The sequence below is a fragment of the Pseudoalteromonas sp. PA2MD11 genome, assembly GCF_017808125.1.
Taxonomy (GTDB): domain Bacteria; phylum Pseudomonadota; class Gammaproteobacteria; order Enterobacterales; family Alteromonadaceae; genus Pseudoalteromonas; species Pseudoalteromonas simplex.
Window position 1 is genome coordinate 1 of record NZ_JADKNF010000001.1, and the last position, 57,671, is coordinate 57,671.

Annotated in this window: 37 protein-coding genes (1 of these 37 running past the window's edge); 12 read left to right on the plus strand and 25 right to left on the minus strand. The window is 40.2% G+C overall.

The features are described 5' to 3' along the window. Positions 1–176 precede the first annotated feature (176 nt). The 5 genes from gap to glk all read right to left on the minus strand — a co-directional run bounded on the left by gap (position 177) and on the right by glk (position 6,170). A complete protein-coding gene (gene gap / locus ISP07_RS00005; protein ID WP_054551438.1) occupies positions 177–1,181 on the minus strand; it encodes a type I glyceraldehyde-3-phosphate dehydrogenase in 1,005 nt (334 codons plus the stop codon). 18 nt (positions 1,182–1,199) lie between these two features. Continuing rightward, complete coding sequence (locus ISP07_RS00010; RefSeq protein ID WP_054551439.1) at positions 1,200–1,820, minus strand: bifunctional 4-hydroxy-2-oxoglutarate aldolase/2-dehydro-3-deoxy-phosphogluconate aldolase; 621 nt, start codon at positions 1,818–1,820, stop codon at positions 1,200–1,202. A gap of 34 nt (positions 1,821–1,854) precedes the next feature. Beyond that, entirely contained in the window at positions 1,855–3,705 is a 1,851-nt protein-coding gene (gene edd, locus ISP07_RS00015) for a phosphogluconate dehydratase (RefSeq protein WP_209326415.1), read from the minus strand. Positions 3,706–4,135: 430 nt separating this feature from the next. Further along, complete coding sequence (locus ISP07_RS00020; protein ID WP_209326416.1) at positions 4,136–5,149, minus strand: LacI family DNA-binding transcriptional regulator; 1,014 nt, start codon at positions 5,147–5,149, stop codon at positions 4,136–4,138. 22 nt (positions 5,150–5,171) lie between these two features. Then, on the minus strand, positions 5,172–6,170 hold the full coding sequence (glk, locus tag ISP07_RS00025; protein ID WP_138600575.1) for a glucokinase: 999 nt from the start codon (positions 6,168–6,170) through the stop codon (positions 5,172–5,174). 415 nt (positions 6,171–6,585) lie between these two features. On the opposite strand from glk, the gene ISP07_RS00030 reads away from it, so the two are divergent. Both ISP07_RS00030 and ISP07_RS00035 read left to right on the plus strand, forming a co-directional pair. Beyond that, the gene (locus tag ISP07_RS00030; protein WP_138600573.1) at positions 6,586–7,605 is read left to right on the plus strand and encodes a LacI family DNA-binding transcriptional regulator; all 1,020 of its coding nucleotides are present in this window, start codon (positions 6,586–6,588) and stop codon (positions 7,603–7,605) included. Positions 7,606–7,798: 193 nt separating this feature from the next. After that, complete coding sequence (locus ISP07_RS00035) at positions 7,799–9,985, plus strand: OsmC domain/YcaO domain-containing protein (RefSeq protein WP_209326417.1); 2,187 nt, start codon at positions 7,799–7,801, stop codon at positions 9,983–9,985. 66 nt (positions 9,986–10,051) lie between these two features. Here the strand turns inward: ISP07_RS00035 and ISP07_RS00040 are convergent, their stop codons facing one another. The 10 genes from ISP07_RS00040 to ISP07_RS00085 form a co-directional block, all read right to left on the minus strand. Then, positions 10,052–10,972: a hypothetical protein gene (locus ISP07_RS00040; protein ID WP_209326418.1), complete on the minus strand. Its 921-nt coding sequence runs from the start codon at positions 10,970–10,972 to the stop codon at positions 10,052–10,054. Positions 10,973–11,074: 102 nt separating this feature from the next. After that, a complete protein-coding gene (locus tag ISP07_RS00045) occupies positions 11,075–11,656 on the minus strand; it encodes a DUF1287 domain-containing protein (RefSeq protein ID WP_209326419.1) in 582 nt (193 codons plus the stop codon). Positions 11,657–11,725: 69 nt separating this feature from the next. After that, entirely contained in the window at positions 11,726–12,154 is a 429-nt protein-coding gene (locus tag ISP07_RS00050) for a hypothetical protein (protein WP_324616074.1), read from the minus strand. Between the two features lie 39 nt (positions 12,155–12,193). Continuing rightward, on the minus strand, positions 12,194–12,598 hold the full coding sequence (locus tag ISP07_RS00055) for a hypothetical protein (protein ID WP_209326420.1): 405 nt from the start codon (positions 12,596–12,598) through the stop codon (positions 12,194–12,196). A 188-nt stretch (positions 12,599–12,786) separates the two neighbouring features. Next, positions 12,787–15,186 (minus strand): glucan 1,4-alpha-glucosidase, encoded by a 2,400-nt coding sequence (locus ISP07_RS00060; RefSeq protein ID WP_209326421.1) that lies wholly within the window; start codon positions 15,184–15,186, stop codon positions 12,787–12,789. Between the two features lie 12 nt (positions 15,187–15,198). Beyond that, positions 15,199–16,683 (minus strand): MFS transporter, encoded by a 1,485-nt coding sequence (locus ISP07_RS00065; RefSeq protein ID WP_209326422.1) that lies wholly within the window; start codon positions 16,681–16,683, stop codon positions 15,199–15,201. Beyond that, complete coding sequence (locus tag ISP07_RS00070) at positions 16,676–18,550, minus strand: alpha-amylase family glycosyl hydrolase (protein WP_420706808.1); 1,875 nt, start codon at positions 18,548–18,550, stop codon at positions 16,676–16,678. Before ISP07_RS00070 ends, ISP07_RS00065 begins: the two co-directional genes overlap by 8 nt. A 94-nt stretch (positions 18,551–18,644) precedes the next feature. Beyond that, positions 18,645–20,495 (minus strand): glycoside hydrolase family 13 protein, encoded by a 1,851-nt coding sequence (locus tag ISP07_RS00075; protein WP_209326424.1) that lies wholly within the window; start codon positions 20,493–20,495, stop codon positions 18,645–18,647. 2 nt (positions 20,496–20,497) lie between these two features. Next, positions 20,498–21,994, minus strand: coding sequence for a tryptophan halogenase family protein (locus tag ISP07_RS00080; protein ID WP_209326425.1), 1,497 nt, complete (start codon positions 21,992–21,994; stop codon positions 20,498–20,500). Between the two features lie 105 nt (positions 21,995–22,099). Next, positions 22,100–24,907, minus strand: a complete 2,808-nt coding sequence (locus ISP07_RS00085) for a TonB-dependent receptor (RefSeq protein WP_209326426.1) — start codon at positions 24,905–24,907, stop codon at positions 22,100–22,102. Between the two features lie 683 nt (positions 24,908–25,590). Between ISP07_RS00085 and ISP07_RS00090 the strand changes: the two genes are divergently transcribed. Further along, positions 25,591–27,216, plus strand: a complete 1,626-nt coding sequence (locus tag ISP07_RS00090) for an alpha-glucosidase family protein (protein WP_209326427.1) — start codon at positions 25,591–25,593, stop codon at positions 27,214–27,216. A 59-nt stretch (positions 27,217–27,275) separates the two neighbouring features. On the opposite strand, the gene ISP07_RS00095 is transcribed toward ISP07_RS00090, so the two are convergent. Beyond that, entirely contained in the window at positions 27,276–27,824 is a 549-nt protein-coding gene (locus tag ISP07_RS00095; RefSeq protein WP_054551457.1) for a TIGR00645 family protein, read from the minus strand. A 235-nt stretch (positions 27,825–28,059) separates the two neighbouring features. Here ISP07_RS00095 and ISP07_RS00100 point away from each other — a divergent pair, with 235 nt between their 5' ends. Beyond that, positions 28,060–28,302 carry a hypothetical protein gene (locus tag ISP07_RS00100; RefSeq protein ID WP_054551458.1) on the plus strand — a complete coding sequence of 81 codons (243 nt, stop codon included), beginning with the start codon at positions 28,060–28,062 and terminating at the stop codon, positions 28,300–28,302. Between the two features lie 133 nt (positions 28,303–28,435). Here ISP07_RS00100 and topA read toward each other — a convergent pair whose 3' ends face one another. Together topA and ISP07_RS00110 are read right to left on the minus strand one after the other, a co-directional pair. Continuing rightward, positions 28,436–31,096, minus strand: a complete 2,661-nt coding sequence (gene topA, locus ISP07_RS00105) for a type I DNA topoisomerase (protein WP_138615908.1) — start codon at positions 31,094–31,096, stop codon at positions 28,436–28,438. Between the two features lie 294 nt (positions 31,097–31,390). Beyond that, the gene (locus tag ISP07_RS00110; protein WP_209326428.1) at positions 31,391–34,723 is read right to left on the minus strand and encodes a hypothetical protein; all 3,333 of its coding nucleotides are present in this window, start codon (positions 34,721–34,723) and stop codon (positions 31,391–31,393) included. A 193-nt stretch (positions 34,724–34,916) separates the two neighbouring features. On the opposite strand from ISP07_RS00110, the gene ISP07_RS00115 reads away from it, so the two are divergent. After that, positions 34,917–36,248, plus strand: a complete 1,332-nt coding sequence (locus tag ISP07_RS00115; RefSeq protein ID WP_054551461.1) for a dicarboxylate/amino acid:cation symporter — start codon at positions 34,917–34,919, stop codon at positions 36,246–36,248. 76 nt (positions 36,249–36,324) lie between these two features. Here ISP07_RS00115 and sohB read toward each other — a convergent pair whose 3' ends face one another. Together sohB and ISP07_RS00125 are read right to left on the minus strand one after the other, a co-directional pair. Further along, on the minus strand, positions 36,325–37,341 hold the full coding sequence (sohB, locus tag ISP07_RS00120) for a protease SohB (RefSeq protein ID WP_209326429.1): 1,017 nt from the start codon (positions 37,339–37,341) through the stop codon (positions 36,325–36,327). 114 nt (positions 37,342–37,455) lie between these two features. After that, the gene (locus ISP07_RS00125; protein WP_209326430.1) at positions 37,456–39,888 is read right to left on the minus strand and encodes a VolA/Pla-1 family phospholipase; all 2,433 of its coding nucleotides are present in this window, start codon (positions 39,886–39,888) and stop codon (positions 37,456–37,458) included. Between the two features lie 228 nt (positions 39,889–40,116). On the opposite strand from ISP07_RS00125, the gene ISP07_RS00130 reads away from it, so the two are divergent. Next, positions 40,117–40,860, plus strand: coding sequence for a YciK family oxidoreductase (locus tag ISP07_RS00130; protein ID WP_054562005.1), 744 nt, complete (start codon positions 40,117–40,119; stop codon positions 40,858–40,860). Positions 40,861–40,920: 60 nt separating this feature from the next. On the opposite strand, the gene pssA is transcribed toward ISP07_RS00130, so the two are convergent. After that, positions 40,921–42,246, minus strand: a complete 1,326-nt coding sequence (pssA, locus tag ISP07_RS00135) for a CDP-diacylglycerol--serine O-phosphatidyltransferase (RefSeq protein WP_054551465.1) — start codon at positions 42,244–42,246, stop codon at positions 40,921–40,923. A 288-nt stretch (positions 42,247–42,534) separates the two neighbouring features. Between pssA and trxB the strand changes: the two genes are divergently transcribed. The 4 genes from trxB (at position 42,535) to infA (ending at position 45,313) form a co-directional block, all read left to right on the plus strand. Further along, complete coding sequence (gene trxB / locus ISP07_RS00140; RefSeq protein ID WP_054551466.1) at positions 42,535–43,485, plus strand: thioredoxin-disulfide reductase; 951 nt, start codon at positions 42,535–42,537, stop codon at positions 43,483–43,485. A gap of 105 nt (positions 43,486–43,590) precedes the next feature. Next, positions 43,591–44,307, plus strand: coding sequence for a leucyl/phenylalanyl-tRNA--protein transferase (gene aat / locus ISP07_RS00145; protein ID WP_166340356.1), 717 nt, complete (start codon positions 43,591–43,593; stop codon positions 44,305–44,307). Beyond that, positions 44,300–45,004 carry an arginyltransferase gene (locus ISP07_RS00150; RefSeq protein ID WP_209326431.1) on the plus strand — a complete coding sequence of 235 codons (705 nt, stop codon included), beginning with the start codon at positions 44,300–44,302 and terminating at the stop codon, positions 45,002–45,004. The genes aat and ISP07_RS00150 overlap by 8 nt, the downstream gene beginning before the upstream one ends. 90 nt (positions 45,005–45,094) lie before the next feature. Next, positions 45,095–45,313: a translation initiation factor IF-1 gene (infA, locus tag ISP07_RS00155; RefSeq protein ID WP_002962494.1), complete on the plus strand. Its 219-nt coding sequence runs from the start codon at positions 45,095–45,097 to the stop codon at positions 45,311–45,313. 174 nt (positions 45,314–45,487) lie between these two features. Here the strand turns inward: infA and clpA are convergent, their stop codons facing one another. Both clpA and clpS read right to left on the minus strand, forming a co-directional pair. After that, the gene (gene clpA / locus ISP07_RS00160; RefSeq protein WP_054561665.1) at positions 45,488–47,752 is read right to left on the minus strand and encodes an ATP-dependent Clp protease ATP-binding subunit ClpA; all 2,265 of its coding nucleotides are present in this window, start codon (positions 47,750–47,752) and stop codon (positions 45,488–45,490) included. 71 nt (positions 47,753–47,823) lie between these two features. Beyond that, entirely contained in the window at positions 47,824–48,132 is a 309-nt protein-coding gene (gene clpS / locus ISP07_RS00165; protein WP_161804337.1) for an ATP-dependent Clp protease adapter ClpS, read from the minus strand. Between the two features lie 209 nt (positions 48,133–48,341). Between clpS and cspD the strand changes: the two genes are divergently transcribed. Both cspD and ISP07_RS00175 read left to right on the plus strand, forming a co-directional pair. Further along, on the plus strand, positions 48,342–48,557 hold the full coding sequence (gene cspD, locus ISP07_RS00170) for a cold shock domain-containing protein CspD (protein WP_036968098.1): 216 nt from the start codon (positions 48,342–48,344) through the stop codon (positions 48,555–48,557). A 433-nt stretch (positions 48,558–48,990) separates the two neighbouring features. Beyond that, complete coding sequence (locus ISP07_RS00175; RefSeq protein ID WP_209326432.1) at positions 48,991–51,213, plus strand: NADP-dependent isocitrate dehydrogenase; 2,223 nt, start codon at positions 48,991–48,993, stop codon at positions 51,211–51,213. A 98-nt stretch (positions 51,214–51,311) separates the two neighbouring features. Here ISP07_RS00175 and ISP07_RS00180 read toward each other — a convergent pair whose 3' ends face one another. Both ISP07_RS00180 and ISP07_RS00185 read right to left on the minus strand, forming a co-directional pair. Next, complete coding sequence (locus tag ISP07_RS00180; RefSeq protein ID WP_209326433.1) at positions 51,312–53,330, minus strand: ATP-binding protein; 2,019 nt, start codon at positions 53,328–53,330, stop codon at positions 51,312–51,314. 160 nt (positions 53,331–53,490) lie between these two features. Continuing rightward, on the minus strand, positions 53,491–57,671 hold the 3' portion of the coding sequence (locus ISP07_RS00185; RefSeq protein ID WP_209326434.1) for a M4 family metallopeptidase. The gene runs 2,134 nt beyond the window's last position; the window shows 4,181 of its 6,315 coding nt (coding positions 2,135–6,315); its start codon lies beyond the right edge, outside the window; its stop codon occupies positions 53,491–53,493.

The window sequence follows — 57,671 nt, forward strand, 5'->3', positions numbered from 1 at the left end:
TTGATTTTTTCATGTAGATCTCCTTCGTCTAATTTACGAGAAAATTCTACTTTTGAGGACTGTTATTTTTCGGGGGGATTACCAATGAAGCTGACATTTAAGGCGTATTTTTTAAAACCAAAAAAGCCACGATAAACGTGGCTTTGTTGGATAAAGCTTAAACTTTTACTGTTCTATTATAAGAACTGACCTAGCGCTTTAACTTGGTCTAACATGCGGTTTGAGAAACCCCACTCGTTGTCGTACCAAGCCATCACTTTAACAAGCTTACCATCTACTTTAGTTTGGGTAGAATCGAAAATTGAAGACGCAGGATTGTGGTTAAAGTCGATAGAAACAAGCGGTAGTTCGTTATACTCAAGAATACCTTGCATTGCACCTTCTGATGCTGCTTTAACGACTTCGTTGATTTCTGCTGCAGTTGTTTCACGCTTAGCAACAAACGTTAAGTCTACTAAAGAAACGTTGATTGTTGGTACACGTACTGCCATGCCGTCAAGTTTACCCGCAAGTTCAGGAAGTACTAAACCAACAGCTTTAGCTGCACCTGTTTTCGTTGGGATCATTGACTGAGTTGCACTACGTGCACGGTATAAGTCTGGGTGATAAACGTCAGATAAGTTTTGGTCGTTTGTGTAAGCATGAATCGTTGTCATGCTACCTTGCTCGATACCGACTGTGTCGTTGATTGCTTTTGCAATCGGTGCTAAACAGTTTGTTGTACATGATGCATTTGAAATGATGTTGCTGTCAGCGTTTAATACTTCGCTGTTAACACCGTGAACAACTGTTGCATCCATGTCAGTACCAGGTGCAGAAACAATAACTTTTTTAGCACCCGCTTCAATGTGTTTAGCCGCTGCGTCACGTGAAGTGAATAAACCAGTACATTCTAAAACGATATCTACGTTTAGTGCTTTCCAAGGTAAGTTTGCAGGATCACGCTCTTGTGTAAGGGTAATTTCGTCATTACCAATTAGCATAGTGTTTTCAGCAAGTGTTACTTTTTGAGAAAATTGACCGTGTACTGAGTCAAATTGAGTTAAATGCGCGTTAACATTTGCTGGTGCTAAATCGTTGATTGCAACGATTTTGATTTCGTTGTTTTGAGCTGACTCATAAAGGGCACGTAATACGTTACGACCGATACGTCCATAGCCATTAATTGCAACATTAATCATTCTAATATCTCCCGTTAATTATTTTACTTCACTTGCTTGGCGAGCAAGCGCTTCAATGGCTTGCCAGTCTTTGTTTTCAATAAGTTGTTTATCTAGCATCCAAGTACCACCTACACAGATTACATTTTTAAGTGCCAGGTAATTAGGTGCTGTTTCAAGGCTAATACCGCCTGTAGGGCAAAATGTTACTTGTGGTAAAGGACCACCAATTGATTTCAGCATTGCTGTGCCACCCGCTGCTTCTGCAGGGAAGAACTTTAAGAACTTAAAGCCATGGCTTGCTAATTTCATTACTTCACTTGGTGTTGCTGCACCTGGTAAAAATGGAATATCAGTGTCTTTAGCCAGTGCTAATAATTCGTCGTTTACACCTGGGCTAACCATGAAGTCAGCACCGGCTTCAACAGATGCATTAAATGTCGCTTTATCAACCACGGTACCTGTGCCAACGTATGCTTCTGGTACGGCTTCTTTCATTAGCTTTACAGCTTCTGCCGCAATCGGCGTACGTAAAGTAATTTCTAATGCTTTTAAGCCACCGTTATAAAGCGCACGTGCAAGGGGTGCTGCATCTTCAAGTTTTTCGATAACAACAACCGGTACCACAGGTGCCGATGATAAAATTTTCTCAATGCTCATTGTTTGTTCCTCATAGCCCAGTAACGGCGTATTATTATTCTAAACCAAAGGCACTTGCGCCAAGGTCTGCACTACTTACTATATTTCTGAAACCTGCGAATAACTCTCGGCCTGTACCGTATGTTTGGCTAGGTTGGCTAAGTTGTAATTCACGTTTTGCTAATTCTTGATCGCTTACGTGTACTTTCAGTACACCCGCTGGTGCATCAAGCGTCACTAAATCACCTACGTGAATTTTTGCGATTACACCACCTTCAACCGCTTCTGGTGCTAAGTGGATTGCAGCAGGAACTTTACCTGATGCACCCGACATACGACCGTCTGTCACAATCGCCACTTTGTAGCCTTGGTCTTGTAGTGTTGCCATTACTGGCGTTAATTTGTGAAGCTCAGGCATGCCTTTCGCCTTCGGACCTTGCTCTTTAATTACAGCAATAAAGTCTGTATTTAACTCACCACGGCTATATGCTTCTTGTAACTCACCTTGTGAGCTAAATACTTTAGCTGGTGCAGAAACAACTTGGTGAGATTCAGCCACTGCAGATACTTTGATAACGGCTTTGCCAAGGTTACCTGTAAGAAGCTGTAAACCACCCTGCTTGCTAAACGGGTTATCAATCGGACGTAATACTTCTTCATCATGTGACTTTTCAGGACACGCTACCCATTTAACTTTGCTTGGGCCAGTGCTATTAGTCATGATCACTGATGAATCTTTATCTAGCATTGGCTCTGTGGTGTATGCTTCTAAGCCATCACCCACAATCGTTTTCACGTCGTTATGTAAGTAACCTTTGCTCAGTAGTTGCTTCATTAAAAAGCCCATACCGCCGGCTGCTTGGAAGTGGTTTACATCTGCTGAGCCGTTCGGGTAAATACGTGTAAGAAGTGGCACAACTTCTGATAAGTCAGCCATGTCTTTCCAAGTAAGGATTACACCCGCTGCTTTCGCGATTGCTACTAGGTGGATTGCGTGGTTTGTTGAGCCGCCTGTTGATAACAAGCCAACTAAACCATTAATAATTGTTTTTTCACTCACTACGTCAGCAAGGCAGTTAGCATCTTTTGTTTCGATTAACTGCTTTAACATGGTTTCGACAGCATGACCTGTTAAACCATCACGAAGTTCTGTGTAAGGGTTAATGAAAGAGCTACCTGGTAAATGTAGACCCATGATTTCCATTAACATTTGATTCGAGTTTGCGGTACCGTAGAAAGTACACGTACCGGCACTGTGATACGATGCGCTTTCTGCTTCTAAAAGCTCTTCGCGACTTACTAAGCCTTGTGCAAATTTTTGACGAACACGGGCTTTTTCTTTATTCGGGATACCCGATTGCATTGGACCTGCTGGTAAGAAATACGTTGGTAAATGACCAAATGATAAGGCACCAATTAGAAGTCCAGGGACAATCTTGTCACACACACCTAAACAGAAAACACCGTCGAACACGTCATGCGATAAAGAAACCGCTGTAGACATTGCAATCACATCACGTGAGAACAATGATAGTTCCATACCATCACGGCCTTGAGTAACACCGTCGCACATAGCAGGTACGCCGCCAGCAACTTGTGCTGTAGCATCGAACTTAGTGGCAAGGCTTTTAATGATTTCCGGATAATCTTTGTAAGGAACATGCGCAGAAAGCATGTCGTTATAAGCGTTGATGATAGCTAGGTTTGGTTGCTCGTCTGCTTTTAAGCGAGCTTTGTCATCGCTGCTACAAGCAGCCATAACGTGTGCAATATTACCACAGCCTAAACCTGCACGAACTCTTGTTTGTTTTTTTGCGTGCGCGATTCGCTCTAAATAAGCTTGGCGGGTCTCTTTACTGCGTTCGATAACGCGTTCGGTGACTTCTTGGATACGAGGATGCAACATATAAATTCGACTCATCTCTATAGTTAGAGGATAAAGGCTCAGTAACAATTACAGACTCCACGAAAATAATTGTACTGAGCAACTTTGATTTACCCGTTCAAAGGTACGCTGACAGGCTGTCTCTCACAACCAACCTGACACCGGTGTCACTGTATTAACTCATGACTGTGACACCGGTGTCAACCTTATCTGTTAAATTTAGTTTAATTTTTTTAAATGACCAAATAATGAACAATATAATTTTAGTAGAATATGAGTAGAATTCATGTGGAGTACCACTATCAAAGGTGTATAGACAAGACAAGCTTTGAGGTTTGTTTTAATTAAAAACAGTAACTTATAGCGTTTTCATGAAATTTTTAGCCTGAAATAAAAAAGCCCGAGAACGCGTCACTCATTCTCGGGCTGCTGTGAAAAAACAAGATGAAATTTATTTAATTGCTGCTGTCGACTCACGAGTAATGAGTTTTGCTTCAAGGGTTACTTGATAAGGCGACTCTTGTGGGTCACCAATATGAGTGATCAATTGCTTAACTGCTTGCTGAGTCATTTCTTCCACTGGTTGTGCAATGGTCGTTAGCCCTGGCCAAATATGGCGAGCAATAGGTGCGTTATCAAACCCTGCAATAGAGATATCATCAGGCACTCTTAACTGCATTTGCGTAGCAAGCTTTAATACCGCCGCTGCCATGTAATCATTTGAGGCAAATACTGCTGTCGGGCGAGGGTTTAAATCTAAAATAGTACGGGCACTATCTACACCAGAGTGATAACTGAAGTTACCTTCTTCAACTAAGCGTTCATCAAACTCAATACCATTTGACGCAAGTGCTCTTCGATAACCTTTAAAACGCTGCTCTGTGGCACTGTGATCAGGGTGACCTTTAATGAAGGAAATTTCTTTATGGCCCAGCTTAATAAGATGCTCTGTTATTTCAAAAGCCCCTTGTTCGTCATTACTTCTTACCGAAATAGAGTCGTCTTCAAGTACCGCAGAGGCGACACGAGCATACGGGATCTTTTTCGACTTTAAAAAGCTTACAAGTTCAGGAAAATCTGAAAATGGTGGGGTCAGTACAATACCGTCTAAACGAGAGGTTTGAATTAGTTGCTCAATGTTACTAATTAATTCATCACCGCGTAATTCGCAAGGATGGATCAATAAGTTGTAGTTAAGTTCATGGCACGCCGCTAAGGCACCAGTTTGCACCCGGGTAATATAGCTTTTACTCGGATTATCGTACAAGCAACCAATAATAAAACTACGGTTTTGTGCTAAACCTCTAGCGATTGGGTTTGGCGTGTAATCGAGCTCTTTAAATACTTTAAGTACTTTTTCGCGCGTTGCATCACTCACGTTTGGCTCATTGTTAAGCACGCGAGATACTGTTTTTTTCGATACACCGGCATAGCTGGCGACACTGTTGATGGTTACTTTCTTCATCCGCTCTACATCCAACTGCTAATTACGCGTTACTTTTAACATGTATACACGCAGCAGCACCAATGAATGGAATGTTGTCTTGTGTTACAAGCGTAACAGGGATCTGTGAAGTATATTGCGACATAATGCCTTTGTCTGCAAAACGTTCAACAAATCGACTAGATAATAAACGTTGTTGCATACGAGGTAAAATACCACCACCAATAAATACGCCACCTAACGCACCAAATGTCAGGGCTAAGTCCCCTGCTACACTACCAATCCAATCACAAAATTGATTGAGTGTTGCATCACAGACTTCGCATTGACCAGTGGTTGCTAACTCGCTAATTTGTGCTGCATCTAAATTCTTCGCTTCAACGCCTTTTACCGCAGCCATAGCGCCATATAAATGAGCAATACCAGGGCCTGAGAACACAGTCTCCACAGAAACATGATTTAATTGCTTTTTAAGCTCAGTAATCAGCCTACGGTCTAAGTCTGTGACAGCTGCAAGGGTAATGTGCCCTGCTTCACAGCTAAGAACAGCACTGCCTTGTGATGTGCGAACTAAACATGCAGCACCAAAACCTGTACCAGGCCCCATAACTGCGATATTCGCATTTTCATCCGCCTGACCTGCTTTAACAGCCATATTTTGCGAATCATCTAAATAAGGTGCCGCATAAGCAAATGCTGCAAAGTCGTTGATTACTTCAAGTTGCTCAAATGAAAACTCAGCTTTTAAATCGGCAACGTTAAAGTGCCAGCCAAGGTTAGTTAAATGAACTTGACCTGCTTTAATCGGGCCAGCTACTGCTAAACATGCACGGCTTGGCTTTGGAAACGAAATTTGACTAAAGTACTGGTTAATCGCACTTTCTAAAGAGCCAAAATCTGCACTTGGAAAAGTTAAATTGTGCTCGATAACAAACTGGTTAGTTTGTGCATTAAAGTCAGTGATTAAAGCGAAACGAGCGTTAGTGCCGCCGATATCGGCAACAAGAATAGGAGCGAATTCTGTGGTTGTCTGTGTGTTCATGATGTTTTCTCTATTTGTCTAAGCTAGTTGCCGCTTATTGTTCTAGTTTTCAATGGCAAAGCCACTGTGTCTGCTAAACTTTGGGTCATTGCCTCAAAGAAGCTATCTTTTGTATTAAAAAAATGCTGCCCAAATGAATGGGCAGCCAAATACGTTTTGACAACAAAATGATAAAACAGTGACATTATGACACCGGTGTCAGATTTGGATCAATAAAAATTTTCATTATTTGTGCATGCATACGTATTTAATGAGAAAACCTGCGTATTAAGTATCGAAAAGGCATTTATAAACACATAAAAAATACCTAACTGTGTACAGAACAGCCACACTCTCGCTGCTTGTCACAAATAGCTTGAAAAAAATATTAAATAGCCGAAAATGGCAATTACTAGTTCTGTTATTTGGTAACCATATGAAAGGTAAGGCGACATCTTTTGACATTGCACATTATGCGGGTGTGTCGCAGTCAACCGTGTCTCGCGCGCTGCGAAATAGCCCTTTGGTCAACGAAGAAACCCGTCGACGTGTTCATGAGGTAGCCAAGCAGCTCAACTACAAAGTTGATAAAAATGCCAGTAACTTAAGAACACAGCAAAGTAGCACCCTCGCCCTGTTATTATTTGAAGATCCCACTTCGGATGAATCACAAATAAACCCTTTCTTTTTGGCGATGCTAGGTAGTATAACCAGAGCCTGTGCAAAAGAAGGCTACGACTTACTGGTATCGTTTCAGTCAAGCAGCTCTGATTGGCAAGCCGATTACGAAGACAGCCATCGTGCAGATGGCTTAATACTGCTTGGTTATGGTGATTACCTTGATTATCAACCTAAATTTAAAACCCTAATAGATCAGCACACTAAATTTGTCTGTTGGGGTGCCAGTGTAGATAACCGCCCAGATTTAACTGTGAGCTGTGATAACTACGGCGGTGGTAAATTAGCGGCTGAACATTTACTCGCAACAGGAAGAACCGATTGTGCATTTATCGGCGATGCTTCTGAGCATAGTCCAGAATTTTTTGCTCGCTACCAAGGCTTTAAAGATGCATTTCTAGCCAAGGGCGTTAATTTAAACGAACGTAAGATGGCAAATGCTATTTCAACAGAAGAATCAGGCTATCACGCGACTCGTTCACTCTTAGCAAATAACATTCGTTTTAACTCATTATTTGCTGCCAGTGACCTTATTGCGATTGGTGCTATTCGCGCATTGAAAGAAGCAAAAATAAAGGTTCCTGATGATGTGCACGTTGTTGGCTTTGATAATATTGCGGTTGCCAGCTTTGTAAACCCACCACTTACCACTGTTCAGCAAGACACCACCCTCGCCGGACAAATGTTGGTCGATAACCTGCTCAAACTTATTCGTGGTGAAGATGTCGAGAATACCCTTTTACCACCTCGGTTAATTATTCGCGGTTCAAGTGTTTAATTTTTAGCGATAACAGCTTTGTTATCGCCTACTCCCTCCCTAACCAGACACTTATTGCATTAAAATCAGTTTTTTTTCGATTTACCCAAGACTATTACTTCGAAAAAGCAGATAATTACACCTATTATGTTGAAAATGCTTATCTGGCTAACAATGCTTTAGATAACAACGCGCACAAAGGTGGAATTTTTTAATGGAAATTAAAGTTAATTTTCTCGACAACCTCAGACTTGAAGCCAAGTTTGATGATTTCTCTGTCATTGCAGACCAACCTATTCGCTATAAGGGTGATGGCACTGCACCAAGTCCATTCGATTACTTCTTAGCATCTTCTGCATTGTGTGCGGCTTACTTTATTAAAGTGTATTGTAATTCACGTGATATCCCGACTGACGGTATTCGTGTTGCGCAAAACAATATCGTTGACCCAGAAGACCGCTATAACCAAATTTTCCAAATTCAGGTTGAGTTACCAGAAAGCCTTTCAGAGAAAGATCGCACAGGTATTTTACGCTCTGTCGAGCGCTGTACAGTTAAACGTGTTATTCAAACTGGCCCTGAATTTAAGATCGATACTGTTGAAAGCATCGAAGCCGACGCGCAAGCAATGTTGATGGCAAAACCCGGTGATGACAGCAACACATTTATTTTAGGTAAAGATTTACCACTTGAAGAAACCATCGCAAATATGACGGCCATCCTTGAAGAGTTAGGGATGAAAATCGAAATTTCTTCTTGGCGTAATATTGTGCCAAATGTATGGTCACTTCATATTCGTGATGCAGCTTCGCCTATGTGTTTTACCAATGGTAAAGGTGCAACGAAAGAAAGCGCACTATGCTCAGCTTTAGGCGAATTTATTGAGCGCTTAAACTGTAACTTCTTCTATAACGATCAATTCTTAGGTGAAGACATTGCTAATAGCGCGTTTGTTCATTACCCAAATGAAAAGTGGTTTGCGCTGACTGACGATGACTCTTTACCTGAGGGCATTTTAGATGACTATACCCGTGAAATTTATAATCCAGATGGTGAGCTGTGTGGCTCACACCTAATAGATACCAACTCTGGTAATAAAGAACGTGGCATTTGTTCGATTCCTTATGTACGCCACTCTGACGGTGAAACTGTTTACTTCCCTTCAAACCTAATCGAAAACTTATTCTTAAGTAATGGTATGAGCGCAGGTAACAATTTTGCTGAAGCAAAAGTACAATGTTTATCTGAAATTTTCGAGCGTGCCGTTAAACGTCAGATCATTGAGCAAGAAATTGTTTTACCAGACGTACCAGAGGACGTTTTAAATAAATACCCGGGGATTGTTGCGGGTATTAATGGTCTTGAAGAACAAGGTTTCCCTGTTGTAGTAAAAGATGCCTCGCTAGGTGGTCAGTTCCCTGTGATGTGCGTAACACTTATGAATCCTAAAACGGGCGGTGTATTTGCTTCTTTTGGCGCGCACCCAAGCTTTGAGGTTGCGTTAGAGCGCAGCTTAACTGAGTTATTACAAGGCAGAAGCTTTGAAGGCTTAAACGATGTACCTAAGCCGACGTTCAATAGTATGGCTGTTTCTGAACCGGAAAACTTTGTAGAGCACTTTATTGATTCAACGGGCGTGATTTCATGGCGTTTCTTCAGCGCTAAACACGACTATGATTTTGTAGAGTGGGATTTCTCTGGTAGCAATGATGAAGAAACAGCGAGCTTATTCGGTATTTTAGAAAGCTTAGGTAAAGAAGCTTACATTGCTGAGTTCTCAGATCTTGGTACCGCATGCCGCATTTTAGTGCCTGATTACTCAGAAGTGTATCCAGTGGAAGACTTGATTTGGGATAATACCAATAAAGCACTTAATTTCCGCGAAGATATCCTAAACCTGCATCGTTTATCAGAAGATCAACTTGCTGATTTAGTTGAGCGCTTAGAACAAAGTGAACTTGATAACTACATAGATATCATCACCTTAATCGGTATTGAGTTTGATGAAAACACAGTATGGGGTCAGTTAACGATTCTTGAGCTGAAGCTACTTATTTACTTAGCACTTGGTGATTTAGAAGCAGCAATGGAGCTTGTTGAAGCATTCTTGCAGTATAACGACAATACCATTGTTGAACGCGGCCTATTCTACCAAGCAATGCACGCAACGTTAGAAGTAGCACTCAGCGATGACCTAGAGATTGAAGATTACATTCATAGCTTCACCCGTATGTTTGGTCAAGAAACGATGGATGCAGTCGTTGGCTCAATTAACGGCGATGTAATGTTCTATGGTTTAACAGAAACCAGCATGAAGCTTGAGGGTTTAGACAGGCACCTTCGTTTAATCGAAAGTTACAAAAAGCTACACGCTGCCCGCGCTAAAAAAGCAGGGCTGTAACCAAAAAATATCAAAGCCGCACGTTTTCGTAACCTGCGGCTTTTCTGCTTTACTTAAAACCGTTACTTAACGAAAACGAACACCTGTAATGTCGTATTCAGCAATAAAGCGGCCACCATATGTATCTACAAACATAAACTCCATCTCTATTCTTTCTCGTCGGCCTTTGTGCTCAAGCAATTCAACAATAAAGTGTGTATTAGAATTAAGGTCATAAGAGCGACCATGTGTTTCTCGGGTAATATTGAACTTTGTAGGATTACCTATGCTATCAAAATACTCAAACAGCACGTTTAAACCGCGCGCATAAATTCCCGAGTCTCGCTGTGAGGAATTAGGTCTTTGCTGGGCCAACAACCATGTTTTGTCTTTTTGATTTACAGCCTTAATAAACTCACTTATTAATTGTTGGTGTTCAACAAGAGGCGGCATCTTTATTTCTTTTAGTGATTCTGTGAGTTTATCGCCCGCTCCCCCGGTTCTTGCTATGTAATTCTCAAAACCAGCGTCTATCGACATATAAGTTAAATAATCAGCAAGGCCATCATTGTAAACCTGTTCAAATGTGCCATATTCTTCAGAAAGAACACTTTCAAGGCGATTATATAAAGAAAAAGCATGCGCTGAGTCTAATTTCTTCAGTTCAGAAGTGTCTATCAATTGACCAAAAAGTAGTGCATTTAAGTCAATTATATTTGTTTTATCATCAAACGTAATGATTTCCTTAGCCCATTCTTTATCTGCTGTGGCAATTTGCAAATAGTAACGTTGAAAAGGCGCACTATGCTCATCGTTGATGGTTATTTTTTTGGTCGAAAAGTCATAAATTTTGGCATTTTTTGTAGGGCCAGTTCTAACACTTATCTTTAAGTCTTTTGACAGTTCGGTAAATTTATCTGACTTTTCGATCACAACTTCTTGAGAAGCAAAAATAGTCGTCGGAAGTAGCAACAAAAAGCTGGCAATGCATTTACTCACATTTTTCATATAAATCCCTTTTAAGTTAAAATTAAGCTAAACCCAATTAAGGTCCAAACGATATCTTAAATGTATATTAAAGTGGTAACTAATTGAAGCCTAATGTGAATGTTAGGGTTTATATCGGTAATGCCCTGTAATTTTGTAAGTGAATAGCATATCTTCCATTTTCGGCCCCCAGCCTATGTTATGAACAATCAGAGGTCTTAATTTATCTTTCGACAGTTCATCTGTAACAATACCTATATGGGGCCTATTATTAGGTAAAATCCAAGTCACAATATCACCTGCTTGATAATCAGCTGATGTATTACTAGTAACTTGACTTTCACCATGTCTTTCAAAAAACACTTGTAGGTTAGGTACCCTGCGATGGTCAATATTGGTATCTGGTTTGGTTAAGCCCCAAATTCGCTTTGAAGGATATAAGCTAAAGTTGTCACGCATATCCTCATGTACAAGAGCCTGTAAATCAATTCCTAAAGCTCTGTAAGTACGTATAACCACGTCGGTACATACACCTATATTCTTAGGTACATCACCATTGGGATAGTCTATTTTTCGATAACTTCCGTTATAAACTACAAAATGTTCAGTTCGCTCTTTGGCGGCCTCAACAAGTTTAGATTGAAAACTTTCCGCTTGAGAATTAAGAGAAAATAATAAAAGTAACATCCCAGCTGTTTTTATCATCTACAAACTCCATTTTGAAAAATTATAAAAAACACGAATTGGCTCTCTGCCCATTCTCTTTATTAAGTATTAATGCTGTTCAGTATCAGCGTATTCTGCTAAACGGTTTTCAACTTGTGAGCGCTCTTGCTCAGTGAGTTCACTATAAAACTTGGGGTATGGCCAGCCATAACCCCAGCGAAAGCTGGTAGGTAAAAAAGGTGTACCACCCACTCTGACACCAGCAAGCATCAATACCGCAATTTCTTGCTCACCCACTTGTGCAACACACTCTTTTAAATCTATATCAGCTTGCTCACGTTGCTTGAAAGTACCGCCTTGCCAATAAGCGAGATCATGGGCAGTGCAGCAAGCTAACCATAAGTTTTTGTGTTCTCTCGTTCCATCAGGAAAAGAGCTGCAACCATCTGTAGTGAAGGGTTTAAGTTCAGCACAACTGGTAATAGAAGCATGAAAAAGTAACATCAAACCTAGGATAACGTTAGGATAATTAGCCACAGTCCAGACCTTAAGTAACGAGATGGAAATAGTAAATTTTTAATATTCAACTTGGTACGCAAACCCTTCACAACTCAGCGCTTTTTGGCAATCAGTATCTGCATGAGCACTGATATAACACTGTCCATATACAATCGCGTTGCCACCTCTTTGCTGTACTTTACTTTTAAGAGTGTCTTGGAGTTGACTTCTAGAACTATCAATATCATCAAACGGACCCGCTTGTGGTAAATGCATATCACTTTCTAATTGGCAATAATAGCTCGAAACTTGGCCAAGAAATGTTGCTCTTTGGTTCACTAATTGGCGATCTGTAAATACTTCAACATTGTGGCCTCGTAATGAAGTTTCAATATCGCCAAGCACATACTCACCCACGTTTGTATTTATTGCACAAGAACACAATAAGCTAACACTCAATAAAGTAGATAAAACCTTGAGCATGTTTGCACCTTCCCTGAATTAATTAATCAACTATAAATTACGCCAAATAGTAATATCAACTGTTTACTAAATTAAAGATAAGTTATCTTATCGTACCTTTATAAGGAAACCATAATTAAATTGTAAAAAAGTGCAGAACAAAAAACCGCCGAGTTTTTAGGTCGGCGGTTCATATATTTTAAGTTAAATTACTTCAATGCATCTTCAACCACTAGGTAATGATCCCATACATGTTTATCACTCACTGAGCGGAGTAACTTGATATATTCAGCATGAGTCCAAGCAAGTGGTGTGGCAGAGTTTGTCCCCTCACCTAGCTGATAGCCTGCCTTATTGTTACCTACGCCATCCCAAACTTGCTCAGGTAACATCATGCCTTCATTGGCAAATGCTTCCATACCTTTTACATAGGTGTCTTTAATCGCTTGTTGCTTCATCGCATCAAGGCTATTAGTTGCGTTTGCAGCAGCAATTTCATAGTGACCACGTTCACCTGTGAAAAACGGCCATACACGACCACGTTGACCAGGGGTGTTGTTACCACCTTCGGCATAGTTGTTACCTGTCACTTCATCTTCACCGTAACCATCGTTACCATAGCGACGGAAGCCTGGGAATGAGCCTGAGCCATCAGCAAAATTAAAGGTGTAACGCACTTGCAGATTATCGACTAAGGTTTCGTCATCGTATTCTGGTAATGTTTTTACAATGCTTGGCGCAAGTGCATCACGAACACCATAACGTACAAGCTCTAAGAAACCACCATCAAGGATTTGCTTTTTATCAAAGCCTTCACGACCGTTATTGGCATTAAGCGTGGTTGATGAGTTTGGATCTTTATCTTGACCAATACGAATGAAATATTCACCATCGCTATTTTCAGACTTAAGGTTACCTTGAGTCGTAAACATGGTGCTTTCAATTTCACTGTTGTAGGTTTTAGCCGTTGCTAGGTAACGCTCTGCATTTTTTGTGTCACCTGCTTTTTTAGCAATATCAGCAGCCGTGACTAAGCCTGCAACAACCGCAGCTGTTGTTGAGGGAGAAAAACCATTTTGTTCTTCCCAACGCTCTTGTTGCGTTGCTGGCGGTGTAATTTGCGTGTCGTTCCAAAGAATTTTCGCAAGGCCACCATCAACTAAGAAATCAGCAGCTGGTTTTAACATTTTGCCATACCAATCTGTCAACTCTTGATCGCTAAGTACGCCAGCTTGATGTAGTTTCCACGCTAACATAATTGGCATTGCTGTTTGGTCAAGCTGAACACCTACCCACTCAAGCTCACCATCAACGTGAGTCTTTTGTAAGAACCAACCCGTGTCACCACCGTTGCCTGGCGTGTTATCTGTTACTTGCACTTTTTCTAAATATTCAAACGCCGTTTTAGCAGTACGTGTATCACCCATGGCCATAAATGCCATTGCTACTTGATAGAAATCACGTACCCAAACCGCTTTATAACCGGTAGACCCTGTTTTAGCTGATACTGTCTCACCCCAAGGGTTAGACAGTGACGCAATTAAAGCACCGGCATGAGTTTTATCTTCTTGCGCTTTTAACACCATGGCGCTGGTATAAAGCAACTTACCATTATCTGCGGTGCTGTTAGTTAATGTGCTCAAAGGTTCAAGGCTTGCTAAGTAGTCTTGCCAACCAATTGCAGCACCTTCACCGTTATATGCAGCAAGTACTTTTTGGTAGCCTTGGTTTAAACTTGCTTGGCCTTCTTTTAAGCTTGCAGCTTCAGAGTTACCAAAGCTTAAAGCTAAATCAAAGATGGTGTTTTTTGATACTTCACCAAGCTCTGCAAGTAAGCTTACATTACCCGACTTATCACCAGTATTTTGGTAAGTCGTTGAGAGTGATTGCGATGTTTTTAACTCTTTTAAGCCATCACTTACACCCGTAAAGCCAACGCTTGCTTGCTTAAATGGTTTAGCGGCTTGTAAAGATAAAAAGCTATCATCTTGCCAAGCAACTAGACCCTTATCAGTCACTTTTGCAAAATCATCTAAGCCGTTGTTATCAATGTAAGGGTTTACATTAACGTAGGCTTTTACACCTTCAAGGTCTGTATTAAATACGCTACGAACAAACAATGTTTGGCCATTTGGATCTGTAAAAATATGCTTTTCTAAAGTGAAACGACCTTGTTTATCTTTACTAACGACTTTGTAAGCAAGCGATAATGGGCGACCAGCGTCGTCTTTGTATAAATAATCAATGCTTACATCAAGATCATCGTTCTCTGTAACGGTAAAGTCTTTACCAACTATAACAAACTGCATATCTTTGATTTGTGCTTGGTGAATTAAACCAAACATGGTTTCTGTGATCATGCCTTTCGCGATTGAAAACCAAACTTTTGATACTTTGCCGGTAGCAGCTGCATCGCTATAGTGGCCGTCTTGGTATTGCTCGTATGAGGTACCAATACCTGTTTTACCTGAGTATGCCCAAAAAGGTTCAACACCCGGAGCTCCTGGCGCAGACACCTGCTCAACTGATGTATTAACTGATTGTTCTGAACTACAAGCTGTTAAACCTAACGCTAAAAGACTTGCGGTAATAAGATTAAATTTTTTCATGGTGTGTCCTTATTATTGTTGCTTAACGCGCAGTACAGCGACCGCTGCTAGTACAAATGACACTGCACCTAGCACTAACGCATAAATCGGTTGATTATCAAAAAAGTGACGTAAAATTAGGCCTAATACGCTTGCCGCTAAAAGCTGCGGAATAACAATAAAGAAGTTAAAGATACCCATGTACACACCCATTTTCTTACTTGGTACTGAGGTACTTAACATTGCGTATGGTAAAGATAGAATTGACGCCCAAGCAAACCCTACTCCAATCATTGGCCAGATCAGTAAACTTGGATCTTTGATAATAATGAAGCTGACCAGACCCAATGCACCTAACACTAGGTTGAGAGCATGGGCCATTTTTAGCCCTACTTTTTTAACGATAATCGGAATACACAGTGCTGCAATGGCAGCAAAACCATTGTAAGCGGCAAATAATACACCAACCCAATCCGCACCGTTATTGTAGGCAAGAGAGCTTGTATCACTGCTGCCGTAGTGGAAGCTAGTTACTGCCGACGTGGTGTAAATCCACATTGCAAACAATGAGAACCAGCTAAAAAATTGTACCCAAGCCAATTGTTTCATCGTTTCTGGCATAGTGAATACATCATTCACAACTTGATAAAAGCCACCACTGGTTGCGTTTTTAGCCTTTAAAGCACCAGCAATAAATTGAATAACACCAAAGCTAATCAAACCACCAGCGAGTAAATAAAGCTCTTTTTCAAGTGATAGACCCGTTACAATACCAAGTACTGCTAGACCAAGAACCGTAAAGATCGCAGCGCCTTTGTTAAAGTTTACATCACTTTGAACATCACTCAAGTCATCGCTTTGCTCTTGTTCATGAAAGCTTTCAAGTTCTTCTGGTGAATATTCTTTCGTGGTAAATACAGTCCAAAACACAGCAACTAATAAAACTACTGCACCAAAGTAAAACGAAAATTTTACAGAATCTGGAATTTGCCCAGCAGGTGCCGTATTAGCAATATCGAACCAGTTAGTCATCATCCAAGGTAATGCAGACGCAACAACCGCCCCAACACCAATGAAGAAGCTTTGCATCGCATAACCAGTTGCACGTTGTTTTTTCGGTAGGTTATCACTAACAAGGGCGCGGAATGGCTCCATAGTCACGTTAATTGACGCATCCATGATCCATAACATACCCGCCGCAATCCAAAGGCTTGGTGAGTTAGGCATGATGAATAACGATAACGTCGTTAAAATAGCCCCATAGAAAAAGAACGGACGACGACGACCTAACTTATTCCAAGTTTTATCGCTCCAGTAACCGATGATCGGTTGTACAATTAGACCTGTTAATGGTGCTGCAACCCAAAGGATTGGAATATCATCAACATTGGCACCTAAAGTTTGAAAAATACGGCTTACATTACCGTTTTGTAATGCGAAGCCAAATTGGATACCAAGGAATCCAAAACACATATTCCATATTTGCCAAAAGCTCAGCGTTGGTTTGTTTTTATTCATAGTCAGCCTTTAAGGTAAATACTGCACTGCTTAAGCCATTCAGCTGTAATTGAATTGGCGCATTCGTAGCTGCCTCAGAAATCACAATGTCGGTATGATTTTCTAGGTTATCAATTAACGTTAAGCCACTGTGATTAAGCTTAGGTAACAACGTTTGGTTAAGTGTTAGTTCAACATCTTGAGGGTTTTCTGAAAAATTACTTACGACAAGCACCAGTTGTTGACCTAGCTTTCGCGTGAATGCAATGACTTGCTCTGAGCCTGTCAATTCAATCGCTTGCATGTCACCACCAACAATGGCAGGAAGTGTGTTTAACGACATTAACTTGGTGTAGTAAGTGCGAAGATCAGCTTGCTGCTTTGAAAGCGCACCGCCGTCGAATTTACCATTATTCATCCACGCTTGATGCTCAGGTACACCCATATAATCAAAGATACTGGTACGCGTTGGGTCACCAAAGCCACCGTCCTCAGAGCCATCTTCACCGACAGCTTGACCAAAATAAAGTAAGGTTGGCGAACGCGACATCAATGTAGATACCACCATCGCTGGCTTACCTTTTTCACTACTACCAGCGAAATCTGGGCTAGCTATGCGTTGCTCATCATGGTTTTCTAAGAAGTGCAGCATGTGCTCTTCAATATCAGCCACTTGGCTTTGGATATCGAAAATAGTATCCGCTGATTGCTTGCCTTGCATCACAGCTTTAACCGTGTCGTAAAAACCGACTTTGTCGTAAAGGTAATCCATCTTACCTTGTTGGATATATGGGCGGTAAAGCGTTGGGTTATATACCTCAGCCAAAATAAAGGCATCGCTTTTTTGCATCTTGATTGATGAGTTCAAAAAGCTCCAAAACTCAACAGGCACCATCTCGGCCATATCATAACGGAAGCCATCGACACCTTTATCTAACCAGTAAAGCGCGATATCGCGGAATTTATACCAGCTATTTGGTAGATCTTTATCTTGCCAAAAGGCGTAGTGCGCACGGTAATCTTTATCAGCGTAATCATCCGGTAGCGTCGGGAAGTCGTAGCTACCATCTGGTTTCACACCATAATTAATTTTAACGGTTTCGTACCAATCATTGATGTCAGGTTTAGCGGCACGTGCCCCATTACCCGTCCACTTTGCTGGGGTTTCGGCAAACTGATTATCAGCAAGAGGATGCGGGTTACCACCTAACACTTGGTAGTTATCGCTGGTAGGAACTTGAAATGACTGCCCTGTTACATAGTAAAAGTTATTATCGCGAGCATAGGTTTTCGTCGTGTCATCTTCAGCACCAAAATCTTTTACGCCTTCAGGCTTGGCGACTGACTCATAGTTGCGCGCTACGTGGTTTGGCACAATATCAATAACAACTTTCATACCGTGCTTATGAGTACGATTGATTAGCTCGACAAACTCTTCTAAGCGGCGCTCAGGGTTAATTGCTAAATCAGGATTAACATCGTAATAATCTTTCACTGCATAAGGCGAGCCTGCACGGCCTTTTACAACATCAGGATCATCTTGTGACAAACCGTATTCGGTATAGTCAGTTACTAAAGCATGACGCGGTACACCGGTGTACCAAACATGTGTTGTACCTAATTCTTTAATACCTTGTAATGCAGCATCATTAAAATCAGCAAATTTACCTACTCCATTTTCTTCTAATGTGCCCCACGGTTTATTGGTGGTGTTAGTGTTACCAAATAATCGAGTGAATACTTGGTAAACCACAGGCTTAGAGATAGCTGCTTGGCTAGATTCTGATTGCTGCTTTTGCGTGTTCTGCTGTACTGGCGCATCGTTACCACAGGCAGTTAAACCTAAAACCGAAGCCACTACTAACGCAGTTAGTTTGTATGTTGTCATCATTACTTCATTTTTCTGTAAATATCAGTTCATACTAATGTTAAGGGCTTCATACGGACAGTAAATGCATACGTATTCAGCCTATTAGTTGCAATTATTCAAGCTCTATTAAGCGTGCTTGCATAGCTTTTAAGCGGATTGGCGCAGCAAGATCAACACGCTCTTCGCTGACTAAATCGCGTCCTTTATTATTGCCTTTCAGCACTTCTTGCATGTAGCTTAAATCCCAATCAATGGCTTGTTGGTTTTTGTTAAGAACAACCAATACAGTTTGGCCATTGTGCTCTCTCACATAGCTGTAAACGCCTTGCTTGGGTGAAAAATGCATTAAACGACCTTCGCTTAACGCTGGTTTTTCTTGACGAAGCTTAAGCAGTTTTTTCATGCTAGCTAACATCTCTTGCTGATCAGCTGAAAGCCCCTTACCTGTGAAGGCATTCGCTTTTTGACCTTTAAACCCACCCGGGAAATCAATGCGAATATCACCGTGATCATTACTAGGTGTGTTATCGAGCAGCAGCTCAGTGCCGTAATAGATTTGTGGAATACCACGAGTTGTTAACAGCAGCGTCATGGCTAATTTAGTTTTTGCTAGGTCTTGACCCAGCTCAGTGTAAACACGGCTCATGTCATGGTTATCTGCAAACACTAAAATGTTATCTGTATCAGCATACAAAAAGTCATTCGCCAGCGATTGATACACTTTAACCCAACCTGTATTCCAGCTTTCTTCTTCGTTAAGTGCTTGGATCAACGCCTCTTGTAATGAAAAGTCCATTACACTTGGTAACTCAGAGGTATAACCATCTTGATTGACTTTGCCACGCTGCCAATAAGATGCAATTGCTGGGTTGGTTGTCCACTCTTCACCAACAATATTAAAGTTTGGATATTCGGTCATTATCGCTTTAGTCCAATCGGCTAAAAATGCTTTATCTGAGTATGAATAGGTATCAACACGAATGCCGCTTAAGTTGGCGTATTCAATCCACCAAATGGCATTTTGAATTAAATACGTTGATAGTAACGGCTGGCGCTGATTTAAATCAGGCATCGTCTCAACAAACCAACCATCATTAAATTGACGTTTGTCGTATTGGCTCGCATGAGGGTCTTGAATTGTTTGTCTGGCGTGACTAGTGGCATTTTTACCGTTTTCAAACTTGCCATCAAAGTTAACCCAATCTGCCGTTGGCATGTCACTCATCCACTGATGCGATGAACCAAAGTGGTTAAGTACCATGTCCATCACTAAGCCGATACCATGCTCTTTCGCTTCTGCCGATAAGGTTTTATAAAGCGCATTACTGCCCATACGCGGATCAACTTTGTAAAAATCAGTAATAGCATAACCATGATAAGAATAACTTGGCATGTCATTTTCAAGCACCGGTGTTAACCAAAGTTGTGTTACACCGAGGTCCTCAAGGTAATCTAGGCTATTGATAACACCTTGAATATCACCGCCATGTCGGCCACCTTTAAAGCTTGGGTTTGCAGCCTCCTGCATACCTGCAACACTATCGTTACTTGGGTCACCATTTACAAAGCGATCAGGGTTTATTAAATAAAGCGTGTCTCTATTTGTAAAGCCATGACGTTTGGCACTTTGCTTATCACGGTCATTTAACGGATAAGTAAAGGTGGTGCCGTCTTCAGCTTTAAAAGTCAGTGTTCCCGCCTTTGCATTATCGCTGATGGTTAAATCTAAAAACGCGTAGTTAGGGTTATTTGTTGTTGTCACACCTTTAAACTCAACGCCTTTGTAAGGCACCATTTGCCACGCTTTGTTAGCAATATTGTTATCGTAAAGCATGACTTGTAATGAGTCGTTTTGCATCCCTACCCACCAGTTTTCTGGTGACGCAGTAATTGCAAAACTTGCTGTTGAGTTAAAAAGTGTAAATGCGGTTGTTAACGCTAAAAATGTTTGTGTTTTTTTCATAATTAATTTTGTACTTTTTCTAAGAATTGATTGTGGGTCGGCAACTGCTCGACAGTGCTATTAATCAAGGTTTTTAAATTGCTAAATAACTCATTTAATTGCTCATCAGATAACGCATCTGTTAAAGGATGGTGATCCTCTGCAATAAGCCCTTGCCCTATCATCACTTGCTGCCATGCGATTTCGGCAAAGAGCTCATCGTCTTCTCTAATTAGCTTGCCGCTGGTTTTAAATAGCTCAATTTTCTTTCTGAGACTGCATGGAATATCCATGCTTTTACAAAAACGCCAAAACGCACTGTCATCACGCTCAGTAAGCTTGTAATGAAGAATAATAAAATCACGAATTCGCTCAAATTCTGTTTTACTTTGTTGATTAAATTCATCTACAAGGCTTTGTTTAATACCTTGATGAGGAAAAAACTTAATTAAACGAATGGCTGCACTTTGAATTAAATGAATACTGGTCGATTCTAATGGCTCTAAAAAGCCGCTTGATAAGCCGACCGATACCACATTTTTATGCCACTGCTTTAAACGGCGGCCTGTTTTAAACTTAATAACACGCGGCTCTGTCAGTGGTTTGGCAGGTAAATTATCCAAGAGCTGTTGCTTTGCCGCTTCGTCTGATAAGAAACGCGAAGAGTACACAAGCCCGTTGCCTACTCGATGCTGTAATGGTATTTGCCACTGCCATCCTGAGTCTCTTGCAATTGAACGTGTATAAGGAATTGCATCCGAAGCTGATTCACTTTGCACCGCAATCGCGCTATCACACGGTAACCAATGCGACCAATCTTCAAAGCCGGTATTAAGTGTTTGCTCAATTAATAAAGCACGCAAACCGGTGCAATCAATAAATAAGTCGCCGTCTATTTGCTCGCCATTTTTAAGTAACAAAGAACGAACATGCCCGCTTTGATGGCATTGATTAACCGATTCAATTTTGCCTTCAATGCGTTTAACGCCCCGTGATTGCGCCAACTCTTTTAAGAATTCGCCGTATCGAGTGGCATCAAAATGATAGGCATAATGTAAGCCCGCCAACTGAGTGTTAGGAATGTGCTTAAGGTGAGCAAATTTATGCGCTTTTGCTGCTTGGTAGTTAAGTGAAAAATCCCAAAAATCAGGCGCATTATTAGCTTGATGTGCTTTTAACCAAAAATGATAAAACTCACAAAACGGAAAATCTTTTCCTATCTCACCAAAGGCATGCATATAGCTGTGGCCTTGGCTGCGCCAATTTTCAAACTCAATACCGAGCTTAATCGTTGCGCCAGTGGCTTTAATAAATTCTTTTTCAGAAATGCCAAGGGCACCATTTAGATGCAAAATAGGTGGGATGCTTGCTTCGCCTACACCCACAGTGCCGATCTCTGCTGACTCTACCAACGTGATGTCGAGCACTTTGCCTAACACTTTATTAAGTAATGCAGCGGTTATCCACCCTGCTGTGCCACCACCGGCAATTACGACCTTGGTTATTTTTTTTGTTTCCATAGTACACCTAACGCCAATTTCAATTCATTGAGTGTAGCTCACTGATATAAAAAAGCCCTTGTAAAACAAATCACAAGGGCAATTTTCTATCGCTGTTTTAGCTAATTACAGCTTGTAGCTGAAGCCTAACAGGAATGTACGACCGTAGTCTTGGTAGTCACGTACTTGAAGTGAATTATCACCTGATAAAGTTGTGAACGGCTCTTCTGTGATGTTCTGTACTTGGAAAGTGACAGATAAACCGTCAAGGCTCTCTACACCGCCTTCACTAAAGTCATAACCAACTTGAGCATCCCAAATTGTTTCGCCTTCGATATCAACCTGAGTTGCAGCGAGGCCTAGCCCGTTAACATTGCCTTTAAAGTCGCTACGTTTACGCATGCTAGTACGCGCTTGGAAACCATTACGCTCAAAGTAAACTGTTAAGCTATCAATTTGTTCTGATAAACCTGGTAGCTCAAACTCATTACCATTTTGGTCTGTAATATCCTGCTCAACACCTGTGTGACTCGCGATTAAGCCAAAACCTTCCAGTGACTCACTAAAGATAGAGAATGGTAATGCAAGTGATAGCTCATAGCCCCACAGATCACCACCACCGCCATTGACTTTACCAGAGCCCGTGCCTGTTGAAGTTTCAGGGATTTCACCAGTAGACGGGTCAGCTACACCGCTCATGTCGATTTCATAAGTTCCGTCAAAGATCCATTGCTTAATGTCTTTATAGAAAAATGCAGCAGCGAAGTAACCTTCTTCATGGAAGTAGTTTTCGTAGCTCAAATCAAAACCTACTGCTTCTTTTGGTTCAAGCGTAGGATTACCACCTGATACACTCCAGTAGTTACCATTCTCATCTGGAACTTGCCCATAACTAGCACTTAATGAAGCATTCATTTCATCTAAGCGAGCTCGTGAAATCGTTTTAGCTGCACCAAAACGTACTGTTTGTTCTTCATCAATGGCAAACGATAAGTTCAGGCTAGGTAAGAAGTGGCTATAATCGTGGCTGATGTCTGTTGGTGATACGACAACCACGCCTGTAGCGCCACTCGACGCAAATCCTTGAGATGACTGTTCTGTTTTTACATAACGCACACCAACGTTACCTGTTACAGGGATAGAGCCCAGCTCTGCATTAATGTCAGCTTGAGCGAAAAACGCTGTTACTTCCTCTTGAACTGTCCAAGACTGTGTCTTGTGTTTTTCATCATTTAAACTTTCTTGGAAAAGGTCGTAGTAGCCATCTTTGATCAGCGCGTTAGTGTCATAGGCGATCATATCACCCATACCAATGAAATCTAGGCTAGCCGTTCCTAAACGATATTGCTCAGGTACAACCATCATCCCTGGGTTATCAAGTGAGAAACCAGCAAGTGTCATAAAGTAACCTTCAGAAAATTTAGTTTTCTCACGGTCACGATAAGACATACCAAATGACACTCGACTGATGTAAGCGTTATCAAGCACTTTGCTAGCCGCAAGTTTCAATGTGCTTAATTCATCATTAATTTCAGGTGCATTAATAAAACCGTCTTGTGCTTGGTCTTTGTAGCCAGAAATATCATCTCCAATTTCATTTACTAAACCATACTTTAAATTAAGCGGTTTACTTGCACCCCAAGATAATGGGCCGCCAAGCTGGATTAAGTCGTAATCGCTGTAATCAAGTTCATGTGAAAATTTTGCACCTGTATTACCGCCGTCAAGTTCATAGCCTAGATTATCTGCAACACCTCTATCGTTACCACGACCTGTGCCAGAATAGCTTTCAACACTCCATAATTTACGCTCAACCTCAGAACGACTTGCGTCAAATTCAACTGACCAGTCATCGCTGATGTCGTATTTTGCATTAAAACCAAATTGAGTTAAATCTGCATCACGCTCTTGGTAATCATTACGAACAACAACACGTTGACCTTCTGTTACTGCGCTTGTGATAAAACCACTCTCAGCATCAACAACGGCTGAACTTGGGTCAATTGAACCTTGGCCCCATGCAAATGGTATTTCAATACCACGTAAGATTTGTTTATCTGTAAAATCGATATACAGCGCATCAAACGTCATATTTAAACGATCGTTTGGCGATGCCTCAACAACTAGCATTGCTGAATCACGATCCAAAGTCGATGAACGAACATACGGTTTTGCACCACCTAGAATTGAGTATGTATTGCCGTCATCAGCCGTAAATTCAGGGTAACCCCATGCATTCCAACGTTTTTCTTGGTTTGGAGAGCTCATCGTGTTGTAAGCGAATGCAACACCGATGGTGTCATCAGCAAATTGGTCAATGTAAGATACCGTACCGCGGAAACCTTTATCGTCACCGTCTGGGTTTAGTTTATCAAAACCTGTTTGCTCATATTGGCCATTGAACATGATAACTTGTTCACCTTTACTTAAAGGCTTAATTGTTTGCATGTCGATAACGCCCGCGATACCTTCTGCTTCAATGGTAGCACTTGGTGTTTTATATACCGTTACGCCACTCATAATTTCTGATGGGTAAAGGTCAAATTCAACGCCACGGTTGTCGCCGATTGAAACTTGCTCACGACCGTTGAATGTTGTTGCACTCTCGTCCTCACTGAAACCACGAACGCTTACACGGCTAGCTCGACCGTCTAGACGTTGTGCTGTTAAACCAGGAAGGCGTGCGATTGATTCTGCGATTGATGAATCAGGTAATTTACCGATATCTTCTGCTGAGATTGACTCAACAACTTCAGGAGTGAAGCGTTTAGTATTAATAGATTCTACAACACTGCCACGAAAACCTTTTACTTCGATAACTTCAACGTTATCGTTTTTTGCTTTTTGGTCTTCTTCTGCAGCATACGCTACAAAGCTATTTAAACCTGCGGCTGTTAAAGCCAGAGTTAATATACTTGGTTTGAACATAGACATGATGTTTTCCCATTACCCAAATTGTAATGCCAACGTGTTGCAGTTATTCATTAACATAATAGCTGTAATTCGCTGACTGATTTTGTTGTCGAATTGAATATTAACGCTCTGATTATTTTCTTAACAAATTTATGCATACGTATTCAGCGTAGTCCACCACCACGAACATTAACAACATTTTTACAAAATAGAATTATAACCATATGAATATAAATGATTTATCAATTTTATTGTGTGATTTAATTGTATTGAAACATTTTCGCTATATTTGCGCCCCAAATTTGGTTACACAAATAGGTACTAAGCCATTTATCTCGGTTAAATGGTGACTTAACGCAATTATAAAAGGTACTAGTCTATACCAATGATAATTGGTCTTACCAATATAACCCCTGCACCATTATGGTGTAAGCCAGCTATATTATGCACCAAGCTGGCGTTCGCGATCATAATTAAAACCCAGCAAACCTAATTGGTAAATTTTATTGATAGAAATTCAAGTTGTTTACTTTTAAATCAAGTTAATAAATTTTACTGAGAACAAAGATGAATTTGGCGTGCATACGTATGCAGAGTTTTTACAGTATCTCACCCTTCACGTATGCTTTTGACATTCCGGCAACATATTGCATTAACGGTTGCCTAACAGTTTACATACACTGAGTGTCACGATGGAGAAAAACATGGCTCAAAAGCAGTGGTATAAAGGTGCGGTTATTTATCAAGTTTACCCGCGCAGTTTCCAAGACACCAATGGCGATGGCATTGGTGATATCAAAGGTATCATTGATCGCATTGATTATATTAAAAGCCTAGGTGTTGATGCTATTTGGGTTTCACCTTTCTTTAAATCACCAATGAAAGACTTTGGTTATGACATCAGTGACTATCGTGATATCGATCCACTATTTGGTAACCTTGATGATTTTGATGAACTCATTGCACAAGCTCACCAACGTGATATCAAGATCATTATTGATCAGGTATTGAGCCATACCTCAGATCAACATCAATGGTTCCTTGATAGCCGTGAAGATAAAACCAACGACAAATCAGATTGGTACGTTTGGGCTGATGCAAAGCCTGATGGCACACAACCAAATAACTGGTTATCTATTTTTGGTGGTCCTGCATGGCAGTGGGAACCGCGTCGTGGTCAATATTATTTACATAACTTTTTGACTGAACAACCTGATTTAAACTTCCATAATCCAGAGGTACGTAAAGCTGTATTAGACAATGTTGAGTTTTGGCTAAACAAAGGTGTTGATGGTTTCCGCTTAGATGCAATTAACTTTTGCTATCACGATGCGCAATTACGTGACAACCCGGCTAAGCCACCAGAAAAACGTCAAGGTCGTGGGTTTAGTGAAGATAACCCGTACGCTTTCCAATATCACTACTACAATAATACACAACCTGAAAACCTTAGTTTTATGCAGGACATTCGTGCCCTACTAAACAAGTACCCTGGTACAGTTGCATTAGGCGAAATCTCATCTGAAGATTCACTGGCAACCATGGCAGAGTACACATCAGGTGGTGACAAACTTCACATGGGTTATAGCTTTGAGCTACTGACTAACGACTATAGCGCTGAATATATCCGTACAACAGTTAGCACGCTAGAGCAGCGTATGACCGAAGGCTGGCCATGTTGGGCATTTAGTAACCATGATGTAGAACGCGTTGCTAGCCGCTGGAGTAAAGGTGAAAAAATTGATCCTCAGCAATGTAAGATGCTAACAGCTTTACTTGCTTCGTTACGTGGTAGCGTGTGTATGTACCAAGGTGAAGAGCTTGGTTTAGGTGAAGCTGAAGTCGCATTTGAAGACTTACAAGACCCATACGGCATTACATTCTGGCCAAACTTTAAAGGCCGTGATGGTTGTCGTACGCCGATGCCGTGGAATGCTGCAGATGCTGAGCAAGCAGGCTTCTCAACAGTAAAACCTTGGTTACCTGTAGGCGATGCGCACAAATCAGTTGCGGTGAGTACGCAAGATCAAGATAAAGATTCTATTTTGAATGCCTACCGTGAATTTATGGCATGGCGTAAAGATAAGAACGTACTGCTTGAAGGCGACATTGAATTTATCGATACACAAGAGCCAGTACTTGCTTTTTATAGAACGCTTAACGACACTAAAATGCTTTGTGCATTCAACTTAGGTGCTCAAAGTAGCGAACTGACACTCTCTGATACTGTGTCTTCACTGCATACTGAGATCTCTCATCACACAGCTGAATTAAACAATAATACAGTCACTCTGCCCGGGTTTGGTTGCTTTTATGCAACTCTGAATTAAAAATCAGTTGTTAAAACCAAGCCCTGCAATGCAGGGCTTTTTTATTTCTGATCATGGTATTAGTGGTTCATGGTTTTACTATTAATGTAATCTGTAAGAGCAAACAATACCCCCGACACCACAAACGTGACATGAATTAACACCTTCCAGAGTAACTCATCTGTTGAATGGTTATTTGAGCTGATAAAGACCTTTAAAAGCTCCACAGCCGAGATTGCAACAATTGCACTAATCAACTTCATTTTAAGGCCAGAGAAACCAACCTTGCCCATCCAAACTGGTCTATCTTCATGGTTTTCTATATTTAATTTTGAAACAAAGTTTTCGTAACCACTAAAAATAATAATAAGCAAAAGCCCAGCTAGTAGCGCAGTGTCAACTAAAGTCAAAATACCTACCAAAAGCTCTTGGTTTGACGCAGTAAACGTATTTAAAGCCATGCTGTATAAATATTTAAAGAACTTTAGCAACAGTAATACCACAGCGACTAATAAGCCAATAAAGAATGGCGCTAGTAACCAACGCGAGCGAAAAATAAAACTCTCTACAACTTGCTCTAGTTTGGTTGGTACTTTCTTTGTTTTTGAATGAGTCCCTTGTTCAGACATAAGTTAGTTCACTTTTATTTAAAATTAGCGCGATAATACGTGTTTTGACCTTACGATTACCAGCATTAGAGGCAAAATAGTGGTTATTTTTTGCTTATCTTTACGATAAAAAAATTTCGTTATCTTTTTTTGAAATTTAGTTTATAAATTCACTCAAGCAAAGTGACATACACATTGCGCACCATTACTGTGCATTTAGCCAGTGATAATTAATTTTTTGATTAGGAATAATTAAATGAAAAAAGCATTGCTAGCACTAATTTTGGCACCTGTTTTAAGCGTGTCAGCAACGAATGCAATCGCTAACGAAGCACCTGAAGCATCAGCTGAAATGATCAAAGAATACACTGAAATGTGTTTAAACTGGGCAAAAGATGATGACATCAGCAACGAAGAATTAAAGCCATACGTATTAAAATGTGTAAACGATGAGCTTGAAGCTGAAGGCTATAAAAAAGTAAAAGACGTACAAATCTAATTTTACGTCTACTTAGAATATGAAAAAACCGGAATGACACAATGATGTGCGTTCCGGTTTTTTATTTGCATCTCAAATTAACAATAAGTTTGCGCGACATTACGCCGCGACTTCTATTATATAATCTGGCGATTTATTTTTTGGCTGCTGTTTTTTTCTTAGCAGGCGCTTTCTTTTTACTTTCTTCTACCCATTTACCATTTTGGTAGTGGGCGGTCCAACCTGTGGCTTTGCCATCTACTTCACTCATTACATACTGCTCTTTATTTTTGCGGCTGTAGCGAACGACTGAAGGATTTCCATCAGGATCTTGTGTAGGTGCGTCAGCAAGATAATAAAACTTTTCAGAAATACGATCTCTAAAACGCTTTAATTCTTCCACTTTAGGCGCACGCGTTTCACGTGATTTAGGGAAAGTATTAGCCGCTAAGAAAATACCTGACGCACCATCACGCAGTACAAAATAAGCTTCTGACTTTTCACATTCAAGTTCAGGTAAGTGAACTGGATCTTCTTTTGGTGGCGCAGCTTCACCATTTTTGAGTAACTTACGTGTATTTTTACACTCTTCATTACTACAACCGAAGTACTTACCAAAACGACCCGATTTTAACTGCATGTCTGAGCCACATTTATCACATTCGATAATAGGACCGTCGTAGCCTTTAATTTTAAAGGTGCCTTGCTCAACGATATAACCCTTACATGCCGGGTTGTTACCACACACATGTAACTTACGTGTTTCGTCAATTAAGTATGAATCCATTGCCGTTTCACAAATTGGGCAACGCTTCATTTGCATTAGAGATTCAGTTTCTACGTCTTCGACATCCGCAGCAATAGCTTCATCGCCTGATACCAAATTCATGGTTGTAGTACAGCGCTCTTTAGGTGGCAAGTTGTAACCAGTACAACCTAAAAATACACCCGTTGATGCGGTACGAATCCCCATCTTACGACCACACGTAGGGCAATCAATATCAGTTTCGACCATTTGGTTTTGACGCATGCCACCCTGCTCTTCGTCACCTGAGGCAATTTCAAGCTGTGTTGAAAAGTCTGCGTAAAATCTATCAAGTACTTGTGTCCAAACACGCTCACCCTCTGCGATATCATCGAGACGGCCTTCCATCTTAGCGGTAAAGTCAAAGTTCATCAGATCTTCGAAGTTCTCAACTAAGCGGTCTGTAACTATCTCGCCCATTTTTTCAGCGAAGAAGCGGCGATTTTCAACACGCACATAACCACGATCTTGAATCGTAGAGATGATAGATGCATACGTAGATGGACGACCAATTCCACGCTTTTCTAATTCTTTAACTAGGCTCGCTTCACTAAAGCGTGCAGGTGGCTTTGTAAAATGTTGTTTAGGATCTAGCTCAACAAGCGTTAAAACATCACCTTCTTTAACTGCTGGCAGTGATTGATCTTCTTCATTCTTTTTACGAACAGCCGGTTGGACTTTTGTCCAACCATCAAAGCGAAGAACGCGACCTTTAGCTTTTAACTGATATTCGCCAGCACCCACTGTTAAGGTTGTTAAATCGTATTCAGCAGGAACCATCTGGCAGGCAACAAATTGGCGCCAAATTAATTCGTAAAGTTTTTTAGCATCTGCTTCAACACCGTCTAAATGACCAGATAGTACGGTAACACTAGAAGGACGGATCGCTTCGTGTGCCTCTTGTGCATTGCCTTTAGAGCTATAACTAATCGGTGCTTTCGGTAAATATTTTTCACCAAATTGCTCTGTCACGTAATCACGACACATTTCAACTGCATCTTTCGATAAGTTAGTTGAGTCGGTACGCATATAGGTAATGTGACCCGCTTCATATAAGCGTTGAGCAAGCATCATGGTTTTCTTAACACCATAACCTAAGCGCGTACTGGCAGCCTGTTGCATGGTTGAAGTAATAAAAGGTGCGCTCGGTTTACTCTTGCTAGGCTTTTCTTCAACGCTAATGACTTTGTAGTCAGCTTTTTCGAGTTCACTAACAGCAGACATCGCCTGCTCTTCATTAACTGGCTTAAAAGGCTTGTCAGCGTGTTTAGTAACTTCTAAGCGTAAAGCAGCTTCTGTATTTTTAACATCAGCGTGGATATCCCAAAACTCTTCGGGGATAAATGCTTTGATTTCGCGTTCACGTTCAACAAGTAAACGTACTGCAACAGATTGCACACGACCGGCTGATAAGCCACGTGCTACTTTAGCCCACAGTAATGGCGACACCATAAAACCCACGACTCGATCAAGAAAACGACGCGCTTGTTGCGCATAAACCATGTCAGTGTTTAGTTCACCGGGTGTTTCAAATGCCTGTTGAATCGCATTTTTAGTAATTTCATTAAAAACAACTCGCTTATATTTTTCAGGCTCGCCACCAATAATTTGTTCGAGGTGCCATGCAATCGCTTCCCCTTCTCTATCCAAATCGGTTGCGAGATAGATTTTATCGGCGTTTTCAGCAAGTTTCTTTAATTCTTGAACAACTTTCTCTTTGCCCGGTAAGACTTCGTAATGTGGCTCCCAGCCTTTTTCAGGGTCAATACCCATACGAGCAACTAAATTTTTATAGTCGCGTTGCTTTTTATAGGCAGCTTTTTCTTCTGGTGACATTTTTCGAACTTCAGCAGGGGTTTTCGTCGCTGCAGTTTTTGTTTTGCCTGAACCTGAAGTTGGTAGATCACGCACATGCCCAACACTGGACTTTACGATGAAATCGTTACCTAAGTATTTATTAATTGTTTTTGCCTTTGCAGGAGACTCTACAATTACAAGTGATTTGCCCATAGTTGCCTATTTCTGACCGAGTATTTTAAAAGTTTTTTGCCCTTATAAATGTATATCAATCACATTAAACAAATAAGTATGATTTTTATCATTGGAGCACGAATATTTATAGGTATATCTACAAACACCAATTGTTACAAGCTTTTAATAGAAACTTTTCTTCATTGACTGAATAATTAAACAATTTTTGTTGCTAATTTAGTCAATGTGGTGTTTTAAGGTAATTTCAAGGGGAATATATAGAACAGCAACAAAAATGCCAACCTTCTGGTTGGCATTTTTTAAGATTTAACTTTATTTATCATCGATTATTGAAATCGAGCGGCTCACCGTTTTAGTTCCGCCAAGCTGATTTTCAAATTGGAAAGTTATAGTTAGTACACCATCTTGATCTTGGTTACCATCAGACTCCCTAGCAATTCGAACATCAGAATACATTGTTGAGTCACGATTTGTGCTCGGAATCGTTTCCTCATGCTCAATAATAGAAAAATCTCCATTATCGGCCGTTAGCGACACTTCAGTTCCAGCAGGAAGTGGATTACCAAACTCATCACTGTAAAAAATACGTACATTGATACTAGATAAACCCACTTCTAAGGTCTCAGGATCTGTTTCATTGGGGTCTGTTGCATCATAGTCTGGGTTAGCACGAGATACTTCAGATAAATCAATAGAGGCGACATCGCACCACAACGCATTATCAGATACCTCAAATACACCAGCTATTGTGCTCGAACAATCAGCAGGCACTAAAACCTCATATGGAGCAGATACTACTTCATTGGATTTTAATACAGCAAAACGAACATATGGATCATCACCAGACATGACAACTTCAATCTGCTTACGAACTTCAATTAAATCACGGGTACACTGGCCTGCATTAAAGGCAGCTTCACTACACAATAAGCCATTATACAAACCATCTGCACCGTCATAAATTCCATTATTATTAAGATCACGCCATGTTTCGTTATGACCACCACGCGAGTTTAATTCAGAACATTGATCTGTGTTCGGATCGTAACTATCACTATCTGCATCACTGCAGTTCGCCTTGTCAAAAGTGCTATTTTCATTATGATCATTAAACGCTTCTGGTAAGTCATATAATGTGTAATATTCGCCAATATCGAATAAACCATTGCGCCTAGTTATGCCATCTGATGACTCTTCATCGACAAAGCTTTCTTGACCTTTTGCAACAGCAATAATACTTGTTCTTCCGCCTCGTATAACACCATTAGGATCGTTTTTAGCGCGAACTAATGTCCCGATACAAGGCGCTGCAGTTTCAAAATAAGGATCGCAGTTAACATCACCCGTCTTAGGGTTTATACCTTCGGTAGTTGCAGAGTTACCATCGATTTCACCAATTCTATTACCCCACTTGTAATCATAGAACGGTCGCTCACCTTGTGAACGCCACGTTACTACACATGACGCGTCAGTAGTACGACACACCGCTTCATTACTTTGTGGACCTACAACGCCTGATTCTGTCAAAACTGTTGATTCGACACCATTACTATTAAATTGATTAAATTGGTCACCAAAATAAACCATAAGACTATTAGTAATTCCATTGTAATTCAGTGCATTAGGGTTAAAAACTTGAGGGCTTAAATCGAAACTATTTTGATCCGTAATGCCTGAATATAATGCAAGTTGCGATGATACCGCATTGATTTGCTCTGCTAGTGGTACGAGATGAAGCGTTCCTTCAGGACAAATGTCATTTGTTGGTTCATCTGCACACAACTGCACCTCATCTGTCCAACATGATAAATCATCACCTTCTGGTAATGCAGCAACATCTGTTTTTGAAACAAAACAAGCCTTAACTACAAGAGGACCAGGCACAATACCTGAAGTGACCGTAGTTTGCACAACACCATCATTGTCTGTATTCGCTGTACGTTGAGTCAAACCAGCTAAACCAGTTGAGTCTGTTAACTTAAAGTCAATTCGCTGCTGTGGCGATACAATGCCGTCGGCATCTAATAATCTAAAGCGAACGACAGACTGTGTAGGTAAGCCACCTTCACCTGGAGGAAGAGCAATTACCGGTTCTGAGACGTCGATAAACTGAATTGATTGTACTGCTGAAACTTCAACAGGGATGATCGTTGAAGCAGTAAAGTTCTTTCCGCCCGTTTCGACTGTAATATTAACAACATCATCAATTCCGCAACCATTGGCTCTATAGGTAGAACTAGCTACACCGCTTGATGATTTTACAGAGGCATCAATACTTGAATTATTGTTATCAACACATGTTGAACTAAATTCTACATCTGTTGGTGTGGTATATAAATTCCCTTCTTCGTCCTTTAAAGTGACCTCAATAATTGTACTTCCTCCAGCTTTAAGAGGAATTACATCACCATTTGAGTCAACATTTAGGCCGTTGTCCACTTCTAGAATTAAATCTGCGATACCTACTGCAAAGTTAGTGCTAATTTGTTCATCTAAAGCAGATACTGTAATTGTTCCCGCACCGCCAGTGTTACCTGGTTGGATTTTCAATAGTGCAACACCAAAGCTATCAGTCAACGCTCGACCTGATGATGGAAGGACTGTCCCTAGATCAGTTGTTACTTCGACTAGTGCATTAGCAACAGCGTCACCACTTTGCTGATTTGTTACTTCAATAAATAAATCAGCAAGTTCAGCACTCGATACCGAGTTAGTTATGCTACAGCCTGATGCTATTGAGGTCGGGTCTAGTTTTACGTTACTTCTATTGTCATCCCAAGAAGGGACACAACCAGTTAAAAGAGAAGCTGTAACCGAATACTGTATAGCATCATCAGGGGCTTCATCACCATTAGAAATAAAGCCAGCAATTTTAGTGACTGCATTACCGCTTTCATCTGTATAGGTTGCTACAACTTGACCTGCCCCTTTCGCATCACCACTGCTCAGTGTTACAGAAGCTTCACCATTTGAATCTGTTAGAGCGGTTCCTAAAACAGGCGTAATTTTACCTGTAAAATTAGTGCTAAATGAAATAAGTTGACCTGCAAGGGGCGTCTCTTCATCAAGCAAAGTTGCTGTGACTGTACCTTTATTATCTTTGCTTACAGGGTTATCAACAGTAAACGGTGATCCAGAAGTGTCTGTAATAGTGAGGTTTAATGTGACGCTGCCGCTCACACTTGAATCATCTGATTCTGAACCATCCGATGTGAAACCAAATGTGTCGCTGTAGGTATCTCCATCAAGAGCGTAGGTAGCAGTTACTATGCCAGCGCCAGCAGTATCACCTGCCGTAAGTTTAATAGAAGCAACACCATTGCTATCTGTTAGATCAGTTCCAGATACTGGATCTAAAAGACCAATATCGCCGTTTAAGCTAAAGTTAATAACAACCCCAGCAACAGCTTCATCATTATTTGTTAATGTAGCAGATATTGTTAACGGAGAGTCAGCTGTTACCTGATTATCTTGTTCACCAGATGACAGCGAAAAACCTTGTACTGCAATTTCATAACTAGCTTCAGCTGTTGAATCATCCCCACCATCAAGCGAACCACCATCACTTTCCAGTGAGCCACCGCCACCACATGCAGCTAATAATGAGCTGAAAACTATTACACTTAGCCATCGAAATAAAGGCATTGACCTCTCCCTAGTTAGCTATTTCAAACTTTGTTTTATTATTTACCTAATATTAACCTAAAATCAGTCCGAAAATAATCATTTTTTTATTCATTTCTTAACGAATTAATTTAATTATTTATCGAATTTTTCTGTATAAAAATCCTTATGCTGGTAGTCTATGACAAAATTTATAACAAGATAGATTAGGTGTATGTCAAAAGTACGGTCTTTAAGCCTTACATCTCGTATCATGGTTGGTATGGTACTTGGTGTAGTTGTTGGTTTTATCTTTCAAGCCATTTTAGCGGGTGAAGACGATTTCCTTATTCCATTAGGGTTATTCTCTTTACCAATTAAAGCTTTTTTTGTTGATGGTATTTTCCATGTTGGTGGGCAAATATTCATTGCAAGCTTAAAAATGCTTGTGGTGCCATTGGTTTTTGTATCATTAGTCTGTGGTACTTGTAGCTTAAGCGACCCCAAAAAATTAGGTCGACTAGGTGGTAAGTCTATTTTGCTTTATTTAGCGACAACGGCAATCGCCATTACTGTTGCTATCACCTTGGCGTTGTTAGTGAATCCAGGTGAGGGAATCAATTTACCTTCAGATGCTAACTATAGTGCAAAAGAAGCTCCCACCCTTGCGCAAGTCATTATTGGTATGTTCCCAACAAACCCTATTGATGCAATGGCAAGTGGCAACATGCTCCAAGTTATCGTTTTTGCCTTGTTATTTGGTGTTGCGATGGCACTCAGTGGAAAAGCAGGTAAACGAGTGGCCAGTGTTTTTGAAGATTTAAATACCGTAATTTTAAAGCTTGTAACACTGCTTATGAATATTGCACCGTATGGTGTATTTTTCTTAATGGCAAAATTATTTACAACCATTGACTTAAAGCTTATCACTAGCTTGGCCTTATATTTTGGTGTTGTTGTTTTTGCTTTATTATTTCACGGTTTTGTGAATTACAGCCTGTTACTTAAGCTGTTTACAGGTCTAAACCCTATTACATTTCTAAAGAAAATGAAAAATGCCTGTTTATTTGCATTTAGTACATCAAGCTCAAGCGCAACTATGCCTATTACCCTTGAAACAGCAAATAAAAAGTTAGGTGCTCATAACTCTGTTGCTTCTTTTACCGTGCCCCTTGGCGCAACCATCAACATGGATGGTACGGCGATTATGCAAGGCGTTGCGACTGTTTTTATTTCGCAAGTTTTTGCAGTAGATTTAACGATTTCTGATTATCTGATGGTTATTTTAACCGCAACCCTTGCTTCTGTAGGTACTGCTGGTGTTCCGGGTGTAGGCCTTATTATGTTAGCTATGGTATTAAATCAAGTTGGATTGCCTGTAGAAGGTATTGCTATCATCATTGGTGTCGACCGCTTACTTGATATGACGCGAACCGCTGTTAACGTGACCGGTGACTGCATGGTGACCTGTGTGGTTGCAAAATCTGAAGGTGAGTTTGATGAGGACGTATTTAACGACCCAAATGCCGCTAAAGATTTAGAAGATTACCATAAATCTATTAATTAATTTCACACTAATTAACTCATAAAAAAACCCGCTAAATAATAAGCGGGTTTTTTATACTACTTTCATGTTTTTAAATTTAAGGGTTTAAGCCTTTTAAACGAGACATTAAAGTCACTCCCGCTTTACTTACCGCTGAACTTAATCCGACGGCGAGCTTATCGCTTAAATTCTTCTTAATACGGTATTTTACTTTAAAGATTTGACGTTCTTTAGCTTGACTCAATAAAATGTCATCACTTGTTTCAATCTTATCAACTAAACCTTTATCAAACGCTTGAGTAGCAAACCAATGTTCACCTGTTGCAACAGTATCAATATCTAGAGATGGACGTTGCTCACTCACAAAGGTTTTAAATAAACCGTGGGTTTGTTCAATTTCTTCTTTGAATTTTTCACGACCTTTATCGGTATTTTCACCAAAGATAGTTAGCGTACGCTTGTATTCACCGGCAGTGATTTGCTCAAAATCAACATCATTCTTTTTCAAGATTTTATTAAAGTTAGGAATTTGCGCAATAACACCTATCGAGCCAACAATTGCAAAAGGTGCTGCAACAATCTCATTGGCCACACACGCCATCATATAACCACCACTTGCTGCTACTTTATCAATAGCAACAGTCAAATGAATTCCTGCATTACGTAAGCGTTGCAGTTGAGAAGCAGCAAGGCCATAGCCGTGCACCACACCTCCACCACTTTCAAGGCGAACCAGTACGCGGTCTTTTTCTTTGTCAGCAATGGTTAAAATAGCGGTAATTTCTTCGCGAAGACTTTCGACTTCATGGGCATCAACACTGCCATTGAAATCAATAACATATAAACGCGATTTAGGCTCGTCGTTTTGCCGTTTTTTAGCCTCAGTTTTTTGCTGTTTTTGATGAGCCTTGAGCTCTTTTTTAGAAAGGGTATTTTCGATAAAGCTTTGTTTTAGATCATCAAGTTGCTCACTTAAATCATCAATTGTTATCTCCCCTTTCTTCGCTTTTGGTTTCACTGCTGCGCCCATGATAATGGCAACAATCACTGCAATTGCGATGACAAATGTCAGGGTCTTTGCAAAAAACAACCCGTATTCATATAAAAATTCCAATCAAACTCTCCATTTATTAATACTTCGGCACAATTTACCACGCTTTAAAGCAAAAAAAAGCCACATGATGTGGCTTTTTACTTAATTGGTTATTACGTAATTAATAGCATTTAATTATTCAGTAACAACTTCTGTGTTTGTAACTTGAAGATACTGCCCACGACTTGCTAAGAAAGTCGCAATTTGTAATTGCATTTCTGCTGTTGCTGCTGCACTTTCCTCAGCAGTAGCACCTGAATCTTCTGTCGCTGCAGGTGATAATACAGAGCTGTGATGGCCTTTCGTGAATTTAACCACATAGCTCATTGCATCAGCAGTCGGGCCTTGAGTTTCTGCAACAGTTGATAAGCCCATTAGGTTAGCAAGAGGTAAGCTACCAGCAATTGGGTTGCTCGCCACCATTGGTGGAATAACCATATCAGCATTGTTGTTAGCACCATCGCCAACCACTACACTCATGTACACTGGCGTGCCAAGCGCTGCAACAGAGGCTGCATAATTTGACGGGTCGCCACTATCAAGTGCTGTTTGTGCAGCAAAAGCAAATTGAGTAACCACACTTTGAATGTTTGCTAGCTTTTCTGTTTCGCCTGCCACTGTTAGTGAACCAACGTACTCTTTATAAGCACATGTGACAAATTTAGTTTGGTCTGGTAATAGCACGCCACAATTTGATAACGCTTCATTTTGAGCATAAGCACCAAACTCAGCAGATTCAGCTGTACCGGCTGCAAGTAATACAGAGCCTTGAACAAATGGGCCAAATGTATTTGACTCAATTAAGAAACTTGCGATACCACCGCCGCCACTGGCAAGTGCTACGCTTTTAACGTTGAACATTGGATCAACTTGGTCAGCTAGCGGTGCATTAGTAACAGCAACAAATGCTGGGGCAACTACCGAGCCTAATGAATGACCTAAGAATGATACATCTTGCGCATTTAAATCAGCAGCACCGGTAAAGTTAAGACCCAAACGTAAACCAAGTAAATCAGCAACTGATTGACGTAAGCTATCACGCGCTACTAATAATGACTGTAAGTTCATATAGCTTAATACAGAACCAGTAGAGGCATTAAAGTCGTCAGTACCGTCGCCATCTACATCTACACCACGCTCACCATGCATAGGATGATCGATTGCAGCTGTTGCAAAGCCTTGCAGTGTTAATTGTGCAGTAATGGCTAACATATCTTCTTTTTTAGAAGTAATGCCGTGCTGAAGGATAACAACTGGCCAGCCTGTCTCAGGCATGCTCAATGCGTCTAAGCCGAGCTGAGCTCGCACTGCATTAATTACAGGTAAAATTGGTTTAGTAATTTGTACTGGCACATTAGCAATACTTTGTGTTTTTGGAATTGTGTTGTACTTAGTTAAGTGTTTAGTTTGGTCTAAACCTAAATCACGTAACTTGCCTTCACTTAACGCCATACACAGGCCATCAGTTTCGCTAATAGGGTCTGTTGGGAATGAATCACCCGCTGCGGCTGCATAACCTAGTACCGCAACACCGCTATCACATAAACCTTGCCAGTAAGTCGCAGATAAATCATCAACCGTTGTGCCAGTTGGTGTAGCTAAATACATAGGTAACATTACGCTACCTTTTTGATACTGCACACCACCAAACACAGGTGACACACCAGTAATACCTTGTGATGCAAATACTTGCTCAACGGTAATAACGGGTTGATCAGGAATTTGCACCATAGGCGTCGGCAGTGCATCTTGGGTTAAACTTGCAGCAAGAAGCTGCTTAACTGTTCCAAGCACTTGACCTGCTGATTGCATTGTCATCGCTGCTGAGTAAATGATTTCATCTTTTGTGATTGCACCACCTGATGTCACTGCGTTTTCATAGCTATTGATAACCGCTTGAAGTGACTTTTGTGAGTCGGTAATAAGTGTTGCTTCTTCGCTCACGAGTGCATAAGTTGAAGAAGGCTCAATTGAGCGCCCTTCTGAGTCCATTAATGACGTTGTCAAAACATTAATGTAAGTGCTGCCAGCTTTAAATGGCTTAAGTGGGATCACAGCAACCGCATCACCAGAACCTTGTGTGATAAAGTCAACACCGAAAGTAAGTTCAGACACTAATTTACAAGCGATACCAGCTGGTACTTGTGAACAGGTTTCGTCTGTTTGGCTTGCACCCATAACAACTTCAAAAATACGCACAGAGCCTGGTGAAGCAGCAGATGTCATATCAAGAGAGATACCCGAAGGAAAAGTTAAGTCAATTTTAAACGGAGTTTGCGTAGACCAACCATCAAGCGCACCAAGTGCAAGTTGTGGATCAGCATAGGCCGCACGGTCAACACTAACATTGTCTTCGTCTAATTCACCCGGCATATTTAAAGTACCATCAAGCGTACCACTCATAAGTAAATCATTCGGCACTGAGATAACACTATTCGCTGGGTCAAATTTTACTGTCGCGGTTGGGAGAACCGGAGGATTATCATTTTTTACATCTTCTAATGTTTCTCCTCCACCACAGCCAGTAATGGCTGACGCAATGGCTAGTGAGAGTAGCAGTTTTTTCATAATTTCGCTCCGCGCAAATCTTATTGTTATTGTGTGTTCAAAGTTAAAAGTAGTGGTTCTACTACCTTCATTCTAAGTTAATTTAATGTAATTAGGTTATTAATGAGACATTAGACCAGTTAAACTTAACGTAAAGTTTCAATTTTCGCCACCTTAATTTGCAATAAATTCGATAACTTGGCTTTTTGCTATGGTAAAATAGTAAAAAACTTAATCGATGGTACGTTTATGCATACTTATAAAGCCGCAGAGAATGCGCTAAAAGACAAAGTAATTTTAATAACAGGTGCTGGTGACGGCATTGGTCGTGTTGCCGCACTAACTTATGCTAAGCATGGTGCCACTGTTATTTTACTCGGAAAAACAACCAATAAGCTTGAATGTGTTTACGATGAAATTGTAAACGCTGGCTATCCACAACCGGCTATTGTGCCAATGGATTTAAAAGGTGCCACAAAGCAAAACTACCGTGACTTAGCTGCAACCATCGAAATGCAGTTCGGTAAGTTAGACGGCTTACTTAATAATGCAGGTATTTTAGGTTCATTAGGTCCACTTGAGCACTTCTGTGTATCAACCTTTGAAAACATCATGAAAGTGAATGTAACTGCACAAGCGATGATCACTAAATTCATGTTCCCTCTGCTTCGTAAATCTGACAGTGCATCTGTTATTTTTACTTCGTCAGGTGTTGGTCGCCAAGGCCGTGAACACTGGGGTGCGTATGCAATCTCAAAATTTGCTGTTGAAGGTATGATGCAAACGTGGGCTTGTGAAGTGGGTAAAACCAATATTCGCGTAAACTGTATTAACCCAGGTGCTACCCGCACATCGATGCGTGCATCTGCATACCCTGGTGAAGATAGAGATAAGTTAGCAACACCTGAAGATTTAATGCCAACATATTTATACTTGATGAGCGACGACTCTAAAGAAGTGAATGGTCAGTCTTTAGATGCTCAACAAAAATAAGCCCGAAACTAATATCTAGACACAAAAAAAGCAGCTTTCGCTGCTTTTTTAATTTTTCGATTAAATGAAGCGTTTGATAATAAAATCAACTTTTACACGTTTAGCCTGCCCCAATAGCTTTTTAACCGGCGCAGGATAGTCATTCATCGTTTCTAAGTCTTGTGGGCCTGTTAAACGTCGACAGTGCTTTAATATAGCTTGTTTTTCGTTTTCTATTTGTTCAAGGATATGCTGCTTAGGGTCGTCAATTAAAATACCATTTTCGATATCTAAGCCCCATGCCCGTGGATTTAAATTGTGCCCACTTAATAAGTGTAATCGCTTATCCGAACAAATCCCCTTCAAGTGGAACGAGTTACTCTCGTGCTTCCAAAGGTAAACATTCAAATTACCATTACTGATGTGGCGTTTTTGTGACTTTAAAAACTTATACAAAATGGTTTCGTATAAATAAGGTAATGCACCTATCTTACTAAACGGCTCACTTGGCGGCAGATAAAAGTCATTGGCAGTTTTATCCCCTACCACAATAGTTACCTGCTTACCTTGCTTTAATAAACGGCGTAATGAACGCATTAATGGTGCAGGAAAGTTAAAGTAAGGGGTATAAAGAACGAGCTCTTGCTCAGTGGTATCGAATAACGATTTAATTAAACGGTTCAGCTTATTACTTCTACGCCCTAAACCTAAAAATAAACGCACGCCCAACTCACCGGCACTGGCTTCTGCAGCGCTTTCGTAACTTGCAGATTTAAGTTCACGCATCAATTGCTTTTGCGCCACTTTAATATCATTAAATTGTATCAGTGGACGCATATCAATTCGCGGCACGGCAACTGAGCTTAACAGATGTGTTTCTATAAATTCGATGACCGAATTACATAATCCAGCTTGGTGAACTAAGAAGTAACGGTCTAAACGATAACGGTCATCTTGCTGAAGATATACATTATTTAAGCTTGCGCCGCTGTATAATAAGGTGTCGTCAATCACAAAACCTTTTAAATGCAGTACCCCGAAAAGCTCTTTGGCTTTTACAGGAACACCATGTACTTTCACATTTGATTGATACTGCTCTTGAAAATCACAATACATGCTGGCATTGCCATCAGACTTAGCTGCACCAATTAAACCACGTTGAGCTCGGTGAAAATCAACGAGTACTTTTACTTCTAACTCTGGATTAGCAAGTGATGCCTGATGTAACGCAGTCAATATTTCTCGTCCTGCTTCATCATCTTGCAAATACAAAGCAGTAATATAAATTCTTTTTTTCGCTGAACCAATTAAACGCAATAGTTCAGTGCGATACTCTTTTGCATTGGTTAAGACCTGTACGTCTTCTGTAGTCAGCCCAAAAGCGGGCTTTTCCTGCCAAAATACCATAATTGCCTGTTAGTTTAGTTAGCTCATACCATGAGCTAATATCAAAATTAGTTAAAACATACCAAAAAAAAATTGCTTGGTCATGAATTACCGTACTTTGATTACAGAACAATTTGTAATTAGCCTGTTTTATGAACAAAAAGAGGTGTTTAAATTGCATTAAGTAAGGATTATTTGACAGCTTCGCAATTTGACTAAAAAAATAATCGGGGCTTTTGTTTACTTCCGCCTTTTTTTTCTTAGAATCGGGCGCATAGACATCGTATTGAAACGTTTTTAGGAAAAACCATGAGTGACGCAAAACACTGTAAACTATTAATCTTAGGTTCTGGCCCTGCGGGCTACACGGCAGCGGTATACGCAGCCCGTGCTAACCTTAACCCTGTTCTTATCACTGGTATTCAGCAAGGTGGTCAATTAACGACAACCACTGAAGTTGAAAACTGGCCTGGCGATGCACACGGTTTAACAGGTCCAGCATTAATGGACCGTATGAAAGAGCATGCTGAACGTTTCGAAACTGAAATCGTTTTTGATCACATTAATAAAGTTGATGTTTCAAAGCGCCCTTTCACTTTAACTGGTGACTCTGGCACATATACATGTGATGCATTAATTATCGCAACTGGCGCGTCAGCTAAATACTTAGGTTTAGAATCAGAAACAAACTTCCAAGGTCGTGGTGTTTCTGCTTGCGCAACCTGTGATGGTTTCTTCTACCGTGGTCAAAAAGTAGCGGTTGTAGGCGGTGGTAACACTGCTGTTGAAGAAGCACTTTACTTATCAAATATCGCTGATGAAGTTCACGTTATCCACCGTCGTGACAGCTTCCGCAGTGAGAAGATCTTAGCTGATCGTTTAAAAGAAAAAGCTGAAAACGGTAACGTTGTTTTACATTACAACCGCACATTAGATGAAGTGCTTGGTGATGAAATGGGCGTTACTGGCATCCGTATTAAAGCAACTGATTCTGAAGAAACAGAAAACTTAGATCTTGCCGGTGTATTCATTGCAATTGGCCACAAGCCAAACACTGACATGTTTGAAGGTCAGCTAGAAATGAAAGACGGCTATTTAGTTGTTCAATCTGGTTTAAACGGTAACGCAACACAAACAAGTGTACCAGGTGTATTTGCTGCAGGTGACGTGTCTGATCACATTTATCGCCAAGCAATCACATCAGCAGGTACTGGCTGTATGGCTGCACTTGATGCTGAACGCTTTTTAGATAACCTATAAGTTAGTTGATCTAAAGCACTAAATACTGGGGGCTGTTGTAAAACAGCCCCTTTTTTATAGCTAAAATTTTGTTAAAATCAGAACAAAGAACAACGACAAGCTGATATGATCAAGCAACTGTACCAACTCTCGCCCGAGACTGTTGATTTTCCAGACCCAGAACTCGCTCTTGATGAGCCCGATGGCCTGCTAGCAATTGGCGGTGATTTATCAGTTGAACGCATTAAAAATGCCTATAACACAGGTGTTTTTCCTTGGTTTAGTGACTATGAGCCCATCATGTGGTGGTCACCTAGCATGCGCGGCGTTATTGAGCTAAATGAATTTCATGTCAGTCGTAGCTTAAAAAAGCATTTGAAGCGTTTTCCTGTGCGTGTCACCATAAATCACGCATTTGCCCATGTTATCAATGCTTGCCGTGAGCAACGTATCGATGCTGAAGGTACCTGGATCACAGAGCAAATGATGCATGCCTATATTGAAGCGCACCATCAGGGGTTAGCACACAGTCTTGAGATTTGGCATGAAGATGAACTCGTTGCAGGTCTGTATGGCATTATGCAAAACGGTATTTTTTGTGGTGAATCAATGTTCCATCAAGTCAGTAATGGTTCGAAACTGGCGATGTGGGCATTAGTAAATTGGCTTAACAAACATCAAGCCCATTTTATTGATTGCCAACTAGAAAACCCTTATTTAATCACTTTAGGTGCAAAAGTTATCCCACGCGAGGAATTTTTAACTAGACTTAAATTAGCACACAGTTATGTGCCTAAAAAAGATATGTGGCAACCACAAGAGTTGATTAATATTTATGACTGAGCACTTACCCGCTAGGCTTGGTTTAAGCCAGCAATTTGATTGCAGTTATTTACCCGACCGTCAGGAACAACTACTTGTTATACTTGATCCGAGTTGTTATTGCCCTGATAAATTTGAACAATTATTAGCATTAGGCTTTAGACGCAGTGGCGACCAAATCTATCGTCCTCATTGCCCTATATGTAATGCCTGTAATTCAGTGCGCGTTTTAGCCCAACAATTTACTCCTTCAAAATCGCAAAAGCGCAAATTAAATAAAGCGAAAAAAGTTTTCACCGTTAGTTATAGTGAATACGAGCGCGCAGAATATTACCCGTTATATTGCAAATACATCACGCAAAGGCATCAAGATGGTTCAATGTTTCCGCCTGATCAAAGTCAGTACGAAAGCTTTTTGTTTTGCCAGTGGCTACCCGTTACGTTCATAGAGTTAAGAGATGGCGATAAATTAGTTGCCGTTGCGGTAACCGATTGCATGACCAATGCCCTATCAGCGATTTATACCTTTTTTGATCCCGATTATGAGCAATACAGTATTGGTAGCATCATGATCATGGAGCAAATTAAATTTGCAAAACAACAAGCAAAACAATTTGTCTATTTAGGTTACCAAATCGACGAATGCACTAAAATGAAATATAAAACCCAATTTTTGCCTGCACAAAAGCACATTGGCGACGAGTGGTTGGCGATTTAATTTACAAAATTGAGCCCTGTAGCTTTACTTATTGCTGTATTTTCGGCAAAATCTGCAGCGTTTAACTATTAAAGAGGTGTTACGCTAAACATGGCGAAAGAAGACGTAATCGAAATGCAAGGTACGGTCCTTGATACTTTACCAAATACAATGTTCCGAGTTGAGCTAGAAAATGGTCACGTTGTTGTGGCTCATATCTCTGGTAAAATGCGCAAAAACTACATCCGCATCTTAACTGGCGACAAAGTAACCGTAGAAATGACTCCTTACGATTTATCGAAAGGTCGCATCGTATTCCGTGCTCGCTAAGTTAGTGCGTTAACGAGAGATTTAGCTTTTTGCTGCTTTGAATGAGCAGGTGTGTTTATTACAAAGAGCTAAAAGCGTTTGTTAAATGGTGTTAAAACTAATTTAGTTTTAATTCCATTTAATAAACAAAAAGCCCAGCAATTGCTGGGCTTTTTGTTTTTAGCTAAAAACAACTTAAGCTGTTTCTAGGCTAGTTTCAAAGTCAAAGTGGATTTTCTTATCTTTCACAGATACTTTAACCGAACCACCATCGGCTAGCTCACCAAACAAGATTGCATTTGCCAGCGGCTTTTTAAGCTCATCTTGAATAACACGCGCCATTGGGCGTGCACCCATCGCTTTATCATAGCCTTTATCTGCCAACCACTCTCTTGCTTTGGATGTAAGTTCAAGGTTAACCGACTTCTTATCAAGTTGCGCTTGTAACTCAACAATGAACTTATCAACCACTTGCAAGATAATCTCTTTCTCAAGGTGATTAAACCAAATGATATTATCTAAGCGGTTTCTAAACTCAGGTGAAAACACTTTGTTGATTTCACTCATCGCATCATGAGAATGGTCTTGTTCGGTAAAACCAATCGACTTACGTACAGTCTCTTGAACACCCGCATTCGTCGTCATCACCAATACAACATTTCTGAAATCGGCTTTACGGCCGTTGTTATCAGTAAGTGTACCGTGATCCATTACTTGCAGTAGAATGTTGTAAATATCTGAATGTGCTTTTTCAATTTCGTCCAGTAGTACAACTGCATGCGGGTTTTTAATTACCGCTTCAGTTAACAAACCACCTTGCTCAAAACCAACATAGCCAGGAGGTGCACCAATTAGACGACTGACCGCATGACGTTCAACGTATTCAGACATATCAAAGCGAATAAACTCAACACCCATACACTTAGCAAGCTGCTTAGTGACTTCTGTTTTACCAACCCCTGTTGGGCCTGCAAATAAGAACGAACCCACTGGTTTGTCTTCGTTAGCAAGACCAGAGCGCGATAAACGAATTGCTGAAGTCAACGCATCGATTGATTGGTCTTGACCAAACACTAGCATTTTCAGGTTACGGTCAAGGTTTTTAAGCGTCTCTTTATCGCTAGATGAAACGCTTTGCTGAGGAATACGCGCCATCTTAGATACAATTAGCTCGATATCAGCCACGCCAATTGTTTTCTTACGCTTAGAAACAGGCTGTAAACGTTGATTAGCACCAGCCTCATCAATAACATCAATAGCCTTGTCTGGTAAGTGACGTTCATTTATGTATTTAGCACTAAGTTCTGCAGCTGCTTTCAATGCTTTTTGTGTGTAACGAATACCATGGTGCTCTTCGTAACGCTCTTTTAAGCCGTTAAGAATCTTCGTGGTATCAGCCACACTTGGTTCAAGCACATCAATTTTTTGGAAACGACGCACTAGCGCACGGTCTTTTTCAAAGATATTCTTGAACTCATTATAAGTAGTCGAGCCCATGCAGCGCAGTTTACCACTTGAAAGTAGCGGTTTGATTAGGTTCGATGCATCCATTACCCCGCCCGATGCTGCACCGGCGCCAATGATGGTATGAATTTCATCAATAAATAAAATTGAACCTGGTTTAGCCTGTAACTCTTTAAGTAGCGATTTGAAACGTTTTTCGAAGTCGCCACGGTATTTAGTACCCGCTAATAACGCGCCCATATCGAGTGAGTAGACCACTGCATCGGCAATCACTTCAGGTACTTCTTTGTTTACAATACGATAAGCTAAGCCTTCAGCTATGGCTGTTTTACCCACCCCTGCTTCACCAACCAATAGCGGGTTATTTTTTTTACGACGACATAACACTTGTACTGTGCGTTCAACTTCGTTGTCGCGGCCCACTAATGGGTCAATATTGCCATCAATGGCCTGTTGATTCAGGTTGGTCGTGAAGTTTTCAAGCTTAGTTGGCTCTTCACCTTGCACTTCTTGCACTTCTTCATGAATGTCATCGTGATCTTCACCGCCAATGTCGTCATCTGTTTTAGAAATACCATGCGAAATGAAGTTAACAATATCTAAACGATTAACATCTGATTTTTTAAGTAAATAAACTGCTTGGCTCTCTTGTTCAGAAAAAATTGCCACTAGCACATTTACGCCAGTAACTTCGTTTTTGCCTGATGACTGCACGTGAAATACAGCGCGCTGTAATACACGCTGAAAACCTAACGTCGGTTGTGTTTCTCTGTCTTCCTCAAGATCAGGAATAACCGGTGTTGTTTCGTCAATAAAATCTGATAATTCGACTTTTAATGCGCCCATATCTACGCCGCAGGCGTTAAGCGCTTCCCCAGCAGAAGGGTTATCGAGCAGTGCAAGTAAAAGATGCTCGACGGTCATAAATTCATGACGACGTGTTCTCGCTTCGCGAAACGCCGCATTTAAGGTTAGTTCTAAGTCTTTGTTTAGCATTGGCAACCCCTTACTGAGATAATATTTATATACCGTTGTGACGGGCTAATTAGTTCACCCTACCTTGGTATTTATTCCTGCTCACAACTACATAGCAGTGGATGCTCGTTGTCTCGTGCGTAACGATTAACTTGTTCAGCTTTGGTATGAGCTACATCGGCGCTGTAAACACCGCATATCGCTTTACCATTATGATGAACTTGAAGCATCACATCTGTTGCTCTATCGCTATCCATATTAAAAAACGTCATTAGTACTTCTATCACAAAGTCCATAGGCGTGTAATCATCATTATTTAAAATGACTTTATATTTTCGCGGTGGTTGCAATTTTTGCTTTTCACTATCGCGAACCGTTTCAATAACACCAGAATCTTTCATGCCACTCATAATTAAATATAGTCTTGTCTTTAGAACTCAAGCAAACTTGAATAAAAAAATAAATAAATTGTTAAAAAATAGTCTAAAACACTTGACTGACTGGCTAAATAAACTACAGTCAAATATAGATTGATTAATCATTAGTCAGTCTAGCAAATTACACGGTTTAGAATAACTAAATTAGTCAACTTATAGAAGGATGTAGAAGTATGGCTTGTGGAAAAGTCAAATGGTTCAACAATGCCAAAGGTTTTGGCTTCATCGTAGAAGACGGCAGCGAGACTGATATCTTCGCTCATTACTCAACGATTGTAATGGACGGTTATAAAACACTTAAAGCTGGTCAAGATGTAACATTCGAATTGCAACAAGGTCCAAAAGGGTTACACGCAACGAATATTGCGCCTAACGATGAAATCTCTTAGGTAAAACCTATGCGAGTATCAAGCGAGCGACCTTGTTAAGTTCCTCGCTTACTCTTCCACTAAAATTTATCCTTACACTTACCTTGAAATTCCATTTGTTTACCCCAATTGATTAATTGTTATTAGCCCTTTAGAGCCAAGCTTGTTACACTCTTGTTGCTTAAATTTAGCTTTTTCGTCATTTTGACGTAAGGCTTTTGGCTAATTTCATGATTTGCTTATTTGAGCTATAAGAATTTTACAGTCTGTCAGCTGTGGTTATTTTAATACTTTGTATTGAGTGGCAACAGCTAACAGACTGCTTGCTGTTGTTTTATCAAGGCACCTAAAGCTTGGTAATTCAAAGCTATCTATTGCATTGTTGAATATGGCTAATTAAGGGTTACTGTTAGCAGTCATTACCAAACATTACGCCAACTATCTAGGAATGATGATGACATCAAAAATTATCTATACTAAAACAGATGAAGCGCCAGCTCTTGCGACGTATTCATTGTTACCAATCATCCAAGCGTATACAAACGCTGCTGGTGTTGAAGTTGAAACTCGCGATATTTCATTAGCGGGTCGTGTAATTGCAAACTTCCCTGAGTACTTAACTGAAGATCAACGTATTGATGATGCACTTGCAGAATTAGGTGAAATGGCTAAAACACCTGAAGCTAACATTATCAAACTACCTAATATCAGTGCTTCTATCCCTCAGCTACGTGCAGTAATCAAAGAGTTACAAGAAAAAGGTTACGCACTACCTGACTACCCTTCAGAGCCAAAAACTGATGAAGAAAAGAAAGTTAAAGCAACTTACGACAAAATCAAAGGTTCTGCTGTAAACCCTGTTCTTCGTGAAGGTAACTCTGACCGTCGTGCTCCTGGTTCAGTAAAAGAATATGCGCGTAACAATCCACACTCAATGGGCGCATGGAGCAAAGATTCGCAGTCTTACGTTGCTAGCATGGAAGACGGTGACTTCTTCGGTTCAGAGCAATCAGTCACTGTTGCAGAAGCAACTGATGTGCGTATCGAGCATGTTGCTGAAAATGGTGACATCACAGTTCTTAAAGCAAGCACACCATTACTAGCAGGTGAAGTAATTGACGCTTCGCGTATGAGTGCTGCTAAGCTTCAAGCTTTCCTTGCAAAAGAAATTCAAGCAGCAAAAGACAAAGGCGTGTTGTTCTCATTACATATGAAAGCAACGATGATGAAAGTGTCTGACCCAATCATCTTCGGTCACGCTGTAAAAGTTTTCTTCAAAGACGTTTTCACAAAACACGCTGATCTTTTCAAAGAACTAGATGTTGACGTAAACAACGGCTTTGGTGATGTATTCTCAAAAATCGAAAGCCTAGATGCAGCTAAGAAAGCTGAAATCGAAGCGGATATCCAAGCGGTATACGACAACAACCCTGCTATTGCAATGGTTGATTCTGACCGTGGTATCACTAACCTTCACGTACCAAGTGATGTGATCATCGATGCATCAATGCCTGCTGCAATCCGTTCTAGCGGTCAAATGTGGAATAGCGAAGGTAAATTACAAGACACTAGCTTTGTCATTCCAGATCGTTGTTACTCAGGTGTTTACCAAGCAACTATCGATTTCTGTAAAGAAAATGGTGCATTCGATCCAACAACTATGGGTAGCGTACCTAACGTTGGTCTTATGGCTCAAAAAGCTGAAGAGTACGGTTCACACGACAAAACGTTCGAAGTAGCAGCAGCTGGTACAATCCGTGTTGTAGACACAGCTGGTACAACTTTACTTGAGCATGCTGTTGAGCAAGGCGATATCTGGCGTATGTGTCAGGTGAAAGACGCACCAATTCAAGATTGGGTTAAACTTGCTGTTAACCGCGCTCGCGCAACGGGTACGCCAGCAGTTTTCTGGTTAGACGAAAACCGTGCACACGATGCTGAGTTAATCAAAAAAGTTAACGCGTATCTGCCAAACCACGATACTGATGGTCTTGAAATCCACATTTTAGCACCTGTTGAAGCAACTAAATTCTCTTTAGAGCGCATCAAGGAAGGTAAAGACACTATTTCAGTAACTGGTAACGTACTACGTGACTACCTAACTGATTTATTCCCAATCCTTGAGCTTGGTACAAGTGCTAAAATGCTTTCAATCGTACCACTTATGAATGGTGGTGGTTTATTCGAAACAGGTGCCGGTGGTTCTGCGCCTAAGCACGTTCAACAATTCGAAAAAGAAAACCACTTACGTTGGGATTCATTAGGTGAATTCTTAGCACTAGCGGCTTCTTTAGAGCACTTAGCAGTTAATGCTGGTAATAAGAAAGCGCAAGTACTTGCTGATACGCTTGATAAAGCGACAGGTACTTTCCTAGCGGAAAACAAATCACCTTCACGTAAAGTGAAAGAGATTGATAACCGTGGTTCGCACTTCTTCCTTTCATTATTCTGGGCACAAGAACTTGCTGCACAAAATGATGACGCGGAATTAAAAGCACAGTTCACGCAAATTGCTGCTGATCTTGAGTCTCAAAAAGACCAAATCGTTGCTGAGTTAAACGATGCACAAGGTCCTGCTATGAGTGTTGGTGGTTACTTCCAACCAAATGATGAGTTAGCATTCAAAGCGATGCGCCCAAGCTCTACATTTAATGATATATTAGCAAAGTTAGTTTAATCTCAAACTAAGATTACGAAAAAGGGTTATCAATTTGATAACCCTTTTTTATTGGACTCTGATCGCGAGCCATTTAGTGAGGTTAATTAGAAAAAACATTACATAAATAAGTGCTCTTTTACTGAAATAATAGCTTGTTCTATGGCTGTATTTTTAACAGGTTTAGAAACAAACAAGTCCATACCAGCTCGCTTACATGCAGCCTTATCATCGGCTGAAGTATTAGCTGTCAAAGCAACTATGTAAGTTTTATGTACCGGGCAAATTAGCTCTTCTCTTAAAATACTAGTTGCTTCAATACCATCCATTTCAGGCATTACACAATCCATAAATATTAGATTGTAGTTATTTTGTTTGCACTTATTTATCGCATCAATACCATCGCATGCATAATCGGCAGTTAAACCTAACTTTTCTAAATGGGCTTTTAGAACAAAACGATTAATTTGATTATCATCAACAACAAGTATCGACAATGGCAAGGTTGAAAAGTCAATATTTGCGGCAGTAATAAGGTCAGACGTCTGAGCTACTCCCCTTTTTAAAGTTAATTGAATATCAAAACAACTTCCTTTGCCGTATTCGCTAGTAACTTTAATAGAGCCGCCCATGTAGTCAATAAGTTCCTTAACTATTGCAAGGCCAAGCCCTGTACCACCTTTTTTACGCTCTTTGTTTACTTCTTGTGTAAAGGGAGAGAATAGTGACTTCATAAAAGATTCTGACATGCCGACACCACTATCACTTACCCGCAGATTTAGAAGCACATCATCACCTTGTTGCTGTGCGACAGCGCGCAATTTAATATCACCTTGCTCAGTAAATTTTAATGCGTTGCTTAACAAGTTAGACACTATTTGGGTGATCCGCGTGTTATCACAGTAAGTCCAGCACTTATCACTGATATCAATATCAACTTCAAAATTTAAGTTCTTTTCTTGGTATAGCGGTAAATATAACGAAGCAAGGTCAACAAAAATTGTCTTTAACAAGAAATGACATGGCTCTAGTTTCAGCTCTCCATGGTTAATTTTCGAAAAATCGAGAACTTCATTAATAATATTAAGCAATATATCGGCGCTACGAAGCGCAACTTTCAACTTCTCTTCACGCTTTTGCTCAGATTTCTCATAAAGCAAAGTCGTCAACATGCCAGTTATACCATTCAACGGAGTACGTAATTCATGACTTATTTTTGCAAGTAAAATACTACGATCTTCTAAGGTGCGTTCTGCGTCAGCCTTTTGCTTTTTAAGTTCTTCTCGCAATAATACCGATTTAGTAATATCTTGAAATGTACCTATTAATCTTACGCACTTTCCGTTTTTGAATTCAGGTTCACCAAAAGTGGATACCCATATAGGTTTACCTTTCGCTGTGATCAATTCAATTTCGATATTCCACTGTTTTCCATCTTCAATAGCTTCTTTCACAGCAAGCTCAATGGCATCCCTACTTGGCCCTTTTTTGTAATATTCTATGGCATTATCAAGTAAGGGAGTAAAATCTTCTGGTACCTCATGGATCGCTTTTGTTTGTTTACTCCAATAAAGGCGATTTGATGCAAGATCTAACTCCCATGAACCAATCTTCGCAACTTTCTCAACTTGAGCAAGCATAGAGTTCTTTTTTATTAATTTTTTTGATGCTGAATTTCGTGCAAACTCATTTCCAAGCCATTGCGCAAAAAGCTCAACATAATCATGGGCATCATCATTAAAAGGCGGTGAAGGTTGCGGTGCAGAAAAGTTAAGAGTACCAAAGACTTTATTACCTACAAAAATAGGTGCGCCAATATAAGATTCTAGTTTGAAATTCAGATAACAAGGATGCTCTGCAATAGTACTTTTAGAGGCTTGATGAAAAGATATCGCTTTATTCGCTGTGAGCGTATGGGTGCAATACGTACCCGATAGTTCAAACTGAGTACCAACAGCAATTGCATCATCTGGAGCAATTACGTGTATGACCGTGTAAACATTATTTTCTACATGACTGATTATCGCAAAATCAAGATTAAATACATCTAGACCAAATTTTAGTAACTCAGTTATTTTCTCTGAGAAGTCAGTATTTTGATCAGAAACGATGTTGTGAAATTGGCGCAGAAAGTTCAACCTAGCTCCCTAGTTACACGAATTTTATTTTGCTTTAATAAGCATACCAAGAATTTAAAATAACAACAGTAGTAATCATAATTTATGACTGTATTTAAATTATTTATAATGACTTGCTCCTATTAAAAAAGCCCCTTTAAAAGGGGCTTTTTTCGCTATTTTAAGCTCTGTATAGTCGCCTTCTATAAACAAAAGGTAACAAAGCAATGAGAAATACAAAAACGCCACCGCTACTAGATTCAGCTTTATCACTATTGCTAGTAGTAGGTACATTTTTAACTGTAACATCTATCGATTGTTCTGTAGTTCCTTCCCCATCCGAAACTGCTACTTTGAATTTGAGCAATGAATCCTCTGAAACAGCTGGAGATTTGAATTTTAACGTTGCCGAATTCGATTGAAGAATATCAGCTTGAAGACCTTGCGTTTGTGTCCAATTGTAAGTTAACGACTGTGATTCCTTATCTGTCGCAGAAACGGTAATTACACCGTCTGCATTCTCATTAACTGTATAACTACTAGCAAGTTCAATAGTTGGCAATTGGTTTACATGCACGAATAGAACAGATTGTTCATGAACAAATTCCTCATAACCATCGTTAATGGTTAAAGAAATTGTCCCTTGCTTTGACTCTATTAGCTCTGACACTTTTAAGATTGCTATACTTTCATTTTGGTTTTCGATAGTAACTTCAGGTATTGAAATAGACCAGTGATACGTTAGCTCATCTGCGTCGCTATCTGACGTGCCTGACGCATCTAAAACGAAAGTATGCAGCTCTTCTATCGTTTCTGGAATAATAAGAGACAATGTTGGTGCGCTATTAAGACTTTCTTGTGCAAGTTTTGCGACAACCTCAACAAAACCATTTTTCACGCCGTCTAAGTCAAATTCACTACCATCTTCAATCCTAATCACTGAACAATTACTGCACTCAGCACTAAACTCGCTGTTTTCAATTATCTCTACCGATTTCCAACCACTTAACGTTAGTACGCGTGCTTGTAGCTCATCGCTCAATAAAGCGTTTTCAAGCATTGGTAAAGCAAGGTCTACTGATTCTGTTCGCTGAGCGAGCTCAACATTGATGTTTATCATGTCACTCTTCAATTGGAAATGAGGATCTTCAACCCTCATCTCCGTGAAGGCATCAAGCAACATCTCTTCAGAGACATTCATATTTTCTATGAAGTGCTCACTGTGAGTGCGAATAACGTCACCTGCTCTGATGATATGGAAAACATTGTTCGTATATACATAAGAGTCAGATGCGAGTACCCCCTTCGAGGTGTTTGCTGAATTATCTAAGAAATCAACAATTCCATCACCATCACTGTCGCCTATCCACTCTATGCTATCAGGGATATTATCACCATCGGTGTCCGCACTTTCATCATCAAAGATAACATTATTAATTAATGGCACGGTCTCAGTTTTAGTCAGAACCGACTCACCATTTTGTAAAATGTCATACTGTAAGGTAATGTCTCCTTGCCAAGTATCTTCAATACCAAAATAGCCACTCCAAATTGATGTGTCATACATATACACGTCAACTTCATTGAAGACTTGTTCACCAGATAATAATGTTACTTTTAGCTCTAAACTTTCATAATTTGAAAAGCCATATACTTGAATAGAAAGGTCGGCACTATTTCCTTTGACCAAACTTGCCATTTTTTTACCATTTTGTTTATAAGTAGCGCTGATACTGCGCGGAGCATCTTCATCTAAATGAATTATTTCAGATTTACTAAATTCCCCTGTATAACCGCCGTCGTATACTTCAAGCTCAATTGAATCGATTGACGATTCCAAGATACTTGGGAAGACTACATTCTTGATCCCTTCAATACTGTAGTCACCAACATAATGGCTATAATTTCCAGCACTTAAATTTAACCCCAAATAATCATATAGCGGTTTACCTCTTACATTAAGCGCAACGACGGGCAGAGCATTTCGATAAGCATAGGTATAAGGCTGAATATCAATACGAGGATTTATATGTAGGTTTATTGTGCCTGAAGCTGTATTACCAGCATTATCGCTTGCGATAATATCTACAGAGTAACGCCCTGACTCAAATTCTATATCTAACCCAGACGCGACAGTTATTTCTTTGATACCTGAGACCCTATCAAAAACAATAAACTGCTCTAGCAAAGTTTCAAACAATTGTTCTTCAGTAAATTCGCCGTTCATAGCGACGACATCATTTCGGATGGTTGGAGCCGTCGTATCAGTAACATAGAAAGTTTGCACAGCTCTTGCGCTATTCCCTGCAATATCTTCAGCGACCCAAGTTACTTGATTCTCACCATAAACTAGCGTTCTAGATAAAGGGTATACCTCAACCGCTGCTCTATTGTTATCAGTAACCTCAGGATAAAGACTTCTAGGAATAGATGTGTTTTCATAGACACCTTCAATTGTCACAGGTGTCAAATCAGAGAAAACAGGTGGTAAATTTTCTCCTAAATTTGGATCATCTGGATGACTATCCTCACTATCAACCACACCATCTGAATCAGTATCTTCAGCAGTTGGGTTAGAACCGATTTCAAACTCAGTTAAGTTAGTCAAACCATCTCTGTCTAAATCTTGACTTGCATCGTATGAGTCAAGAACATTTAAGCCAAATTGATACTCCCAAAAATCTGCAATACCGTCATTGTCGCTATCTAAACTAGTATCAACCTCTGAAACCCACATAACTCTATCAATAAAGAATGAATCATAGCGGTAAAAATCAGCATCAACTAGATTAAATTTTATGACGTTGAAGCCATCAGTGACAGGTATTAGTAAACGAGACTCATTATATTGAACCTGAATGTTTTCGTTGTTTAGTTGAACATTAAAGCGGTCATATTTGTTAACTCTATAGTCAATTGTGATAAAACCCTGCTCAAACAAGCCAGCAATAGCAAAACCTGCATTTACTTCTGTATAATTTTCGCCATCAAATTTAGGATTGAAAGAAAGGCTATTCACTCCGTTAGAAGACCAAGTACTACTTGAAATCCAGTCAACATTATTTGCTGCTAACACCGTAAAGCGGTTAGGTAATCCTGCACTTTCAAAGCTTTCGAAAAGGTTATTAATTGCTGAAGGCGTTGAAGCGTATTCTGAAGGCGAGCTTTGTGCATAATACTCTTGTACGTCTGTATAACCATCTTCATCTAAATCAGCACCAGTAACATTTGCATTAATCGGTGAGGTCATAAGTACATTTACTTCGTAACCGTCAGGAAGTTCATCTCCATCACTATCCGAATGCCTAGGATCTGTTCCAATACCATACTCTTGCAGAGCTGTTAATGCGTCATTATCGTAGTCAGAAGATGCATCATTAGCATCAGTTAAATTAAGCCCATTTTCAACTTCCCAAAAATCTGGCAACCCATCACTATCTGTATCAGCATCGCTCGTTTTAGCAATAAACTTAAAATTATCTAGCCAAACAGCATCCTCTCCAGTAGATATTGATCCATCTTTTGAATATGAAAAATCAATAACGTTAACACCTTCGGGGATTTTAACAATTACCGACCCTTCTTTAGTCCCAGCGATCCACTCAATATCACTGTTTGAACCATTAATTTTCATTATAAAAGAGTCGCAACATTCTTCAGACTCTATTTTATAGTCAAATACAAGGTATGCTTCAGCGAAGACGCCTGTAGCACTGAATGAGCTCATTTGACCATCTGAGATTTTACCGGAGCGAATGCTTTGCGAACCATCGGTAGCAAAACTATTATCAATGTACCAATCTGCATTGTTCTCTGATGAATGGTTAAACCATTGAGGTAGTTGAGAGTCTTCAAATGAACTAGTTAGATTCAATTGCTCTGGAAATGACGCTGCATCTTGTGGGTCTGTTTGTAACTGAAACTCGGTGTAGTTACTAAATCCATCATTGTCACTATCAAGCATTGCATCAGTAGAGTCTGTTAAATTTAGACCATGCTCATATTCCCAGCCGTCTGGAATTTGGTCTCCATCTGTATCAAGGTTATTAGGATCGCCCTGATTTAAAAATTCATTGAGGTTACTCAAACCGTCATTATCATTATCCAATGATGCATCGTCTGGATTCGAAGGATCTAGTCCGTGTGCAACTTCCCAAGAGTCGGGTATTGAATCACCATCATTATCAGCAAATTCATTACTGATATAAATGTTATCAATGAAAACTGTATCTAAGCCTGATGATACAGAACCATCTTTAATGTAAGCGAATTTAAGTGTATTTAAGCCTACAGGAATAACCTGCTCGAAAGAGCGCCAATCGGTAATACCAGAATCAATAACAATTAATTGCTCGTTTAGGT

What these genes read in the sequence shown, in the direction of transcription:
- ISP07_RS00175 (WP_209326432.1), top strand. Translation starts at nt 48,991, where the DNA reads ATGACATCAAAAATTATCTATACTAAAACAGATGAAGCGCCAGCTCTT.
- glk (WP_138600575.1), bottom strand. Translation starts at nt 6,170, where the DNA reads ATGAACACACAGACAACCACAGAATTCGCTCCTATTCTTGTTGCCGAT.
- clpS (WP_161804337.1), bottom strand. Translation starts at nt 48,132, where the DNA reads ATGAAAGATTCTGGTGTTATTGAAACGGTTCGCGATAGTGAAAAGCAA.
- ISP07_RS00020 (WP_209326416.1), bottom strand. Translation starts at nt 5,149, where the DNA reads ATGAAGAAAGTAACCATCAACAGTGTCGCCAGCTATGCCGGTGTATCG.
- clpA (WP_054561665.1), bottom strand. Translation starts at nt 47,752, where the DNA reads ATGCTAAACAAAGACTTAGAACTAACCTTAAATGCGGCGTTTCGCGAA.
- ISP07_RS00130 (WP_054562005.1), top strand. Translation starts at nt 40,117, where the DNA reads ATGCATACTTATAAAGCCGCAGAGAATGCGCTAAAAGACAAAGTAATT.
- pssA (WP_054551465.1), bottom strand. Translation starts at nt 42,246, where the DNA reads ATGGTATTTTGGCAGGAAAAGCCCGCTTTTGGGCTGACTACAGAAGAC.
- ISP07_RS00075 (WP_209326424.1), bottom strand. Translation starts at nt 20,495, where the DNA reads ATGAAAAAAACACAAACATTTTTAGCGTTAACAACCGCATTTACACTT.
- gap (WP_054551438.1), bottom strand. Translation starts at nt 1,181, where the DNA reads ATGATTAATGTTGCAATTAATGGCTATGGACGTATCGGTCGTAACGTA.
- ISP07_RS00030 (WP_138600573.1), top strand. Translation starts at nt 6,586, where the DNA reads ATGAAAGGTAAGGCGACATCTTTTGACATTGCACATTATGCGGGTGTG.
- ISP07_RS00040 (WP_209326418.1), bottom strand. Translation starts at nt 10,972, where the DNA reads ATGAAAAATGTGAGTAAATGCATTGCCAGCTTTTTGTTGCTACTTCCG.
- ISP07_RS00035 (WP_209326417.1), top strand. Translation starts at nt 7,799, where the DNA reads ATGGAAATTAAAGTTAATTTTCTCGACAACCTCAGACTTGAAGCCAAG.
- ISP07_RS00070 (WP_420706808.1), bottom strand. Translation starts at nt 18,550, where the DNA reads ATGACAACATACAAACTAACTGCGTTAGTAGTGGCTTCGGTTTTAGGT.
- ISP07_RS00095 (WP_054551457.1), bottom strand. Translation starts at nt 27,824, where the DNA reads ATGTCTGAACAAGGGACTCATTCAAAAACAAAGAAAGTACCAACCAAA.
- ISP07_RS00045 (WP_209326419.1), bottom strand. Translation starts at nt 11,656, where the DNA reads ATGATAAAAACAGCTGGGATGTTACTTTTATTATTTTCTCTTAATTCT.
- ISP07_RS00100 (WP_054551458.1), top strand. Translation starts at nt 28,060, where the DNA reads ATGAAAAAAGCATTGCTAGCACTAATTTTGGCACCTGTTTTAAGCGTG.
- ISP07_RS00060 (WP_209326421.1), bottom strand. Translation starts at nt 15,186, where the DNA reads ATGAAAAAATTTAATCTTATTACCGCAAGTCTTTTAGCGTTAGGTTTA.
- ISP07_RS00110 (WP_209326428.1), bottom strand. Translation starts at nt 34,723, where the DNA reads ATGCCTTTATTTCGATGGCTAAGTGTAATAGTTTTCAGCTCATTATTA.
- ISP07_RS00085 (WP_209326426.1), bottom strand. Translation starts at nt 24,907, where the DNA reads ATGTCTATGTTCAAACCAAGTATATTAACTCTGGCTTTAACAGCCGCA.
- ISP07_RS00115 (WP_054551461.1), top strand. Translation starts at nt 34,917, where the DNA reads ATGTCAAAAGTACGGTCTTTAAGCCTTACATCTCGTATCATGGTTGGT.
- aat (WP_166340356.1), top strand. Translation starts at nt 43,591, where the DNA reads ATGATCAAGCAACTGTACCAACTCTCGCCCGAGACTGTTGATTTTCCA.
- trxB (WP_054551466.1), top strand. Translation starts at nt 42,535, where the DNA reads ATGAGTGACGCAAAACACTGTAAACTATTAATCTTAGGTTCTGGCCCT.
- infA (WP_002962494.1), top strand. Translation starts at nt 45,095, where the DNA reads ATGGCGAAAGAAGACGTAATCGAAATGCAAGGTACGGTCCTTGATACT.
- ISP07_RS00010 (WP_054551439.1), bottom strand. Translation starts at nt 1,820, where the DNA reads ATGAGCATTGAGAAAATTTTATCATCGGCACCTGTGGTACCGGTTGTT.
- ISP07_RS00150 (WP_209326431.1), top strand. Translation starts at nt 44,300, where the DNA reads ATGACTGAGCACTTACCCGCTAGGCTTGGTTTAAGCCAGCAATTTGAT.
- ISP07_RS00080 (WP_209326425.1), bottom strand. Translation starts at nt 21,994, where the DNA reads ATGGAAACAAAAAAAATAACCAAGGTCGTAATTGCCGGTGGTGGCACA.
- ISP07_RS00090 (WP_209326427.1), top strand. Translation starts at nt 25,591, where the DNA reads ATGGCTCAAAAGCAGTGGTATAAAGGTGCGGTTATTTATCAAGTTTAC.
- topA (WP_138615908.1), bottom strand. Translation starts at nt 31,096, where the DNA reads ATGGGCAAATCACTTGTAATTGTAGAGTCTCCTGCAAAGGCAAAAACA.
- cspD (WP_036968098.1), top strand. Translation starts at nt 48,342, where the DNA reads ATGGCTTGTGGAAAAGTCAAATGGTTCAACAATGCCAAAGGTTTTGGC.
- ISP07_RS00065 (WP_209326422.1), bottom strand. Translation starts at nt 16,683, where the DNA reads ATGAATAAAAACAAACCAACGCTGAGCTTTTGGCAAATATGGAATATG.
- ISP07_RS00055 (WP_209326420.1), bottom strand. Translation starts at nt 12,598, where the DNA reads ATGCTCAAGGTTTTATCTACTTTATTGAGTGTTAGCTTATTGTGTTCT.
- edd (WP_209326415.1), bottom strand. Translation starts at nt 3,705, where the DNA reads ATGTTGCATCCTCGTATCCAAGAAGTCACCGAACGCGTTATCGAACGC.
- ISP07_RS00125 (WP_209326430.1), bottom strand. Translation starts at nt 39,888, where the DNA reads ATGAAAAAACTGCTACTCTCACTAGCCATTGCGTCAGCCATTACTGGC.